At 34.6% G+C, this 41,796-nt stretch carries 35 protein-coding genes; 15 read left to right on the top strand and 20 right to left on the bottom strand.

Annotation, left to right across the window (positions count from 1 at the left end):
• The coding region (locus VI621_RS06475) for a hypothetical protein (protein ID WP_324217567.1) at positions 1–1,381 on the bottom strand (1,381 nt) is incomplete at its 3' end.
• A gap of 763 nt (positions 1,382–2,144) precedes the next feature.
• On the opposite strand from VI621_RS06475, the gene VI621_RS06480 reads away from it, so the two are divergent.
• Positions 2,145–2,501 carry a hypothetical protein gene (locus VI621_RS06480; protein WP_324217568.1) on the top strand — a complete coding sequence of 119 codons (357 nt, stop codon included), beginning with the start codon at positions 2,145–2,147 and terminating at the stop codon, positions 2,499–2,501.
• A gap of 26 nt (positions 2,502–2,527) precedes the next feature.
• A complete protein-coding gene (locus VI621_RS06485) occupies positions 2,528–2,707 on the top strand; it encodes a hypothetical protein (protein ID WP_324217569.1) in 180 nt (59 codons plus the stop codon).
• A 102-nt stretch (positions 2,708–2,809) separates the two neighbouring features.
• Here VI621_RS06485 and VI621_RS06490 read toward each other — a convergent pair whose 3' ends face one another.
• On the bottom strand, positions 2,810–5,761 hold the full coding sequence (locus VI621_RS06490; protein WP_324217570.1) for a PAS domain-containing protein: 2,952 nt from the start codon (positions 5,759–5,761) through the stop codon (positions 2,810–2,812).
• A gap of 174 nt (positions 5,762–5,935) precedes the next feature.
• On the opposite strand from VI621_RS06490, the gene VI621_RS06495 reads away from it, so the two are divergent.
• The 5 genes from VI621_RS06495 to VI621_RS06515 all read left to right on the top strand — a co-directional run bounded on the left by VI621_RS06495 (position 5,936) and on the right by VI621_RS06515 (position 12,171).
• Positions 5,936–7,249, top strand: a complete 1,314-nt coding sequence (locus VI621_RS06495; RefSeq protein WP_324217571.1) for a TolC family protein — start codon at positions 5,936–5,938, stop codon at positions 7,247–7,249.
• A gap of 5 nt (positions 7,250–7,254) precedes the next feature.
• Complete coding sequence (locus VI621_RS06500) at positions 7,255–8,337, top strand: efflux RND transporter periplasmic adaptor subunit (protein ID WP_324217572.1); 1,083 nt, start codon at positions 7,255–7,257, stop codon at positions 8,335–8,337.
• Positions 8,338–8,423: 86 nt separating this feature from the next.
• Complete coding sequence (locus VI621_RS06505; protein WP_324217573.1) at positions 8,424–11,645, top strand: efflux RND transporter permease subunit; 3,222 nt, start codon at positions 8,424–8,426, stop codon at positions 11,643–11,645.
• Positions 11,646–11,663: 18 nt separating this feature from the next.
• Entirely contained in the window at positions 11,664–11,975 is a 312-nt protein-coding gene (locus tag VI621_RS06510; RefSeq protein WP_324217574.1) for a hypothetical protein, read from the top strand.
• Between the two features lie 10 nt (positions 11,976–11,985).
• On the top strand, positions 11,986–12,171 hold the full coding sequence (locus tag VI621_RS06515) for a DUF2892 domain-containing protein (RefSeq protein ID WP_324217575.1): 186 nt from the start codon (positions 11,986–11,988) through the stop codon (positions 12,169–12,171).
• Between the two features lie 158 nt (positions 12,172–12,329).
• Here VI621_RS06515 and VI621_RS06520 read toward each other — a convergent pair whose 3' ends face one another.
• The 10 genes from VI621_RS06520 to VI621_RS06565 all read right to left on the bottom strand — a co-directional run bounded on the left by VI621_RS06520 (position 12,330) and on the right by VI621_RS06565 (position 24,812).
• Positions 12,330–12,728: a cupin domain-containing protein gene (locus VI621_RS06520; RefSeq protein WP_324217576.1), complete on the bottom strand. Its 399-nt coding sequence runs from the start codon at positions 12,726–12,728 to the stop codon at positions 12,330–12,332.
• Between the two features lie 81 nt (positions 12,729–12,809).
• The gene (locus tag VI621_RS06525; RefSeq protein ID WP_324217577.1) at positions 12,810–14,960 is read right to left on the bottom strand and encodes a catalase; all 2,151 of its coding nucleotides are present in this window, start codon (positions 14,958–14,960) and stop codon (positions 12,810–12,812) included.
• A 316-nt stretch (positions 14,961–15,276) separates the two neighbouring features.
• The gene (locus VI621_RS06530; protein ID WP_324217578.1) at positions 15,277–15,909 is read right to left on the bottom strand and encodes a DUF305 domain-containing protein; all 633 of its coding nucleotides are present in this window, start codon (positions 15,907–15,909) and stop codon (positions 15,277–15,279) included.
• An 18-nt stretch (positions 15,910–15,927) separates the two neighbouring features.
• The gene (locus VI621_RS06535; RefSeq protein ID WP_324217579.1) at positions 15,928–16,263 is read right to left on the bottom strand and encodes a four-helix bundle copper-binding protein; all 336 of its coding nucleotides are present in this window, start codon (positions 16,261–16,263) and stop codon (positions 15,928–15,930) included.
• Positions 16,264–16,467: 204 nt separating this feature from the next.
• Entirely contained in the window at positions 16,468–19,014 is a 2,547-nt protein-coding gene (locus VI621_RS06540; protein WP_324217580.1) for a multicopper oxidase domain-containing protein, read from the bottom strand.
• A 54-nt stretch (positions 19,015–19,068) separates the two neighbouring features.
• On the bottom strand, positions 19,069–21,609 hold the full coding sequence (locus VI621_RS06545) for a heavy metal translocating P-type ATPase (protein ID WP_324217581.1): 2,541 nt from the start codon (positions 21,607–21,609) through the stop codon (positions 19,069–19,071).
• Positions 21,610–21,684: 75 nt separating this feature from the next.
• Positions 21,685–21,951, bottom strand: a complete 267-nt coding sequence (locus tag VI621_RS06550) for a heavy metal-binding domain-containing protein (RefSeq protein ID WP_324217582.1) — start codon at positions 21,949–21,951, stop codon at positions 21,685–21,687.
• Between the two features lie 111 nt (positions 21,952–22,062).
• A complete protein-coding gene (locus VI621_RS06555; protein ID WP_324217583.1) occupies positions 22,063–22,935 on the bottom strand; it encodes a DUF3347 domain-containing protein in 873 nt (290 codons plus the stop codon).
• A gap of 99 nt (positions 22,936–23,034) precedes the next feature.
• The gene (locus VI621_RS06560) at positions 23,035–23,424 is read right to left on the bottom strand and encodes an HYC_CC_PP family protein (RefSeq protein ID WP_324217584.1); all 390 of its coding nucleotides are present in this window, start codon (positions 23,422–23,424) and stop codon (positions 23,035–23,037) included.
• A 185-nt stretch (positions 23,425–23,609) separates the two neighbouring features.
• Positions 23,610–24,812: an aminotransferase class I/II-fold pyridoxal phosphate-dependent enzyme gene (locus VI621_RS06565; protein WP_324217585.1), complete on the bottom strand. Its 1,203-nt coding sequence runs from the start codon at positions 24,810–24,812 to the stop codon at positions 23,610–23,612.
• 198 nt (positions 24,813–25,010) lie between these two features.
• Here VI621_RS06565 and VI621_RS06570 point away from each other — a divergent pair, with 198 nt between their 5' ends.
• Together VI621_RS06570 and lpdA are read left to right on the top strand one after the other, a co-directional pair.
• Positions 25,011–25,463 carry an Lrp/AsnC family transcriptional regulator gene (locus tag VI621_RS06570; protein ID WP_324217586.1) on the top strand — a complete coding sequence of 151 codons (453 nt, stop codon included), beginning with the start codon at positions 25,011–25,013 and terminating at the stop codon, positions 25,461–25,463.
• A gap of 128 nt (positions 25,464–25,591) precedes the next feature.
• Complete coding sequence (gene lpdA / locus VI621_RS06575; RefSeq protein WP_324217587.1) at positions 25,592–26,995, top strand: dihydrolipoyl dehydrogenase; 1,404 nt, start codon at positions 25,592–25,594, stop codon at positions 26,993–26,995.
• A 77-nt stretch (positions 26,996–27,072) separates the two neighbouring features.
• Here lpdA and VI621_RS06580 read toward each other — a convergent pair whose 3' ends face one another.
• Both VI621_RS06580 and VI621_RS06585 read right to left on the bottom strand, forming a co-directional pair.
• Positions 27,073–27,447 carry a DoxX family protein gene (locus VI621_RS06580; protein WP_324217588.1) on the bottom strand — a complete coding sequence of 125 codons (375 nt, stop codon included), beginning with the start codon at positions 27,445–27,447 and terminating at the stop codon, positions 27,073–27,075.
• 26 nt (positions 27,448–27,473) lie between these two features.
• Positions 27,474–27,881, bottom strand: coding sequence for a VOC family protein (locus VI621_RS06585; protein ID WP_324217589.1), 408 nt, complete (start codon positions 27,879–27,881; stop codon positions 27,474–27,476).
• Positions 27,882–28,031: 150 nt separating this feature from the next.
• On the opposite strand from VI621_RS06585, the gene VI621_RS06590 reads away from it, so the two are divergent.
• The 3 genes from VI621_RS06590 to VI621_RS06600 are packed head-to-tail and all read left to right on the top strand — an operon-like array spanning position 28,032 to position 32,666.
• A complete protein-coding gene (locus tag VI621_RS06590) occupies positions 28,032–29,324 on the top strand; it encodes an anthranilate synthase component I family protein (protein WP_324217590.1) in 1,293 nt (430 codons plus the stop codon).
• Between the two features lie 16 nt (positions 29,325–29,340).
• Positions 29,341–30,651 carry a tRNA lysidine(34) synthetase TilS gene (tilS, locus tag VI621_RS06595; RefSeq protein WP_324217591.1) on the top strand — a complete coding sequence of 437 codons (1,311 nt, stop codon included), beginning with the start codon at positions 29,341–29,343 and terminating at the stop codon, positions 30,649–30,651.
• Positions 30,651–32,666, top strand: coding sequence for a protein-disulfide reductase DsbD family protein (locus tag VI621_RS06600; protein ID WP_324217592.1), 2,016 nt, complete (start codon positions 30,651–30,653; stop codon positions 32,664–32,666). The genes tilS and VI621_RS06600 overlap by 1 nt, the downstream gene beginning before the upstream one ends.
• Positions 32,667–32,700: 34 nt before the next feature.
• On the opposite strand, the gene VI621_RS06605 is transcribed toward VI621_RS06600, so the two are convergent.
• From VI621_RS06605 to VI621_RS06615, 3 genes are all read right to left on the bottom strand, one after another.
• The gene (locus tag VI621_RS06605) at positions 32,701–32,901 is read right to left on the bottom strand and encodes a helix-turn-helix transcriptional regulator (RefSeq protein WP_324217593.1); all 201 of its coding nucleotides are present in this window, start codon (positions 32,899–32,901) and stop codon (positions 32,701–32,703) included.
• Positions 32,891–33,370, bottom strand: coding sequence for a hypothetical protein (locus VI621_RS06610; RefSeq protein WP_324217594.1), 480 nt, complete (start codon positions 33,368–33,370; stop codon positions 32,891–32,893). Before VI621_RS06610 ends, VI621_RS06605 begins: the two co-directional genes overlap by 11 nt.
• Positions 33,371–33,521: 151 nt before the next feature.
• Positions 33,522–33,899 carry a PH domain-containing protein gene (locus tag VI621_RS06615; RefSeq protein ID WP_324217595.1) on the bottom strand — a complete coding sequence of 126 codons (378 nt, stop codon included), beginning with the start codon at positions 33,897–33,899 and terminating at the stop codon, positions 33,522–33,524.
• Between the two features lie 126 nt (positions 33,900–34,025).
• On the opposite strand from VI621_RS06615, the gene VI621_RS06620 reads away from it, so the two are divergent.
• The gene (locus VI621_RS06620; protein WP_324217596.1) at positions 34,026–35,561 is read left to right on the top strand and encodes a YifB family Mg chelatase-like AAA ATPase; all 1,536 of its coding nucleotides are present in this window, start codon (positions 34,026–34,028) and stop codon (positions 35,559–35,561) included.
• Positions 35,562–35,703: 142 nt separating this feature from the next.
• A complete protein-coding gene (locus tag VI621_RS06625; protein WP_324217597.1) occupies positions 35,704–36,402 on the top strand; it encodes a pseudouridine synthase in 699 nt (232 codons plus the stop codon).
• A gap of 537 nt (positions 36,403–36,939) precedes the next feature.
• Here the strand turns inward: VI621_RS06625 and VI621_RS06630 are convergent.
• The 3 genes from VI621_RS06630 to VI621_RS06640 form a co-directional block, all read right to left on the bottom strand.
• Positions 36,940–37,584: a hypothetical protein gene (locus VI621_RS06630; protein WP_324217598.1), complete on the bottom strand. Its 645-nt coding sequence runs from the start codon at positions 37,582–37,584 to the stop codon at positions 36,940–36,942.
• 306 nt (positions 37,585–37,890) lie between these two features.
• A complete protein-coding gene (locus tag VI621_RS06635; protein WP_324217599.1) occupies positions 37,891–39,180 on the bottom strand; it encodes a DEAD/DEAH box helicase in 1,290 nt (429 codons plus the stop codon).
• Between the two features lie 248 nt (positions 39,181–39,428).
• Positions 39,429–39,893, bottom strand: coding sequence for a hypothetical protein (locus VI621_RS06640; RefSeq protein WP_324217600.1), 465 nt, complete (start codon positions 39,891–39,893; stop codon positions 39,429–39,431).
• Between the two features lie 509 nt (positions 39,894–40,402).
• Here VI621_RS06640 and VI621_RS06645 point away from each other — a divergent pair.
• On the top strand, positions 40,403–41,796 hold a 1,394-nt coding region (locus VI621_RS06645), incomplete at its 3' end, for a hypothetical protein (protein WP_324217601.1).

The following is a 41,796-nucleotide window of genomic DNA, read 5'->3' on the forward strand; positions in this document are numbered from 1 at the left end:
CACATATCGTTGCTAAAACCGCCCCATCAGGAATCGTTCCCAATGTCAGGCTTAATGGACTACTAGCAAGATTAGTGCTAGTTTGTGTTGAACCTACTTGGGTCACTCCATCTTCCTTAAAAGTTTTTATGGTATATAAACTTGCTTTTATTGCCCCATTATCAACAAGATTCCATCTTCCTGCACTTCCACCATAATCCATGCATACCGTGTAAGTACCATCTGTATTACATATTGTATTTTTTTTGTCAAACTCCAATGTACAGGTGGCACCACCGCATCCATACCTTGATTTATAGACAAGATTCATACTACCTGGGAAGGCAGTTTCGGTTGGTTTAGCCATCCACATAGCTAGGTAATAATTGGTAGGTTTTTTAAAGGATGGAACAGTAATGGTGGTCCAACCATTGCCGCTAAATCCGCAGGCAGGATGGGCAACACCAGTAACGTCTATATTAGCGAATGTAAGATTTGCACAATTGCCCGATAAACCATTATTTGGTACCGGATATTTAGTACCCGTTGTTTCGCCATTAATGGGTTGTGCATTAGTAGGATCAACATGAAACAAAACAAAGCCAACACTTTCGTTTGTTACAATCTGAAATTGATAAGTACCAGCCAAAGGACGAATGTCAAAATTAAACCAAACAATATCCTCCCCTTGTGTAGGAGGTAAAAGCTCATTACCAAATGTTCCACTTGTCATGCTATAACAATCTGTTTTTGGCAGTATCGCAGCAATAGGATTACTAGCAGCATCGTAAGAACCTTTAAAAACCTGTAGTCCAGATTCTGTTTCTGCAGAACTGGCACAACGTACTATTCCTTTGGGCTGCAGGTTAGGGGCATTTTGCACAACAGCCTCCCATAAACTAGTGGGACTATTTCCTTTTCTCCACCCATCTCCTGCAAGCCAACGGTGTGCCTCGCAGGGAGTGGCGGCTCCCACTAAAGGCAATAATGAAGGAGTCAAGCTATACCCGTTTTCTTTATAAATTATCCCATCCTGAGTTGTATAGTTCTGGTAGTCAAGCTTAATGGCGTTTTGTTGCCAGTATTGAGTTTCCCATGGTAGATAGACTTTGTTGTTATGGGTAAAAGCATCCGTAAAGGCAACTGCAGTTTTTAAATTAGAAGTTTCTCTGGTGGCTAAATTTTGTGACCAAGAAAAAATTCCTGTCATACACATTATAAAAATAATAGAGAAATGTAATAATACATTCTTTATTTTGCCTATTTCTGTTTGAGGATTAACAATAATTCTATCCTCAAATTTAAAAAAATCTAATCTAGAAACAGTGTTTTTCGTTACAAAACAACTGATTATTTTACGGGATAAGACATCGAATAAATTCGAAATGGTACTCTTTTTCATGATAATGTAATTTTACACCATAATTGTTTTTAAAAGCAGGAAACGAGTGGATTGGGGAAAGAAAAACTCATAGAAAAACCCATCAACTTCAAAAAATAAACTTAATGAAGTATTCCATCACCAAAGAGATATTTATATTGTGGGGAACAATAACTAAATCCTTTTATTAACCAAAAAAGCCACTTAAAAAATAACTAGAAGCGTTAATTTAAAATAATTAGCATTGTAATTAAAAATAGGATAAAATAAAAGTTTTCAGTCTTGGGGAGAAAACTTGCAGAAAAACGATGCATCTTCAAAAAAATCATGAAGTATCTGATCATTCAGGGAATCTTTATTGTAGGGAACAAAAAGATACCCTTTTACCAACTTATTATTAATCAAAAAAGTTGTTTTGCAAAACGACTTGAAACAGTATAAAAGTAATCTGTATTAAAATTAATTAATTAAAAGGTTTAATAAAATTTTGAGCTATGAAAAGTCGATAATAAACAATTATAACCGACAAAGTACCGGCATATTCAGAAAATTATTATATAAAATGAAAACTTTAAAAACACAACTATCTGATTAACAAGTATTTAATTGTATTTTTATTTGTAGTAATCGTATTTCAGATAATTTAATCTGTCAAACTTCGCAAATTGGTTTTAAAAAAAAACTATAAATCATTTTTTGCACAAATTGCTAATATTTTGAACAAAAAATAAAAATAGTTTCTTTAGGATAATATTAATTAAAAAAAAATAATACATTTGATTTAATGAAAACATTGACAAGAATTATAAGTTTTTACTTTTTATTTCTAATTGCAATTCCTACTATAAAAGTGGTAAAAAGCCAATTAGGGGTCAACTGTAATACTACTTGTCAAAAGGAAAATAAGAATATAAATCCAAAGGGTTGTCAAAAAGAAAAATGTATACTGAATTTTAATTTTAACACGGGACAATATATTGTAGAGCAAATTCAGAGTATTTCGTTTAATCAGGAATTAGGAGCTTTAGAGAGAAAGAATTTAAGTTATGAAAAAGTTTTCCTTTCAAAATACCAAAATACGATTTGGCATCCTCCAAAAAATATTTTTTTTACAGAGGAATTCATTACATCAAAATATTAAAAGTATATAATTTTAAAAACACAAAAATGAAAAAATTAGTTTCAACATTAGCATTAGTAGCTTTCTTATTTTCAATGACTGTTAACGCTCAGGAAGAGCCAAAACAAAAGAAAAAAGCAAAAACTGAAAAATCATGTTCTACAGAAGAAAAAAAGGCTTGTGGAACAGAGAAGAAAGCAGGTTGTTGTTCTGCTAAAAAAGCATAATCACAAACGTACTTGTTTACTATTTACTTTTTTAAAAGAGTGTTTGAGTCTTCAAACACTCTTTTTTTTTGTGTAAAAAATTGATACAAATAGGAAATACAATCAATTTTTATGTAACCATTTGTGCAGTATTTTTTCCAAATCGGTTTGGATTATGGGCTTTGACAGATAATCGTTCATCCCTGAGACTAAACATTTTTCTTTGTCACCATCCATTATACCTGCAGTTATTGCAATGATTGGAATATTTTCTGCGTCTTTTAATTTTCTGATTTCGTCAGTGGCTTCATATCCATTTTTATTTGGCATTTGAATGTCCATTAAAACAAGATCTGGCTTTTCTTTTTTATATTGTTCTATAGCCTCATTTCCATCTTTGGCTTCAAAAATAGTGCAATTGGATATTATTCTTTTGATAAGTGTTTTTGCTAAAAGCATATTAATTTTATTATCCTCAACTATTAAAATCTTTTTATTACTTAGCGTCTTTACAGGAATAATTTTATCCTCTTCAATTATATTGTTTAATACCGAATCTATATTTTTTTTATGGTTTACCTTTTTAAATTTAATGACAAAGAAAAAATCACTTCCTTCTCCATATTTACTGATTAATTGCAATTTACTGTCCATTAGTGCCAAAAGCCGATTTGAAATAGCCAAACCTAATCCTGTACCCCCAAATTTTCGATTGGTGGAATTATCTTCCTGAACAAAAGAATTAAATATTTTTTCGTTATTGTCTGTTTTTATGCCCACTCCTGTATCTTTTACAGAAAACTTTATGGTTGACCATTTTTTATCTGATGGTTCTATTTCGTTGATATCCAATTGTATTTCTCCGAAATTGGTAAATTTTATGGCATTACTCAACAGATTTACTAATATTTGTTTTAATCTCACTGAATCCGAAAGAATATATTGCGGAACATTTTTATCGATTTGGAGTATCAAATCTATCTTTTTTTGATTGGCCTGATGTTTAAATAATCCAATAACCTGATTAGTTAATTTAAAAAGATTTATTTCGTTGATATTTAACTCTAATTTTCCGGATTCTATTTTAGAAAAATCTAAAATATCATTGACAATCTCCATTAACGAAATTGCGGATTCATTAACGGTGGCCATATATTCAGACTGATTCTTTTTTAGATTTGATTTCATTAACAAATGAGTAAAACCAATTATTCCGTTTAATGGGGTTCTAATTTCATGACTCATGTTGGCAAGAAAATCGGTCTTGGCTTTATTAGCGGTTTCGGCCAGATCTTTTGCTTTTATTAACTCCATTTCCATCAACTTGCGTTCTGTAATGTCAGTAGTTGTACCGATGTAGCCTACAATCTGATTTTCTGAGTTTTTCTCAGGAATAGCTTGTGCAATTACCCAGGCAATAGAACGGTTGGGCCGAACAAAACGGTATTCATACAAAAAGTTTTCTTTTTGCCTTGTCGCATTCTCCCAAACGTTTGATAATGCAGTTCTATCTTCATTATGAACAGCATTAAGCCAGCCGGTTCCCATTGCTTCCTGAAAAGATAAGCCTGTGATTTGACACCAACGTGCATTAACATAGGTTGTATGACCTGTTGCATCGGTACGAAATATACCTACAGGAGAAACTTCTGTAAGCATATGATACCTTTGTTCACTTTCAATTACCGATTCCTCTGCCTTTTTTCTCAGTGCTTCCTTTTCAAAAATTTCTAAAGCAAAAGCCACATCATCTGTTGCTTTTTCTAATAAAGCAATTTCTTCAGCATCAAAAAAGTTTTTTTCATTGGCATAAAATGAAAAAGCACCAATTACCTTACCGAATTTTTTTAGTGGTACTGCCATCGAAGAACAATAACCTCGTTTTAAAGCTTCTTTTCTCCAAGGCCGCATTATTGAATCATTTTCAATATCATTACAAATAACAGATCTTCCTTCTCTAATTGAAGTGCCACCGGGACCTCTTCCTGCTGGTATATCTTCAGCTGATATCTTTTTAATTATGGATAGATACCCTTGATCTTCACCTGCTATCATTGCAGGAATTAATTTTTTAGTATCTTCATCAATCGTTCCAATCCATGCCATTCTAAACTTGCCTATGTCAACAGCAATAGTACAAGCTTCTCTAAAAAGCGCCTGTACATCAGTGGTATGAACAATCATTTGGTTAATTTCACTGATAAATAAATAAAGCCGATTTGCTTTAATTAGTTTTTGTTCTGCTCTGATTCGTTCTGTGATATCAGTAATAATTCCATGGCAAATAACAGTTCCTTCCGGTTCTACTACGGGTAAAGAATTCATCTCATGCCATACCATTCCTTTTTTTGGATGAAAATAACGATATTGACCTTTAAGGGGAACCAACTTTGACTTCGTTTCGATAATGCTTTGCATAACATAATCTAAATCGTCGGGGTGAATCAATGAAAAAAGTTTATTTGGATCATTCTTAATATCTTCGTAAGCAAAACCATAGATTTCGTCAATGGCATTACTGGCATATGGATAGTATAAGGAGCCGTCTTTATTTTGACGCATCGAATAAATCAGACCAGGTGAGGTTGCTGCAATTTTGGCAAACTTATCTCTTTCTTCTTTTAAAGTTTCAATTGCTTTTTTCTTTTCTATTATATCTCTTCCAATGGCATAAATAAATTCTTTTGAAGCCGACTTAGTAGTGGTCCATTGGATCGTTACGATATCTTTATTTTTTTTAATGTATCGGTTTTCGAAATTTATTGAGGTATGATGTCCTAGTGATAATTGTTTTAATTCCCGAGTAGTTTTCTCCACATCATCAGGATGAATAAATGAGAGCATGGAATTAGTTAATAATTCTTCTTTCGTATAACCTAAAACCTTTATAAAAGTGGGATTAATCTCTTTAAAAAATCCATCAATTCCTGCGATGCAAACTAAATCCTGCGATTCTTTTTGATAGAATTCAAAGTTATTAATTGATTCTTTGTGCTCAAGCAGGCGATTAATTTCTAATTCCTGGTCTTTTGTTTTATTGAGTAGATAGTCATATGTTGGTTTTTGTTCTTTCATACCAATAAAAATTCCATATTATGTGTTAAATATAATAAATTATAACTAGAAATAAAACACCTTCAATTATTTAAAAAATTATTGAAACACATAATATTGTTCCAATGTAACACTTGTTACTGACCACGCATTTCTACGAATATATCTTTGCTTCATAATTCAGATAAAACGATTATGAAGAAAATAAATTTTATACTAGTACTTGGAGTACTATCCATTTCGACTTTAGGTTTTAGTCAGGATACTTTGACTATTTCCAAAAGTGATTTATGGCAAAAAGTCTCCGATAATAATTTGCAAATAAAAATTGCAGAAAAATCTTTTAAATCGGCGCAGGCAGATTACAGACAATCCAACTCACTTTTCCTGCCCAATATTTCAGTTTCCCATACTGCGATTTCAACCACAAATCCGTTGATGGCTTTTGGTTCAAAATTGAATCAGGAAATCCTGACTACTTCCGATTTTGATCCGGCATTGTTAAATAATCCGGACAGAATAGAAAATTACGCCACTAAAATAGAAGTTTTACAACCCATACTTAATCTGGATGGATTGTACGGAAGACAAGCTGCCAAAGCCAAAATGGGTGCTTTTCTATTGCAAACCGAAAGAACCAAAGAATATCTGGAACTGGAAGTTAACAAATCGTATATGCAATTGCAGTTAGCCTATAAATCAGTTAAAGTTTTAGAAAAGGCAAGCATTACCGGAGATGCCAATTTAAAACAAGTAGATAATTATTTCAAGCAGGGCATACTCCAAAAAACCGATTTACTATCGGTGCAGGTTCGTGTAAACGAAATAAAAAATCAATTGCAATATGCGAAAAGTAATGTGCAAAATGCCTCAGATTATTTGGCTTTTTTATTGAATGAAGATAATACGAACAAGGTTTTTAAACCTGCCGACGAACTAGAAAATACCATTGCAATTGAATCTGTCAATACCACACTTTCGGTAAATCGAAAAGACATTCAGGCTTTGGAAAAATCATCCGAAGCTTACCAAAAAATGTTGCTGTCAAGCAAAATGAATTTCTTACCTCGTTTAAATGCTTTTGGAAGTTATGAATTGTACGATGACAAAATTTTTGGTACCAATGCCAAAGGATATGTAGTGGGAGCACAACTATCCTGGAATGTATTTGATGGTTATAAATCCATTGGAAAAATGGAAAAAGCCAAAGCCGATTTTCAAAAATCGGAAATGGAAACCCAACAATACAAAGCCCAGAGCCAATTAGAATTAAACAAAACCAACCGTCAGCTGAAAGATGCCGAAAACAAGGTCAATTTATCTAAACTGGCATTTGAACAATCTCAGGAAGCCTATAGAATCAGAAGCAATCGTTTTACACAAGGGCTGGAAAAAACGAATGATTTGTTGCAGTCTGAAACTCAAATGTTCCAAAAAGAATTGGAATTGCTGCAAGCTGTTTTCGAGTACAATTTTACCCAACAATATTTACAATTTTTAACCAAATAAAAACCATGAAAAAAATATTCATACCAATAATAGCTGTAGCATTTTTCGTTTTAACCTCTTGCAACGGAGAGAAGAAAGAAGTCGTTGCCAATGAACCAATAATTGCCGTAAAAGTAAGCGGAATTTCATCTTATGAAAACAGCCCATTTGTTACTGCAAGCGGAAAAATTGAAGCCGAAAACAGCGCAAATTTAAGTACGCGACTGATGGGTTATATCACTAAAATTCATGTTCAGATGGGGCAAAAAGTAACTGCCGGACAATTATTGGTCAGCATCAATAATACCGATTTGTTAGCCAAAAAAGCGCAAGTAGACGCTAGTATTCTTCAGGCAACTGCGGGTTACAACAGTGCCAGAAAAGATTACGAACGATTTGTGAATTTATTCAAACAACAAAGTGCTTCCCAAAAAGAACTGGACGATATGACGGCACGTTACGAAATGGCCAAAGCCGCATTGGAAGGCGCCAGGCAAATGCGAAACGAAGTAATTGCGCAGTTTTCTTATGCTAACATTACCGCATCGTTTTCGGGAGTGGTGACGAATACTTTTGTAAAAGAAGGAGATATGGCCAATCCGGGAATGCCTTTAGTAAGTGTCGAAGGCGCTTCTAAATTGCAGGTTACTGCGATGGTTTCGGAAAATGATATTGTTTCTATAAAAAAAGGAATGCCGGTAAAAGTATTGGTAAAATCTTCCAATGCAGCTTTAACGGGTAAAGTGAGCGAGGTAAGTTTATCTGCTAAAAATACTGGTGGACAATATTTAGTGAAAATCAATTTAGATAAAACGGATAGTTCGGTTTTATCGGGAATGTTTGTAAATGTGCAATTTCCTGTTGAAAACAAAACCCAAACGGTAAAAACCGACAGAATTCTAGTTCCTGAGAGCGCTTTGGTGAAACAAGGTCAATTAGTTGGGATTTATACCATAGGAACCGGAAATTTTGCCATATTAAGATGGTTACGAACCGGAAAAACTTTTGGAGATCAGGTAGAAGTCTTATCAGGATTGTCAACTGATGAACAATATATAATTTCGGCAGATGGGAAGTTGTATAACGGAACTAAAGTCAGTGTTCAGTAATCAATATAAAATCAGGGTTAACAGTCGCAGTTTTAGGTTTTAAAAAACTATAAACTTTTAGACATTAAACTATAAACAAAAAGAAAATGCAAGAAGGAATTTCAGGTAAGATAGCTAATTTTTTCATCAATTCGAAACTAACCATTTTATTGATGGTGGCTTTAATGATTATTGGTGTTTATAGTTCTTTTCTCATTCCAAGAGAGGAAGAACCACAAATTAATGTTCCGATGGCCGACGTAATGGTGGGTTATCCGGGAGCAAGCCCGACAGAAGTGGAAAGTCGTGTCATCAAACCATTGGAGAAAGTGATTTCTAATATCAAAGGGGTGGAACACGTGCACAGTATGGCAATGAATGGCCAGGCGATGTTGATTGTACAGTTTTATGTTGGTCAGGATGTCGAACGTTCCTATGTGAAATTGTATGACGAATTAGCGAAACACGAAAATATGTTTCCGCAAGGCGTTTATAAACCTATGGTAAAAACGCGTTCTATAGATGATGTGCCGATGCTTGGAATTACACTTTGGAGTGAAAAACAAGATGATTTTCAGTTGCGCCAGATTGCCGAGGAAGTAACATCTGAGATAGAAAAAGTAAAAGATGTAGCGATTACCAAAGAAATTGGCGGGAGCAATCGGGAACTAAAAGTGATTTTAGATAAAGATAAAATGGCCGAAAATGGCGTGGATGCCTTGGGTATCATGCAAATGATTCAGGCCAATAACGGCAGTTCTCAATCGGGAAGTTTTGTACAAAATGACCAGGAATATTTAGTTACTACGGGTCAGTTTTTATCAAATGCCGATGATGTGGAAAACCTGGTTGTTGGCGTAAACAAAAACATGCCGGTCTATTTAAAACAAGTGGCGAGAGTAAAAGATGGTCCTGCAACAGCAAAAAGTTATGTTTCTTTTGGTTACGGAAAAACCAATGAAAAATTCAAAACCGCAAAATCAGAATATCCAGCCGTTACAATTTCAATTGGAAAAGTAAAAGGTGCCGATGCGATGAAAATTTCGGATAAGATTCTGGAAAAAGTAGCGCATTTGAAGAAAAATTTAATTCCGGACGATGTCCACGTAGAAGTGACCCGAAATTATGGAGAAACCGCTTCTCACAAAGTTGGCGAATTGCTGTTGCACTTGGGTGTGGCAATTATAGCAGTGACTGTTTTGGTGATGCTGGCGATGGGCTGGCGTGGTGGATTGGTGGTTTTCTTTTCAGTTCCATTGACGTTTGCACTGACTCTGTTTGCTTATTATTTATTGGATTATACTTTAAATAGAATTACACTTTTTGCCTTGGTATTCGTGGTCGGAATTGTTGTGGATGACAGTATCATTATTGCCGAAAACATGCACCGCCATTTCAAGATGAAGCGACTGCCCTTTAAACAAGCAGCTATTTATGCGATAAATGAAGTGGGAAATCCAACGATTTTGGCAACATTTACGGTTATTGCAGCTATTTTACCTATGGCTTTCGTGTCCGGAATGATGGGGCCTTATATGAGTCCGATGCCAATTGGCGCTTCGATTGCGATGATTCTGTCCTTGTTTGTAGCTTTGACCGTTACGCCTTATTTGGGATACCATTTGCTTCAGGAAAAAGATGAGCAAGAGCACAAAGAAGCCGAAGGAATGGAAACCAGCCGTATTTATAAATTATACAATAGACTGGAGCGTCCGTTTTTGGAAAACAGCTTAAAAAGAAGAATACTTTTAGCGGTTACCGTGGTGCTGTTATTTGGATCTGTTTTGATGTTTTTTACCAAATCAGTTGTGGTAAAAATGCTGCCTTTTGATAATAAAAACGAATTTCAGGTTGTGATTGATATGCCAGAAGGAACAACCTTGGAAAGAACCGCAGCAGTTACTAAAGAAATTGCACAGTATTTATCGACTAAACCCGAAGTAGTTAATTATCAGAATTATATTGGCACATCAGCGCCGATAACTTTTAATGGTTTGGTTCGTCATTATGATTTAAGGGGGGGGAGTAATATGGCTGATATTCAGGTGAATCTTTTACATAAGGAAGACCGTGATTTACAAAGTCATGAAATTGCTAAAGCAATGCGTCCCGAAATTCAGAAGATTGCCAAAAAATACGGTGCGAATGTAAAAATTATAGAAGTTCCGCCAGGACCACCTGTATTGTCAACATTAGTTGCAGAAATTTATGGTCCAAATTACGAAGATCAGATAAAAGTGGCGCATCAGGTAAAAGAGATTCTTCAAAACACTTCTGATATTGTGGATATCGATTGGATGGTTGAAGACAATCAAACCGAGTACAAACTCGAAGTAGATAAAGAAAAAGCCATGCTTAACGGGATTGCACCGCAACAAGTAATTGGAAATCTGACATATTTGTTAAAAGAATATCCGGTTTCTAATTTGTACGATGAAAATTCCAATGATAATGTAGGCATTGTCCTTTCATTGGAGGACAAAGACAAGACCAGTTTACAGGACATTCAAAACCTGAAAATCAAAGGAACTCAGGGTAATATGATTCCGGTGAGTGATTTGGTAAAAGTTAAAAAAGATACTTTACAGAAAACCATCTATAGAAAAGACCAAAAACGGGTCGTTTATGTTACCGCTGATATGGCTGGCGCATTGGAAAGTCCCGTGTATGCGATTTTGGGAATGAATGAAAAGTTGGCTAAAATGAAAGTGCCAAAAGGCTACAAAATCAATGAACTGTATATGGAACAACCCACGGACGAAAGTGATTTTACCGTAAAATGGGATGGCGAATGGCAGGTGACTTTGGAAGTTTTCCGAGATTTGGGAGTTGCTTTTATGGTGGTAATTGTGATTATTTATATGCTGATTGTGGGTTGGTTCCAGAACTTTAAAACACCAATTGTGATGATGCTTGCCATTCCGCTTTCGTTAATCGGAATTGTATTTGGTCACTGGGTATTAGACGCTTATTTTACCGCAACTTCTTTTATTGGAATGATTGCTTTGGCGGGAGTCATGGTGAGGAACTCGGTTTTATTAATTGATTTTATAGAAATCCGATTGAATGATGGCATTCCTTTGAAACAAGCCATTATTGAAGCGGGAGCAGTGCGAACCACGCCAATTTTATTAACAACGGGTGCAGTAGTAATTGGAGCTTCTATTATTTTGTTTGATCCGATATTTCAAGGATTAGCGATTTCATTGGTAGCCGGAGCGATTGTTTCCACGATACTTACCTTGATTGTAGTGCCGTTGATTTATTACATTACTGAAAGAAAAAAATGGGAAAAACCTTCTCAAGGATCAGATGAAAAAAACTTATAACTTATAACTCATAATTCAATGAAACTACTCATCATAACCGCCATCGCAGCGTTCGACAAAGAAATCAAACATATACTTAAACAAGCAGATGTTAAAACCTTTACCTATAAAGAAGTAAAAGGATATAAAGATATTTCAGAAGAATCAATTGAAAGCAATTGGTTTGCCAGTGAAATAAACGAAACGGAATCGATATTGTTTTATGCTTTCGTAAAAATCGGAAATGTAGATAGAGTGTTTGACTTGGTTTCTGATTTCAATGAAAAGCAAAAAACATTATCAAAAATTCATGTAGCGGTTTTAAATATTGAACGATCTAACAATCAATAAATACAAAAAAATGAAAAATAGAATTATCAGGGCTTTCGCAGGGGTTTTTATCCTTTTCAGCTTATTATTAGCGTTGTATGTAAACCAAAACTGGTTGTGGCTTACCGCATTTGTTGGAGCTAATTTATTTCAATCTTCCATTACCAAATGGTGTTTGCTGGAAGATATCCTGACTAAGTTAGGAGTTAAAGATTAATAAAACTCTTTGATTTTTATATAAATAAAAAAACCGAAATAAAAGTTTCGGTTTTTCTTTGTTCAGATAATTATGTTTTTAGATTAGCAACTTTTTACCAATTAAGAGCAAGGCCTAATTTGTTTTAAATTTTAATTACTTGTTTTATTAAGAACAAATTATTCTGTTGTTTTACCGTCAAATTCTTCACTGTTGTTTTCGGCCTCTTCTTTGGTAGCTCTTACAATGCCATCTCTGTGATGAGGTGGAGCATAAATAGTATACATTTTTAATGCCAGGGTACGATCAGTATTGATGATATTATGCTTCGCACCGGCTGGGATAATAATAACATCCCCATCGGTCACTTGATATTCGTTACCATCGATTACACATTTTCCTGTGCCACTTTCAAAACGAAAAAACTGGTCGTTGTCGGGATGAGTTTCTTCGCCAATTTCTTCGCCAACGTTAAGACTCATCAATACTAATTGCAGATGTTTGGCAGTATATAATACTTTCCGGAAATTATTATTTTCCAGTGTATCCTTTTCGATGTTACTTTTAAATCCTTTCATAATTATTTTTATGAAGTTATAATCTAATGTCTTTTATTTTTTAACTAGTCCTTAGAAATAGTTTCATAACAGGTTATGTTTTTATAGCTCTGCTTCTCGATTCCAAAAACGGTGATTTCCCATAGCATCTATAAATGCTTTTGTGAAATTTTTATCAGTTTTTGAATTAATAATAATTCCTTCTTCTTCATTTTTATCTGATTTATCATCAATATTGGTTTTACTCAATATTTCAAATTCATCAGTACCAATGACTTTACAATGCTTGTAAGCTTCATTTAAAAATTCGATAGCTTCTGCATTAGAATTTAAGAATTTAGCATTTTTTCCGCCGGGAATATACACGGCATCAAATAAAACAGAAGCGGCAATCAGGAAACTCTGGTCAACCGCGAGTTCATTTCCTTCGCTTGTTTTTATGGTTCCTAAATGGGGCGCAATAATTTTTGCAGTAGCACCAGCTTTTTCCAATGCGGATTTCATGGCATTAACCGATGCTTGGTGAACGCCTTCTGAGCATAAAAAAGCAACTTGTCTGGTTGCAATTGTTTTGGACAATGTTTTGTTTTTAAGCATACTCAGCGCATCCGAAGATTTCACGCTTTGGGTAACTTTTTTTGGCTCAAACTTTTGTTTGTCTGCATTCGCTCCAACACCATGATTGATTGGTTTTTCCGGGTTACCGGGAACTTTAAGGCCTAAACCTTGGGCAACTTTATCGGCTAATGTTTTATCAATTTGAGATAGTAGCCCGAGCATACGGTTTTGTATGGCTAAAGTTTCTAATTTACCCAATTCAAAACGCAAGGCATTTATAATATGATTTTTTTCAATTTGGGTCTGGCTATTAAAAAATAAGGTTGCCTGACTAAAATGATCTGAAAAACTCTCGCTGCGGTCTCGCACTTTTTGAGCATCTATCCTTTCATTGAAACTGGTAAAACCTCCTTCGTCAATTTTTGCCTGAAAAGGACAACCTCCGCCCAAAGAATTGGGGTGATAACTTACCCGGCCCACATTAATTTCCTGGCGCATGTGTCCATCACGCTGGTTATTGAACATGGGTGCAATAGTCCTATTGATAGGAATTTCATGAAAATTTGGACTTCCCAAGCGCGATAATTGAGTATCGGTATATGAAAATAAACGCCCTTGTAATAACGGATCGTTTGTAAAATCGATTCCAGGTACAATATGTCCTGGGTGAAAAGCAACTTGCTCTGTTTCCGCAAAGAAATTATCAGGATTACGGTTGAGTACCATTTTTCCAATTATGGTAACCGGAACCAATTCTTCCGGAACTATCTTGGTTGGATCTAATAAATCAAATTCGAATTTATGCTCATCGGCTTCTGGAATAATCTGAACGCCTAATTCCCATTCGGGATAATTCCCACTTTCGATGGCTTCCCATAAATCCTGACGATGAAAATCGGAATTTTTTCCTGATATTTTTTGAGCTTCATCCCAAACTACGGCATGCGTACCTAATTTTGGTTTCCAATGGAATTTTACAAAATACGATTCATTTTTTTTATTTATAAAACGAAAAGTATGCACCCCAAAACCTTCCATCATTCGTAAACTTCTTGGGATTGCCCTGTCCGACATCACCCACATAATCGTATGCATGGTTTCAGGCATTAATGAAATGAAGTCCCAAAAAGTATCATGTGCAGAAGCTGCTTGTGGCATTTCATTATTCGGTTCGGGTTTTACGGCATGGATTAAATCCGGAAATTTTATGGCATCCTGAATAAAAAATACGGGTACATTATTTCCAACCAAATCATAATTACCTTGCTCTGTATAAAATTTTACTGCAAAACCTCTAATATCACGAGCCAAATCCGTGGAGCCTCTGGATCCTGCAACTGTAGAAAAGCGTGTAAAAACGGGAGTTTTAAGACTAGGATCCTGAAGGAATCCTGCTTTAGTATATTTCTCCATTGATTCATAAACCTGAAAATAACCATGCGCAGCTGAACCTCGCGCATGTACAATCCTTTCCGGAATTCTTTCATGGTCAAAATGGGTGATTTTTTCTCTTAAGATAAAATCTTCCAATAAGGAAGGTCCGCGTTCTCCGGCTTTAAGGGAATTATTATCATCGTTAATTTTTAAACCCTGATCCGTAGTCATAAACTGATTAGTACCATCGGATTTATTTAATTTCAAATCCCGTTGTTTCTGATTTTCAGCATCATCTAAATGTTTTTTTGTGTTTTTCATTTTAGTAGTTTATTGGTTTGTAACACTTTCTAAAGTATTATAAAATTACACTTTTAAAGAGAATTTTTTTTACACAATTCTATTTAAATTTTATAAAATTCTTGTTTTAAATAAATTTATGATGCTGTATTATAGAACATTACATTTTTTTTTATTTAAATGTACCAGCAATTTTTTGAAGAAGATTTTGGTGTAAGAATGAGTCCGAAAAGCGCATTTTTTAATAATGCTAAATAGAACTTTCGGAATGAATAATCAACAGGATATTAGAAATCAATAGCTATTAAAATTTATAATAAATACGACAATAATTATTTTATTTATTCGCTGAAAGCCAATTTTTGAACTCTTTGACATTTTTTGTCTGGTCTGTACTTATTTTTTGCGCCAATTGTTTTAAAGCTCTGTTTTTTCCATGAAAAGGTAAACTCCTGGACATCTCAACGGCTCCTTGATGGTGCGGAATCATCAATATTACAAAATCTTTGTCTGTCTGTCCTGTCAACGACATTTCTTTCATCTTATCCATCATTCTCTTCATGGCATTCTGCAATTCCGGATGGTTTTCTTTACTTTTAATCTGCGCAGATTTGGCTTTTTTTAGGATTTCTTTAAGTTTTGCCTGTTCATCTGTTTGTGTGGTAATAATGCTTTGGGCCATTATTTTTATTTTTTGATCAGTTCCTTTCTCAACTTCTATTAATGCCATGTCAATAGCTCCCTGATGGTGGGCAATCATCATGTTTGCATAATCTATATCGAAATCGTGGGTTATGGTGATTGCATTTATTTTGGCCATCATGGTGTCCATTGCTTTCATCATTTCATTGTCGATGTTGTTAATTGCAATTGGACTGGATGGAGTATCTTCCACTGTTTTTGTATTATTTTTGCATGACGTTAAAAAGCAGATAGCTGTTATTACTGATAAAATTAAGCGTTTATTCATACTTTATAATTTTATTAATTATATTTTACTCATATTACTACATTCAGCAGCACATTTTCGACAGGCATCTGCACAATTTTTACAATGTTCCATATGTGCGTGTTTTTCGCATTCTTCTGCACAGGCGTTACAAATTTCAGCACACATATTACAGATTTTTTCAGCATATTCACTTCCACTTGCCATAAATTGCATTGCAACCGTACATATAGCAGCACAATCCTGGTTTAATTTAATACAATGCGCAAGCATTTTTACATCTTGCTCATTCAAGCATGCACTTTCACAATGAAAACATTCTACTGCACAATCCGAACACGTATCGATACAACTTTGGAATTTTTGATGACTCATCTTATTAAAATTTAATTGTGAATTATTTTTCACAGTATAAAGTTAGCTTTTTTATCTATAAAAGTATTGTGATATCTTACCAAATAATTGTTTAATTCACACATTATCAATAGTATTGTTTAGATTTAAAAAAATGCAACAACAAAAAAATGCTTGACTTTTACAACAAGCATGTTTTTGTTCTAACTTTAAAATTATACTTTTTTAATAGTTAAAATTTACTCCAAAACCAATTCCCATATCGCTGTCGTAATGGGTTGTAATTCCAAAGTTTTTGCCTAATATATATTTAAAACCGGCCATATATTCCTTGTCGGTGTTCCACATTAAATTCATTCGTAATCGTTTGGAAACCGGAATATCCATTCTTTCGAATTGTAATCTGAAATTCCCATCGGTAAATACTTCTGCTTGTGCTTTTATCAGCATTGGCAAAGTATATTCAATTCCGGCACTAAAAACAGCACGATTGTTTTTAGTGTTTGATTGTCCAAAAATATTTTCTTCTATTTCTTCGGGATTGTTTTTTCTGTAACGCCAATCAAAACCTACGAATGGCATGATCCATTGCATTTTGCCAATATATCTTCCAATATGGGTTTCGGTTTCGTAGCCGTGATGATTACTGTAACCCAATCGCCATTCGGTTCCAATACTCCAACGGGTGTTACTAAACATGGCCATTCCATCGTTTCCGTTTGTGGCAAAATCATTTTCTGCCATGAAATGAAATGCTCTGTCGTCGGCAAATAATTTGCGTTGGGCCAATTTAGGATTTGGTATTTCGGGATTTGGGGGTGAATTTTCATAACTAAAAACCCTGCCCATACCCGCCATCATATGGTATAAAATATGACAATGAAAAAACCAGTCGCCGCTTTCGGTAGCTGCAAACTCTAAAGTATCGGTTTCCATTGGCATGATGTCGATAATATTTTTTAAAGGCGCATAATCCCCTTGACCGTTGATTACCCTAAAATCATGGCCGTGCAAGTGCATTGGATGTCGCATCATCGAATTATTGTGAATGATCAGGCGTATGATTTCTCCTTTTTTAATTAAGATTTTATCGGTTTCTGAAACTACTTTATTATCCAAACTCCAAACGTAACGGTTCATATTTCCTGTCAGCTCAAACTTAAATTCTTTTACTGGTGCGTCTTTTGGAAGATTTGTTTTCGTTGGTGATTTCAGCATGGCATAATTCAAGGTGGTAATATCAGAAAGTGCATTACCATCATATTGATTGTGGTTAGCATGTTCATTATCCATTTTAACAGCTTCTTTTTTCTTTCCGTCACCTGTAATTTCAGGATACATTACCACATTCATATCCATTTGATTGAGGCTCATATTCATTCCCATATCATCCAAATCGCCGTTCATTTTCATCATATCGTTCATCATTTTCATTCCTTCAAAATATTTCAATTTGGGTAGAGGAGATGTTAATTGTTTGATGCCATCGCCTAAATATAATGAGGCTGATTTGGTACGATCTTCGGATGTTACTAAAAATTCATACGCCGTTTTATCTTCTGGAATAGTTACAATAACATCGTACGTTTCGGAAACTGCAATGATTAATCGATCTACTTCAATGGGTTCAATATCATTTCCATCATTGGCCACAACGGTAATTTTTCCTCCGGCATATGTCAGCCAAAAATAAGTGGATGCACCTCCGTTTGAAATTCGCAAGCGGACTTTGTCGCCTGCTTTGAACTGCTTAAGCTGACTTTCATTTTTTCCGTTGATTAAAAATTTGTCATAATACACATCACTTACATCCATGGCGTTCATCCGTTTCCATTCGTTGGTGACTTTGGTTCTAAAATGGCCGTTTCTGATGGCTTCCGTATAACTTTGTGTCGTTCCTTTTTGAATAGCAAACCAATCGGATGCATTGTGTAGCAATCGGTGTACGTTTTTTGGATTCATATCGGTCCATTCACTCAAAATTATTGGAACGGTGGGAATAGCTAGTTCTTCTCTTTTATTCATAATAAAAGAGCCATACATTCCAATTTGTTCCTGTAATCCCGTATGGCTGTGATACCAATGCGTTCCGTGCTGGATAATCGGGAAAGTATATTTATGGGTGGTGTGCGGTTTGATTGGCATTTGGGTAAGATTGGGCACGCCGTCTTCTTTATTGGGTAAAAACAATCCGTGCCAATGCAAGGAAGTATCTTCGTCCAACTCATTATGCACATAAATTTCAGCGGTATCACCTTCTGTAAAAGTTAAAGTTGGCATTGGAATTTGTCCGTTTACGGCGATAGCTCTTTTGGGTTTGCCTGTAAAATTAACAATTGTGTCCCGTACATATAAATCGTATCGGACAGTTCTTGGCGGGGTAGTGTTGACAATAGTTTTTATAGGCTCAGTTTTAGGCAAAACCATGTTGTCCATGTTGTGTTTTTGAGGTGTAATGTGATCCTCTTTTTTTATGTTTTCAGTCTTAATCTTCTTTTCAGAAGTTTTTTTCGCAGGGACTGGTATTTTATTCGGCTTTTTAGCTGCCGTTTTTTTAACTGCTTTTGGTTTTTCTTTTATCAATTTCATGCCACATTTCGGACAATTTCCGGGTTTATCCGCATGAATTTCGGGATGCATTGGGCAGGTGTAAGTACTTGGCTGCACTTGTTGGCTGTTTTCATTTTTTTTAATAGTCATCCCTTTCATATTCGCAACTTGTGCAAAGGAAAAAAAGGTAAGGATGAATGATATAATTGCTATTTTTTTCATGTATATAAATTGATTGTGCGAGTCCAAAACAGATATAGGACTTAGTATTTTTTTTTAAAGTTTCAAACTTCGTAACCGCAATGCATTTGCAATTACCGAAACCGAACTAAAACTCATGGCCAAAGCCGCGATCATCGGCGAAAGTAAAATCCCAAAAAAGGGATACAAAACTCCTGCAGCAATTGGTATTCCTAACACATTATAAAAAAAAGCGAAGAATAAATTTTGCTTAATGTTTTTCATAACAGCATGACTTAAGTTTTTGGCTTTTACAATGCCTTGCAAATCGCCTTTTACCAAAGTTATTTTGGCACTTTCTATCGCCACGTCAGTTCCGGTTCCCATGGCAATTCCGATGTCGGCTTGCGCCAATGCGGGAGCGTCATTTATACCATCTCCGGCCATGGCTACAATTTTGCCTTCGGATTGCAGGCGTTTAATTTCTTTTAATTTATCTTCGGGTAAACAACTGGCTTTATAGGAACTTAAATGTAATTCCTGAGCGACTGCTTTTGCCGTATTTTCATTGTCACCGGTAAGCATTATCACTTCAACTCCCTGACGGATTAATTCTTTTATAGCTTCCACGCTTGTGGCTTTTATGGCGTCTGTAATCGATACAAATCCCACGGCAATTCCGTCCACTGAAATGTAAGAAACCGTTTTTCCGAGTTTTTGTTCGGCTATAATTTGATTTTCCAGTTCTGCAGAAACTGCAGCACTCACTTGTTCCATCAATTTTTTATTTCCCAGCGCCACTTTTTTATTGGTTACTGTTCCAATGACTCCTTTTCCAGAAATCGCTTCAAAATTCTTGACTTCGATTAATGAAACTTCTTTCGCTTTCGCAAAATTGACTACGGCTTGCGCCAAAGGATGTTCGCTGTACTGATTTAAAGAAGCAATGCTTTGCAATAAAGAATCTTCGTCATTATTTAAGGAGAATACTTTTTCAACAGAAGGTTTTCCTTCGGTAATCGTTCCTGTTTTATCAGTAATCAGAACATTTACTTTGTTCATATTTTCCAATGCTTCCGCATTTTTTATCAAAACCCCCGATTGCGCTCCTTTCCCAACGCCAACCATGACTGACATGGGCGTAGCCAATCCTAAGGCACAAGGACAGGCAATAATCAATACCGCAATGGCATTGATGAATCCGTAAACTAACGCGGGTTCAGGCCCGAATTGTGCCCAGACAAAAAAGGTGATTACAGAAGTGATGACCACTATTGGTACAAAATATTTGGAAATTTTATCGGCTAATTTTTGGATTGGTGCTCTGGAACGACTGGCATCGTTTACCATTTGAACAATTTGTGAAAGCAAGGTTTCCGAACCCACTTTTTCGGCAATCATCACAAAGGATTTATTCCCATTTATTGTTCCAGCAATAACCGAATCATCTATTTTTTTATCTACTGGAATAGGCTCTCCTGAAATCATCGATTCATCAATAGTACTTTCTCCATCGGTTATTTTTCCATCCACAGGAATTTTATCTCCAGGTTTTACACGCAATAAATCTCCTTTTTTGATATCATGGATTGAAATTACTTTATCCGTTCCATCAATTACTAAAGTAGCTTCGGTAGGTGCTAATTTTAATAACTCTTTTATGGCGCCACTGGTTTGGCTATGCGCACGAGCTTCTAATAATTGCCCTAATAAAACCAAGGTTAAAATGACCGTTGTCGCTTCAAAGTAGAGTAGGACTGCGCCACTTTCGGTTTTAAATTCATTGGGAAAGATATCAGGAAAAAATAGTCCTATCAGACTAAATATAAATGCTACGCCCGAACCAATTCCAATTAGTGTAAACATATTGAGGTTCCATGTGATAACAGATTTCCATGCACGAACAAAAAACATCCAACACGCATAGAAAACCACGGGAAGTGATAATGCAAATTGTACCCAATTCCAGCTGGAAGTATCCATTATTTTTAGCAAAGGGTTGTTATGAATCATGTCAGACATTGCTATGATGAAAATAGGAACTGTAAAAATAACAGCAATTTTCATTTTATAAAGCAAATCATTATACGTCTTTTTGTCTTCGTTGTCAGTTGGTTCCATTGGAACTAAATCCATACCACATATAGGGCAGGAGCCAGGCCCTTCCTGAATTACTTCCGGATGCATGGGACAAGTGTACATTGTTTTTGCAGCACTCAATTCAGGAATTTTTTCCAGATTCATGCCACACACCGGACAATCGCCCGCTTTATCGTAGACTTTATCGCCTTCACAATGCATGGGACAATAGTATTTCCCCGGAGCATTAATCGGCAAAGGTTTTTTGTCCTTGCTGTGTTGATGATTGTCATTACTACAACATGATTTGGCTATTGGTTCATCAGCTATTTTATCTTTTAAATCGGTGGAATGGTTCATCGATATGGTGTACTTTCCAACAGCAGTTAAAGCTTCCTGTAATTGTGAAGTTGGAATGTGCTTTTCCATTTTGATGGTTGCTTCAGGAGGGACTAAGGAAACTACAGCTTCTATTCCTTTAATAGCATTCAGCGCTTTTTCCACTTTAGTGCGGCAGCCATCGCAGGACATCCCGGTAATAGTATAGGTATGGGTCATTAGTTTATCGTTTAAAATCAACCTTACCAATTTAATAGCAAGGTTGATTAGAGTTAAATAAGCGAAATGATTACGTTATTTGTCGCTTACTGGAGTTTCAGGAACAGGCTCGGTCAAATCCATTCCGCATTTTGGACATTTTTCATCCATTTTTCCTTGAACTTCCGGGTGCATCGGACAAGCATACATTTTTGAATTGTCGCCCATCATTGTTGAGTCTTTTTCCATCATAGTTGAATTATCATCCATCATAGGAGGAGTTGTTTCTGCTTCTTTATTTTTTTGGTTACAAGAAACCATTACGAGAGCCATGATTGCGGCTGAAAAGAGTATGTTTTTCATTTGATTAAAATTTAAATTATGGAATTAATTCGTATTGTCTAAATATACAATATAGTATCGTCTAAATAGTTGCACTATTGTTTATTTGATTTGCAAGATTCACATGAAAAATCATTTGATTGTTTCGACTGTTTTGCCACAACTCATCATCATTGAACCGAAGTATGGATTTTTAACTGCATTTTCTTTACTCAGCCAATTGGCACCTTTACCATCATCAGCCATTGGACAGAATTGATAAAAAACTGGTGTTTCGTATTTAGCGACTTTCATTAAATCATACATACTTTTTGATAAATCCTTGAAATAATCTCTTTGTTTAGAAATGTCTTTTGTCTCGGAAATATGTTGTGAATGCTCTTTCAAACCAGTCATAACTTTCATCCAGACCATGTGTTCTTCAGATTGCAGTTTTTCCATTTTTACAGCATTTATGGTTGACAGTAATTCTTTGGCTTTTGCAGAAGCGTTGGTTCCGTCAGTTTTTACTAAGGCATCTTTTAATGCAAAATAATTATCGAAAACGGGTTTTAGTTGGTTTACTTCTTGACTTTCTGCTTTTATTGTTTCCGAATGGTTGGCGTGATTGCTATGATTTACTGCAACAGCTTCTGATTTAGTATCTGTTTTTGAAGCAATTTTTGCTTCACGATCATATTGACAACAGCCATGAAGATTGTTATAGGCTTCATCCGGAGCAAGAAATTTTTCGCTATCATAACCAGCTAGTGCTATAAGTTTTAAAATCTCCTCTTGGGTGGTTTTTGTGGTATCATAAGTAAGTGTTGCCATTTTGGTGTCTTTATCCCAATCTACTTTGGCAATTTTTTTAAGATTTCCCGCTTTTTCTATAGTGGTTTCGCACATGCCACAATTTCCGAATATTTTTACGGTTTCGGTTTTAGCGTTTTTGATTTGTGCGTTTGATACTGTGACTGATAGCAATACTGTTATTGCGATTGCTAATTTAGGAAGTGATTTCATTTTTGATATTTTTAGAATAAAAATTAATTTGAATTGTGTGAATAGAACAATAATCCGTTATACATAGATGTATCGGATATCAATTAAAATTTAAAAAAATCAAATTCGGAGCACGCTATTCAGCAGGTAAATGGGACGCTTGAATAGGTTAGGAGGATGAAATAGAGTATAATCTACTCTGGCAATACTTTCAAACACAACAGGTATTTGGAATGTTGCAGGTACAGTTAATTGAAATTGAAAAGAAGGATTAAATTTTTGGGAAAGAAGTTCCGCTTTTTGTTGACTATTATCCATCTTTAAAGTCTGTTGTTTATCTTCACAACATCCTTTTTTCATTTTTTTAGGACTACAGGAACACGGTTTATTTTCAGAAAATTTATGAGAAACAGAAGCTAATTCTCCACCACAATAATGCGCAGACATATTAACTCCTATGGCAGGAATTAGATATAAAAACAACAACATTATGGTGAAATATTTTTTCATTGAAATTAAATACAGTTTCAAAGTTAGAGAAATAATATAATTTAGGTCGCTAAATATGTGTTAAAAAAATATTCTTGTTTTGGTATCCATTGAAAATTATAGGTCAGATTAGGATTATATAATTATAAAAAAATCCGTTTCTAACATTCTAGAAACGAATTTTTTACTTTTATAAGTAAATAAAACTATAAAATAGAAAGCTCAACCATACAAGCTTTCATCATTTCATATGTTCTCTCAATATCATTATCCAAACCGATAGAAAAACGAATTAAACCATCTGTTAAACCCATTTCTGCTTGTTCTTCTAAAGGGATTTCAGAAGAAGTCGAAGTTCCAGGAGCACTGAATAAAGTTTTGTAAAATCCTAAACTCACTGCCAGATACCCTAAATTTCTGTTTTGCATCAGCTCCATTAATTCGTTGGCTTTGTCCAAAGTTCCCACGTCTAAAGTCATCATTCCTCCAAAACCATACTCCGGATTAATCATACTTTTATATAATTCATGGCTTGGATGGCTTTTTAAACCTGGATAAACGGTTTTAATTCCGTCTTTCTCGAATTTTTCGGCCAGAAATTGCGCGTTGTGACTGTGTTGTTTCATTCGAATATGTAATGTACGCAGGTTTTTCAATACACTTGCCGAGCGCAAACTGTCCATTGTTGGCCCTAATAACATGCTTGCACCGTCATTCACGCTTTTTAATGAATTGATGAATTCCTGGGAAGCACAAGTTACACCACCAACCGTATCACTGCTTCCGTTGATGTATTTGGTTAAACTGTGAATCACAATATCAGCACCCAATTTTGCAGGCGCAACTGATAAGGGTGAAAACGTATTATCGACCACTAATTTCAAATTATGTTTTTTTGCAATCTTCGCTAAACCAGCAATATCAGCTACTTCTAATAAAGGGTTACTTACGGTTTCACAATACAAAACTTTAGTTTTTGGAGTAATTGCTGCTTCTACAACCTCTAATTTAGTGATGTCTACAAAAGTGGTTTTGATACCAAAACGAGGGGTGAAATTCTTCAAAAAAGCATAGGTTCCTCCATAAATCGTTCTGCTTGATACGATGTGATCCCCGCTGCCGCATAATTGTAATAGTGTAGGAGTGATGGCACCCATTCCTGATGCAGAAACATTCGCTGTTTCTGTTCCCTCCATTGCTGCCAGTGCTTTGTCTAAATATAAATTACTTGGCGAAGAGTGACGTGAATACAAATAACAGCCTTCAGCATTTCCTTCAAAAGTGTCGAACATTGTCTTTGCTGAAAGAAAAGTGTAAGTGGAACTATCAGAAATTGAAGGGTTTACACCTCCGAATTCTCCAAAATATTGTAAGTCCTGGATTTTGTCTGCGGGATTGAAATTTTTCATATATGTTGAAATAGATTTGATATTTTTTAATAATTCAAAATTGCACAACTTTAGAATAAAAATCAATGTATAGGTTTAAAAACAGAAATTAAAACTATATTCTATTAATATCTAAGATTTTTATTCTAATTTTACTTCTGAATTTTAACTTATTTAGTATATATTTCAAATTGAAACTTTAAACCTGAAACAAAAAGAATGGACATCATTGATAAAAAACTTTTGACTTTACTTCAAGGCGATAGTAAAAAAACGACCAAAGAGCTGTCCGTAAAACTAAATCTATCGGTTACAGCCGTTTACGAACGGATTAAAAAATTAGAAAGAGAAGGTATAATCGACAAATATGTAGCTTTACTGAATCGTAATAAAATTGAGAAAGGTTTTGTCGTATTTTGTCATTTAAAACTGATGCAGCATACTAAAGAGTTCATTTCCCAATTTGAAAAAGAAGTAGTTCAATTGAATGAAGTGCTGGAATGTTTTCATGTCAGTGGCGATTACGATTACATTCTTAAAATCTGCGTAAAAGACATGGAAGAATACAGGGAATTTATGGTGACCAAATTAACCACTTTGAACCACATTGGCAGCACACACAGTACTTTTATGATTGGAGAAGTAAAAAACACTACCGCTTTTTCCATTTGAAAATAAGATATTATATTAATTCGCGGAATTTTGTGAAATTCGTGACAAAAAAACTTTAAACAAAACTAAATTCGTTAATTTTGCCATTCAAATTTTCAAGAAAAAACACAACATAAAATAAATATACTATGAGTTCATTTGACGTAGTCATTATAGGTTCAGGTCCAGGAGGATATGTAGCAGCTATTCGTTGCGCGCAATTGGGAATGAAAACTGCCATTATCGAAAAATATTCCACTCTTGGAGGAACTTGCCTGAATGTAGGTTGTATTCCATCAAAAGCATTGCTTGCTTCATCTCATCATTATTCAGAATTGCAACATTTTGCTGATCATGGAATTGAAGTTACCGGTGAGGTAAAAGTAAATCTGGAAAAAATGATTGCACGCAAACAAGCCGTAGTAGATCAAACTTCCGGAGGGGTGAAATTCCTTATGGATAAAAATAAAATTACCGTTTTCGAAGGAATGGGTTCGTTTGTAGATGCTACGCATGTTGCTGTGGCAAAAGCTGACGGAACTTCAGAAACTTTAGAAGCTAAAAATATCATTATTGCAACAGGTTCTAAACCCTCTTCGTTGCCTTTTATCACAATAGATAAAGAAAGAATCATCACTTCTACAGAGGCGTTAAAACTTCCTGAAGTACCAAAACATTTGGTTATTATTGGCGGTGGCGTTATCGGAATTGAATTAGGACAAGTGTATTTACGTCTTGGAGCGCAAGTTTCTGTAGTGGAATATATGGATAGAATTATTCCGGGAATGGATGCTTCTTTATCTAAAGAATTGACAAAAGTATTGAAAAAACAAGGCATGAAATTCTATGTTTCACATAAAGTGAAATCAGTAGAAAGAAATGGTGATATTGTTGCCGTTCAGGCCGAAAACGCAAAAGGAGAAACCATCACGCTAGAAGGGAATTACGCGCTTGTTTCTGTAGGCCGTCGTCCATACACAGACGGATTGAATGCTGATAAAGCGGGTGTAAAAATCTCTGACAGAGGAATGGTGGAAGTTAACGACCATTTGCAAACGAATGTTTCTAACATTTATGCCATTGGAGATGTAGTTCGTGGAGCGATGTTAGCTCACAAAGCAGAAGAAGAAGGTGCCATGGTTGCTGAAATCTTAGCCGGACAAAAACCGCATATCGATTATAATCTAATTCCGGGAGTTGTTTACACCTGGCCGGAAGTAGCTGCTGTAGGGCAAACCGAAGAGCAATTAAAAGCTTCTGGTGTGGAATTCAAATCAGGTAGTTTCCCATTCAAAGCATTGGGTCGTGCTCGTGCTGGTGGTGATTTAGATGGATTTGTAAAAATCCTTGCCGATGCAAAAACAGATGAGGTTCTTGGTGTTCACATGATTGGTGCGCGTTGTGCCGATTTAATTGCCGAAGCAGTAACTGCAATGGAATTTAAAGCCTCAGCCGAAGATATTTCAAGAATGTCACATGCGCATCCCACTTTTGCGGAAGCAATCAAAGAAGCCGCTTTAGCCGCTACGGATAATAGAGCATTGCACGTATAATAGATTATTGATTATTCAATAATTTGATTTCAAATAATAAAACCCGTTCTGATGAGCGGGTTTTATTTTTATATCATTTACATCACAAATAATCCTTTATAATTATCCCAATTTCTATAAATCAAAAATAAGTTTCCTAAAAATAAGAACAATGCAAGAGGTATGCCTTCCGGAGCTAAGAAAAAATTAATAAACAAAATATTTATGGTTATGGGTAAAATTAAAACACTGGCCAAAGTAACAAAGCGACCAGACACAAAAGCCAATCCGCAAAGTAATTCAATACTTTTTGCCAAAGGCATTAAATAAGTTGATGCTACTAAACCAACTTGAAAAGCTTTAAAGTTTCCAGTGACAACTGGTTCAGGTGTTAGGGATAAAAAATAACTGATTGAAGCAAAAAGCAGTAATAGTCCAATTAGGGTTCGGATAATAATTGTTGCGATTTTCATAATAAAGTATTTTGGTTAATTAATAGCTATTTTTGGGGAATAGCACTTTCATCCATATATAAAATTTCCCATTGGTGACCGTCCAAATCCTCAAAACTCTGACTATACATCCAACCATAATCTTGTGATTCCATATAAATTGAGCCTCCGGCTTCCACAGCTTTTCGTACCATTTCATCTACTTTTTCACGACTTTCTGCATCCAAAGCAATTAAAACCTCAGTACTTTTTCGGGCATCACAAATTTCTTTTTTGGTAAAGTCTTTGAAGCGTTCTTCAACAAGTAGCATAGCAAATATGTTATCTGCAATTACCATACAAGTTGCATGTTCGTCCGTGAATTGTGGATTGAATGAAAAACCTAATTGGGTAAAAAAAACTATTGATTTATTAAGGTCTTTAACTGCAAGATTCACGAAAATTTTTCTAGCCATGATATAAATAATTTTACTGGTTTAAACTAAAATTTCAAAATTGGCATGCTATTGTAAATTTACAAAAAAAAACAAACTAATTTTTCTTCTAATCTCTTATTGAAGGAATTTTTTTATTGTAATTTTGAATTTCACAAATATTTAGTTTTTTTGAGAACCTTTTTTGTACAAAATATTTCCAATCCAACCCAATTCAAGCAACAATTATTAGTTTGGGCGCAGCAGTTTCGTGAAGTCGTTTTTCTGGATGGTAATGATTATCCTCAAAAATATTCCAGTTACGATTGTGTTCTCGCTGTCGATGCTTTTACTTCCATTAAAACGGATTATTACAATGCTTTTGAAGATTTAAAAGTCTATCAGCAAACCACAAGAGATTGGCTTTTTGGTTATTTGTCCTATGATTTAAAAAATGATGTCGAGGAATTACAGTCTAATAATTTTGATGGATTGGATTTCCCTGATTTGTTTTTCTTTCAGCCTAAAAAGTTATTTCTGCTTAAAGGGAATCAACTAGAAATCCATTATCTCCATATGTGTGATGATGAATTGGAAGATGATTTGGAAGAAATTCAAAATATAAAGTCAGCAATTGAAAACCGTAAATGTGAAATTGAAATTCAGCAAAGAATTTCCAAAGAAAATTACCTTCAAAAAGTAAAGGAAATGCTGACCAGAATTCATCGTGGCGACATTTACGAAGCCAATTTCTGTATGGAATTTTATGCAGAAAACGACGAAATCAATCCATTAGACATTTATCAAAAACTAAATGTGATTTCGGAGCCGCCATTTGCCGTTTATTTCAAAAACTATAAGCATTATTTACTTTCGGCTTCACCAGAACGGTATTTGCGTAAAGAAGGAACCAAAGTCATTTCGCAACCTATAAAAGGTACAGCCAAACGTTATTCAGATCCAACAGAAGATAAAATTGCCATCGCCGAATTGCAAGCCAATCCAAAAGAGCGTGCCGAGAATATAATGATAGTCGATTTGGTACGCAACGATTTGTCGCATACCGCCGAAAAAGGGTCGGTAAAAGTTGAAGAATTATGTGAAATCTACAGTTTCAAACAAGTGCATCAAATGATTTCAACGGTTGTTTCGGAAGTTTCGCCTACGGTTTCGCCCGTAGAAATCATAAAAACCACTTTCCCGATGGGAAGTATGACGGGCGCGCCAAAGATTTCGGCTATGCAAATCATCGAAGAGTTGGAAGAAACCAAACGTGGGTTATACAGCGGAGCAGTAGGTTATTTTGCACCTAACGGCGATTTTGATTTTAATGTGGTAATCCGAAGTATTCTATACAATCAGCAAAAACAATACGTTTCGTTTTCAGTTGGAAGTGCGATAACCTCGCAATCCATTCCCGAGAATGAATATGAAGAATGTTTACTCAAAGCAAAAGCGATGAGAGCGGTTTTGGAAATGAATTAAATAACTAAATTTGGAAATGCTTATAAAACTTAATCATCATTTATCAGATAAATTTTCATTTCTAACAGGAAAAAAGCTCCTTTTGGCCACTAGTGGCGGTTTGGACAGTATGGTCATGGCAGATTTGTTTCATAAATTACCCTTTGAAATAGCCATTGCACATTGCAATTTTCAACTTCGTGGGATGGAAAGTTTTGACGATCAAAATTTTGTTCAGGACTATGCCAAAGAAAATCAAATTCCCATTTTTGTAACCCAATTTGATACCGAAGCTTTCGCCAAAGATTATAAATTATCTACACAAGTTGCCGCTCGTGAACTGCGCTACAACTGGTTTTATGAACTTCTTGAAACGGAAAAATTTGATTATATCCTAACCGCCCATCACGCTGACGATAACTTGGAAACGTTTCTGATTAATCTTACTCGCGGGACAGGATTAGAAGGATTTACCGGGATTCCTGAGCATAATGAGCAAGTCATTCGGCCACTTTTAATATTTAGCCGGAATGAAATTTTGGACTACGCTACAGAAAATAATATCCAATGGCGGGAAGACAGCAGCAATGCTTCCGATAAATATTTACGCAATAAAATCCGTCATGATTTGGTTCCGATTTTGAAAGGATTAAATCCACATTTTCTGACTTCTTTTCAAAAAACACAAGCCTATTTGCAGGAAGCAAATGTTATGGTTGAAGATGCCACGATTATGATTTACCAGCAAGTGGCAAAAGATAAGGGGGACGAAATTCATTTTGATTTAAAGCAATTGAAAAGATTGCCCAATTACAAATCGTATTTATACCAATGGCTCAACGAATTTGGTTTTTCAGCTTGGGAGGACATTTATGATTTAGTGGATGCTCAATCTGGAAAGCAAGTTTTTTCAGAAGAATTCAGATTGTTGAAAGACCGTCATTTTTTAATTTTATGTCCAATAAATAATACAAATGAAAAAGAGGAATTTTTGATTGAGAAAAATCAAAAAGAAGTTAATTTTCCCTTAAAACTTTCGTTATGTAACACAGATCACATTTCGATGACTGAAAATAATTCTATATTTGTTGATGAAGATAAGTTGAAGTTTCCTTTAGTTCTGCGCCGATGGCAGGATGGGGATTCTTTTTGTCCGTTTGGGATGGAAGGCAAATCAAAAAAAGTAAGCAAACTTTTTAAAGATGAAAAATTATCTTTGATTGAAAAAGAAAATACCTGGCTTTTATGTTCTGATAATCAAATTGTTTGGGTTATTGGAATCCGACAAGACGAACGCTTTAAAATAGATAACACCACACAAAATAAATTACAAATAGCACTTTTATAATGAAGAAAATATTCTTTTTATTCCTCGTTTTTTTAGCTTTCGCCAATGGAAATGCGCAAATTCTTGATCCTGTAAAATGGACTTCTAAAACCGAAAAAATTTCTGATACCGAATTCAATCTTGTTTTTGAAGGTGTAATTGATGAAGGCTGGCACATGTATTCCCAATTTACTCCAGATGGCGGGCCTCTTCCTTTAGAACTGAAATTTGCAGCAGCAAAAGGAAACTACAATTTAGTGGGAAAAGCTGTAGAGGGTAAAACCAAAAGAGAATATAATGATGTTTTTGAAGTAGATGAAATTTTCTTCGAAAAGAAAGTAGTCATCAAGCAAAAAGTCAAAATCACCAATCCAAAAACGACTAAAATTAGCGTGGAAATTGACTATCAGGTTTGTAAAGATGCCTGTATCAATCAAAATAAAAGTTTTCAATTTACGATTCCCGCAATTCCAATAACTGAAGTAATAACCGCAAATATTGATACGACTTCGGTTAGTAAAGATACCGTTCAGGAAACAGCAACGGAAAATAAAGCAGATATAGTTCCCATTTCTGAGAGTATTAAACAACCTGAAAAAGAAGAGAAAAAAGGATTGCTAACCATCTTTATCATTGCCTTTTTCTCAGGATTTGCAGCCTTGTTGACACCTTGTGTATTTCCCATGATTCCAATGACGGTGAGTTTTTTTACCAAACAAAGTAAAACAAAAGCAAAAGGGATAAAAAATGCCATTATTTATGGAGTTTCTATTATTGTAATTTATGTTTTTTTAGGGTTTATAGTGACCTGGGTTTTTGGTGCCGATGCATTGAATGCTTTATCGACAAACGTTTGGTTTAATATTATTTTCTTTATTTTATTAATCGTTTTTGCCGCTTCATTTTTGGGAGCTTTCGAAATTATGCTGCCTAATTCATGGGCCAATAAAGTAGATCGCCAAGCCGACAGAGGTGGAATTGTTGGCATATTATTCATGGCATTAGCATTGGCTATTGTATCATTTTCCTGTACAGGACCCATTGTTGGAACGTTATTAGTGGAAGCCGCTTCCAAAGGCGGAATTGCGCCAATCATCGGAATGTTCGGATTTTCATTGGCTTTAGCTTTACCCTTTATGCTGTTTGCCATGTTCCCGGGTTGGTTGCATTCATTGCCAAAATCTGGTGGCTGGTTGAATACGGTGAAAGTGTTTTTAGGGTTTTTAGAATTGGCCTTAGCCTTTAAATTTTTATCAAATGCCGATTTGGTTTTGCAACTCCATTTATTGGAAAGAGAAGTTTTCTTAACCATTTGGATAGCCATTTTTGGAGCCTTGGCCATGTATTTATTTGGAAGAATTACATTGCCCCATGATAGTCCTTTGACACATATTTCTGTCGGAAGATTATCGTTGGGAATATTGATTATGTCCTTTACCATTTATATGATTCCAGGACTTTGGGGTGCGCCTTTAAAATTAATAAGCGCTTTTCCGCCTCCAATGGAATATAGCGAAAGTCCTTTTGGTATAGGAGGTTCAAACAGAGGAAATACTTCAGCTGACACTTTACCGGAAGGCGCTAAATATGGTCCCCACGGAATAATGGTTTTTGTTGATTATGACAAAGGATTGGCTTACGCAAAAACGGTTAACAAACCCATTATGCTAGATTTTACAGGTCATGCTTGTGTAAATTGCCGAAAAATGGAAAACAATGTCTGGTCAGAAGACGTTATTTTACCAATATTAAAAAATGAGGTGGTTATGATTTCATTATATGTTGATGATAAAAGAGAATTGCCAAAATCTGAACAATTTGTTTCTAAAACTTCTGGTAAATTGCTGGAAACTATTGGTGATAAATGGACAGATTTTATGATTTCTAAATACAAAACCAATACACAGCCATTGTATGTAATCACGGATTTGGAAGGTAATAGTTTAAACGAAAAGACACCTACAATAAGCTATACGCCGGATGTTAATGAATATGAAACCTGGTTAAAAACAGGAATATCAAAATTTAAGAAATAAAAAAATGCCACTCAATCGAGTGGCATTTTTTGTTTTAATCTTCGTCTTCCAATTGAAATATTTCTTCCACAGGTTTTTCAAAGAACCTAGATAGCTTTAATGCCAAAACAGTAGAAGGAACATATTTTCCTTTCTCCATTGCATTTATGGTTTGCCGACTCACCTGAATTTTATCGGCCAAATCTCCTTGAGAAATATTAACCATGGCTCTTAAAACTTTTAAATTATTCTTCATCTTGAATTGATTTTTGAAGTTTGTAAAGCATATAATGAAATCGAATGATGAAGAAGAAAAGCATAGAAAATACATTCATAATCAAAACATTAAAATACATCATTCCATAAATAAATATGGTTGAAAATAACATTATTCCAAAATTGAAATAAACTGCCCAAACTAAACTTTCATACCTAATTTTTGAGATTAATTCATCTTCCCTTTTTACTTTTGAAAACCCTACCAGAATTCCTCCAACAATTATAAAGATCAAAATCATTTCATCTAAAATTCCATTTTTAATGATTGAAAAATAGTTACTTTTTGAAAGCAATTCATCATTTAATATTGCAAAAACGTTAGTTTTAAAATAATCATCAAAATTAAAACTGTTTGTGTAAAGAACAATTCCAATCACAAGGCTAGGTACAAATAATATCCAACCAATTTTCTTGAATTGATTTGGAAATAAAAAATGTGTTTTCATATAATTTCAAATTAGAATTCATATCAAAAGTAAAGTTTATTTTACAATAAGACAAATTAATTTTACAAAAAGATTATTTTGTTTTACTTTTAAAAAAAAAAGTCTTTCAGAGTAAACTGAAAGACTTTAAAAATATTTTCAAGTAACAGGTTTACTTCAAAATATGCTGGCTTAAAATTCTATAAACCTCATTGATATTATTGCTTCCTTTCCCAAATTGTTTCTTTATCGGTAATTCCTGATCTTTTACCCAGATTTTTAAATCTGCATCTAAATCCAATATCCCGGCGCTTTCTTTAGAAAATTTAATCACGCTTGAATAGGGAATGGAAACATAGTCAACCTTTGTTCCAACCAATTGTTTTTCCACTAAAATCAGCCTTTTATTGGTAAAAATAAACATATCGCGAATCAGTTTATATGCTTTTTCAATTTCTTCACCCTCTATCAAAATAGGTTCAAATTCTTTTGAAACATTCTCAATAGTTACTTCCGATGCGTTGCCTAAAATGGCGTTAAATATTCCCATTTGATGTCTTTTTTATTGATAATCATCAAAGAAAATCAATAATAATGGGAATACAAATGAAAATTGAGATTAAATTTAATTTTGAAAGGAATTTTATGTTAAATTTAGGCAATAAAATTATAAGCCATGTTAGTAAAAGTTTTTGGAAGCGCCGTTTTTGGCGTCGAAGCCACAACCATCACCGTAGAAGTAAATATGGACAAAGGAATTGGTTACCACTTAGTTGGATTACCAGACAATGCCATAAAAGAAAGCAGTTACCGAATTGCTGCTGCATTAAAGAATAATGGTTATGCCATGCCCGGCAAGAAAATCACAATAAATATGGCTCCCGCCGATTTGCGCAAAGAAGGCTCTGCTTATGATTTGACTCTGGCAGTGGGTATTTTGGTCGCTTCGGCACAAATAAAAGCGGAAGAAGTCGATAAATATATTATTATGGGAGAACTCTCCCTAGATGGCGGTCTTCAACCCATAAGGGGGGCTTTACCCATCGCCATAAAAGCCAAAGAAGAAGGATTCAAAGGCTTTTTCCTTCCCAAACAAAATGTAAAGGAAGCCGCCATCGTCAGCGGGTTAGACGTTTATGGTATTGAAAACATTCAAGAAATTATCGATTTTTTTGAAGGGAAAGATACGTTGGAACCTACAGTTATAGATACCAGAGCCGAATTTAATAAAACTTTAGATTTCCCGGAATTCGATTTTAGCGATGTAAGAGGACAAGAAAGTATCAAGCGTTGTATGGAAATTGCTGCAGCCGGAGGACATAATATCATTCTGATTGGTCCGCCTGGAGCTGGAAAAACAATGCTTGCCAAGCGATTGCCGAGTATTCTGCCTCCAATGACGCTCGGAGAAGCATTAGAAACAACCAAAATTCACAGTGTGGCAGGTAAATTGAAAGAAGTGGGCTTGATGAATCAACGGCCTTTTCGCAGTCCGCATCATACCATTTCAAACGTAGCATTAGTAGGAGGAGGGAGTTATCCGCAGCCCGGTGAAATTTCTATGGCACATAACGGTGTTTTGTTTTTGGATGAATTACCGGAATTCAAACGGGATGTTCTGGAAGTCATGCGCCAGCCTCTCGAAGATCGGGAAGTAACGATTTCAAGAGCCAAATTTACCGTAACTTATCCCTCATCGTTTATGTTGGTTGCAAGTATGAACCCAAGCCCGAGTGGTTATTTTAACGATCCCGACTCACCAGTCACTTCTTCTCCAAGCGAAATGCAACGGTATTTAAGCAAGATTTCGGGACCATTATTAGATCGAATCGACATTCATATAGAAGTGACTCCAGTTCCATTTGAAAAACTTTCTGACGATAGAAAGGCGGAGAGCAGTGTTGATATCAGAACAAGGGTGACCAAAGCCAGAGAAATTCGATCGGCTCGTTTTGAAACTATGGACAAAGTACATTACAATGCCCAGATGAGTTCGAAACACATTCGGGAATTTTGCAAACTGGATGATGTATCAAAACAATTATTAAAAACAGCGATGGAACGGCTTAATTTGTCTGCACGCGCTTATGACAGAATCCTAAAAGTTTCCCGAACTATTGCTGATTTAGAAGGAGTGGAAGAGGTTGTCTCTTATCATATTTCGGAAGCCATTCAATATAGAAGTTTAGATCGCGATGGTTGGTTGGGCTAAAATAGATTTCAGATTTTTGATTGCAGATGTTTAACAGCTGTAAAATTGAGAATACGCTCGCGCTAGCGGGAAAAAAAGAAAAGTATAGAAATAAATAAGTCAAAAAAGAGATTTCGAGAGAAATCTCTTTTATTTTTGCCAAATGTTAGAAATTCTTTACCAAGACGAATATATTATAGCCATTAATAAACCAAGTGGATTGTTGGTCCACAAATCATTTTATGCGCGCGATGCAAAAGTGTTTGCTATTCAAGAATTGAGAAATCAAATAGGAGGGCAACACGTTTATCCTATTCATCGGTTAGATCGCAAAACATCTGGTGTCTTGTTATTTGCGTTGGATAAAGAAGTTTTAAAAATTATGAATGATCGTTTTGCCACGCGCGAAGTCGAAAAAAAATATTTAGCAATTTTACGTGGTTGGTCACCCGAAGAACTAACGATTGACTATGATTTATCCAATGATGATGGCATTATACAAAATGCAGTAACCTACTTTCATCGATTGCAAAGTACCGAAATTGAGTTAGAATTTAACAATAAACCAACGTCACGATATTGTTTGGTAGAAGCGATTCCTGAAACTGGACGGATGCATCAATTACGAAAACATTTCAAACATATTTTTCATCCCATTTTAGGAAGTCGTCCACATGGTTGTAACAAACAAAATAAATTATGGTTGGAGCATTTTGAACTGAAAGGAATGATGCTTCATGCACATCAGTTAATTTTTAATCATCCCATAACAAATGAACCACTTATCCTGAATGCAAAGATTAATGAAGAGTTTAGCAGCGTAGGTACTATTCTTAATCTAGATTTGAATAAGTATGAATAGAATACTAATTTGTAAATTAATGCTTTAAATTATTGTTGTATTTGGAAACAACAGTTTTCAGTATAAAGAGGAACATATTTCAGATTTCAAATTTTCTTGTCTTTTATGAATAAACTAAGCAAAAAGAAAGTTACAAAAAGCATTATTAACTGTATTATAAAAACTGGATATAATGAATTTGATTCTGCATATCTAAAGCCAAAACTAACTACTGATACCGGAAATGTTAATAGTAATCCGTAAAGTGACCAATCTCCATAAAATAAATCTTTTGGATAAATTGAACAAACTGATAAAGTTCCCGATGAAACGTAAAATAAAGAGATTTTAAATGCTAATTTTTTGTCACTAATTAATTTTATAATCCTATTCATCTTTTTTATTTAAGTTCATTTTTATTTTATTTGAAATTTACTTTTTCGAAATAAAATAGAATAAAAGGCGGGGGCTAATTGAATATCAGATTTTTAAAAAGACCTTTCAACTTTTCATTTTTAGAATTATGGGTATGGATTGCAAATCTGCGTTATTGGGGTTTCATTTAGTTTTAATGCTTTTTTCAATGAATTGTTTATTTCCTTTATAAAGAATTCTACTTTTAAATCTTTTTAAATAAGTTATTGTTGACTCAATTTTTTTAAATTCTTCATTAAGTCTATTTTGGTTTCTATTTGAATCTTTTATGTTTTCAATACTTTCTTCTATTGGATTATATTTATAATGAACAAAAGCATTTCTTTCTTCGGACACTTTTTGAATTATTTTTTTATGATTTTCAGAAAATTTTGGTGCACCAAGTATAGTTATCAACCAAGAATATTTGCCGATAATATTAACTGATTTTATTATTTCATTTATAGTTTTTTTATCTAAACCTTGAATTTGAGATAACTCTAAAATTAAATCATTTATTTCGTGTTCAAAGTAGGTGGCATAAAGTAATTTAGCATAATTATAATTTTTTCTACTTAAAAATTCACGAGCAGTCTCAATTATATTAGTTTTATGGTCTATGACAATTTTATAATTTACTTTTTCGTTTATTTTCAAAACTTTTTTATATAAACTCTTTTTGTCTTCAAAGTCAGCAATAATTAATTCCCCTTGAATGAAAAGGGTTTTTACTATATTTTCAAATAAAGCATCAGATAACTCAATTTCTTCTTTAGATTTTATTGACATTTAATTTTTTCTGTTTTTCGTCGATTTTTCAAAAATGTCTGTCAACTAGTTTATATGTACGACAGCAGTCATATTATTTATTTCAAATATATTCATTTTTTCTTACAAATCATCTAGCTAATGTGCATTCATGATATGAATTTACAAAACGGTATTATGAAAGTAAAAACCCTCTCAATAGCCCCGATAGAAATGAAAAACCTTCTTAGAGCTGGTGTTCAGCCCTAAGAAGGTTTGTAATGTATAGCGGGAAATACGTTCTAAAAAAACGAAAATATTCTGCTCCTAAAAAATAATAAAAATTAATTATCTATTAGAACGTCTGTCATTATTTTGACTCGGACGTCTTGGACCAAAACTGTTATTGCTACTACGGTTTGTAGTGTCTGTTTTTGGTTTCTTAGGCGTTGAATTGCGTTGTTGTCTTCCTTGCCCTTGTTTGATAGGTTCAGTGGAAGCGTTAGGATCTGGCTCGAAACCTTTGATGTTTTCTTTAGGCAAATTCAAACCCACTAATTTTTCGATATCACGTAAAAAGACCGTTTCGTCAGGACTGAATAACGAAATAGCTTCTCCACTTGCTCCGGCTCTTCCTGTTCTACCAATGCGGTGAACGTAATCTTCAGGAATATTAGGCAATTCAAAATTGACCACATGCGGTAACAATGGAATATCCAGTCCTCTGGCCGCAATATCGGTAGCGACTAAAGCGGTAAGGCTTCCGTCTTTGAAACCCGCTAAGGCTTTGGTTCGTGCGCCTTGACCTTTATTTCCGTGAATGGCAGCTGCTTTAATTCCGGCACTGATCATACTTTCAGTCAGTTTATTGGCGCCTTGTTTGGTACGCGTAAATACCAAAATTTGTTTCCAGTTTCCTTCCGTAATCAATTTAATGATCAATTCTGTTTTTTTCTCTTTAGCGACAGGATATACTTTTTGGATAATAGCATCTACTGTTGTATTTTCCGGGGTTGCTTCAACATGAACAGGATGGTGCAAAATGCCCATGGCCAATTTCTTGATATCTTTTGAAAAGGTTGCCGAAAACATCAAGTTTTGCCTTTTTGAAGGTAATACTTTTATAATACGCTCAATGTCTCTTACGAAACCCATGTCCAGCATACGGTCCGCTTCATCTAAAACTAAGATTTCTACTTTTGCAAGCGAAATTAAACCTTGGTTTTGCAAATCGATTAATCGACCAGGAGTTGCAACTAAAATATCAACACCTTGACGCAATTTAGTTACTTGTGGATTTTGGTTTACACCTCCAAAAATAACAGTGCTGTGTAAATCTAAAAATTCACTATATTCTTTTATATTGGCATATATTTGAGCGGCCAATTCTCGTGTTGGGGTTAATATTAAGGCACGAACGGGTCTGTGTCTTAAGTGTTGCCCTTGTGATAATAATTGTAATATTGGGAGTGTAAAACCAGCTGTTTTTCCTGTTCCAGTTTGTGCAGATGCTAATACATCTTTACCTTCTAAAATGGGTGGAATTGCTTTTTGTTGTATTGGAGAAGGTGTTGTATATCCTTTTTTGCTGATGGCTTTTAATAAAGCATCAGATAAGCCTAATGAGTTAAATGACATAAATGGTGTTTATGAAGCAAACACTATTATTTAGTTTACTTCTTTAATTTGGCGCGAAGGTACTGCTATTTTTTTCGATGTGCTTTTGATTGTCGGACTTTGTTAAAAAAAATATACTTAGTTTAATTCATTACAAATCATTGCTGAGAAGTTAATAATTATGGTAAATTCAATATATGAAAGATTAATATTAGTTTCTTAAACTCATTTTTTTGAACCCTTAAATAGTGCTAAAATTTTCTTGGTTTCTATTTATAACTATCAGTCCAGTCTTTTGAATTGATAGCAGAAACTTTATTTTCTTCATTCATCGTAACCCGAAGTTCTTTATTGGCAATTTTCTTTTGATAAATGGCTTTATAGCGGAAAATATTTATTCTGTCAGTCTTATTTTGAATCACTTCAACAAGTTGGATATCTTTGAAAGCACCGTATTTCAAACGAAACTTTAAACAGGTTTGAGTAAGTCGAGATTGTGTTGTGTTTTCAATTACTTTTTGAGTGGCTTCGCTAGTTGTAAAAGGCTTGAATGTTGAAGTATTACAGGTCATCAAAACTCTTTTTCCTAACTCATAAGCTTTGTTTTTTAGTGAATTATCCACTTCACTCGGGCTAAGTTTAACTATAACTTTCTCTTCTGGTTTTACAACTACGGATTTGGTTTTGCAACCTATCAAGAGGAACAGACTCAATACAATTATTATTTTTTTCATTATATTTTTATTTTTCAAACGATAAATATACCTATAAAGTATAAAAGGTTAGATTTTTTGATAGGTTTTTAAATTTTTAATTAAAACCAACTTCTCGGATTAACATGTTTAAGGTGATATAATTCGAAAGGATTTTTATGTTATGGCTTCCTTATTAATTCAAAATGAGTATACCATTTAAAAAATAAATTATTCATAATTATTAAATATCATATTCATTCCAATTTTTATAAATCGACATTCAGTTGATAGGTTTTTTTGACCCTTTTATCGAAAATATCTCAATAATATGATTTGTAATTTATCAATAATGTAGCTTAGCGTATAAATGAATAAAAATTATACAATTAAGCTAATATTTTGTTAATCCAACAAAGTATCTATAAAAACCTTTTTTTAGGGAATTTGATTGAAAAAATTTATTCATAATATGAACTCCATTCCATTGATTTTACTCTTTATTATTTGACTTGTACAATTCGTTGCTTTATCATTTTAATTCAATAGACATGAAAAAATTTCTACGTAATTCAGGATTTTTAACGACCGTTTTTTTAATTGTAAATTTATTTTTTACAAGTGTGACTTTTGGTCAGGCTACTGTAACAACAGATAAAGATGATTATATGCCTGGTGATCAGGTTGTAATTACGGGAACTTCTTGGTTTCCTGGGGAACAGGTTTCTATTTCCATAAAAGAAATTCCATCAAATAATGCACCAATAGAATATTCAGCTGTAGCGGATGCAGAAGGGAATGTATTGATGGATCAATTTGTGACTCTTCAAAGTCATTTGGGAAAAGCATTCTTTGTTACCGCAACAGGAAATACTTCTCTCGAAATAGCACTAAGCCATTTTACAGATGCAAGCTTTACTAGTACAGCAAATGGTAATTGGAATAGCCCAGCAACTTGGGGCTTTACAGGAAGTCCAGCTCCTGTTCAAGGCGTTAATTATCCTGGACCTCTTGACGTAGTTACTATTACAAAAAATAATGCTATTACTTTATCAGCAAATGCTACTTGCCAAACTTTAAATATATCGGCTTCAACAACAGCTAATGGTACTAGTAGTCTTAATATGGGTGGATTCAATTTGACTGTTGGAGGTTGGCTGAACTTAATAAGTTCACAGAATAACAGGACGGTAAGTTTGACTACAAATGGAGGCACATTATCATTAGCTCAATTAAATCTGACAACTGGTGGTTCGGGGAATCCTGGTATTGCAACATTCACATTAAGTAATAATAGCACATTAAATGTGAGTGATTTAATAAGTTCAACTGGTATCGGGAATTCGTTTACTATTAGTAGTCCAAGCACTGTGAACTATAACGGATCAGGAAACCAAAATATATTTGCAGGCTTTACATATCATAATCTGTCTTTGTCTGGAAGTGGCATAAAAACTTTTGCAACTTCAACCACAATTAATGGAAATCTGTCAATAAACGGATCTGTAATAGCCAATCTGGGTACTTTTTCACATACGGCTACCACTCTTACACTGGGCGGGTTAGGTACTGCTTCAGGTACGTGGGGTAGCACAAGTTCATCACCATTAGCTAATCACACAAACAACACTTACTTTTCTTCTACAATTGGTAAAGTGACTGTAGGAGCTGATACCAAGGGAAGTTCTACGATTACAGCCACCGGAACAACATCATTTATCTATAGTGGATTACCACAAGGTCCAACAACATCAATAGAAACAGGTTCAGCCGGTGCAATTACCTATAGTTATTCAGGGGTTTTACCGACTGTTTACAGTGCCAGTGTAACACGTCCTATCAATGCGGGAACCTATCAAGTCACTGCAACTGTTGCCGCTGATGATAATTATAATGGAGCAACATCTACTCCTTTAACATTTACCATCGGAAAAGCAGCCACTAC

Source organism: Flavobacterium sp., from assembly GCF_035292545.1.
Taxonomy (GTDB): domain Bacteria; phylum Bacteroidota; class Bacteroidia; order Flavobacteriales; family Flavobacteriaceae; genus Flavobacterium.

Excerpts from the sequence above, each read along its gene's own strand:
- VI621_RS06480 (WP_324217568.1), top strand. The coding sequence starts at position 2,145 with ATGAAAACATTGACAAGAATTATAAGTTTTTACTTTTTATTTCTAATT.
- VI621_RS06485 (WP_324217569.1), top strand. The coding sequence starts at position 2,528 with ATGAAAAAATTAGTTTCAACATTAGCATTAGTAGCTTTCTTATTTTCA.
- VI621_RS06490 (WP_324217570.1), bottom strand. The coding sequence starts at position 5,761 with ATGAAAGAACAAAAACCAACATATGACTATCTACTCAATAAAACAAAA.
- VI621_RS06495 (WP_324217571.1), top strand. The coding sequence starts at position 5,936 with ATGAAGAAAATAAATTTTATACTAGTACTTGGAGTACTATCCATTTCG.
- VI621_RS06500 (WP_324217572.1), top strand. The coding sequence starts at position 7,255 with ATGAAAAAAATATTCATACCAATAATAGCTGTAGCATTTTTCGTTTTA.
- VI621_RS06505 (WP_324217573.1), top strand. The coding sequence starts at position 8,424 with ATGCAAGAAGGAATTTCAGGTAAGATAGCTAATTTTTTCATCAATTCG.
- VI621_RS06510 (WP_324217574.1), top strand. The coding sequence starts at position 11,664 with ATGAAACTACTCATCATAACCGCCATCGCAGCGTTCGACAAAGAAATC.
- VI621_RS06515 (WP_324217575.1), top strand. The coding sequence starts at position 11,986 with ATGAAAAATAGAATTATCAGGGCTTTCGCAGGGGTTTTTATCCTTTTC.
- VI621_RS06520 (WP_324217576.1), bottom strand. The coding sequence starts at position 12,728 with ATGAAAGGATTTAAAAGTAACATCGAAAAGGATACACTGGAAAATAAT.
- VI621_RS06525 (WP_324217577.1), bottom strand. The coding sequence starts at position 14,960 with ATGAAAAACACAAAAAAACATTTAGATGATGCTGAAAATCAGAAACAA.
- VI621_RS06530 (WP_324217578.1), bottom strand. The coding sequence starts at position 15,909 with ATGAATAAACGCTTAATTTTATCAGTAATAACAGCTATCTGCTTTTTA.
- VI621_RS06535 (WP_324217579.1), bottom strand. The coding sequence starts at position 16,263 with ATGAGTCATCAAAAATTCCAAAGTTGTATCGATACGTGTTCGGATTGT.
- VI621_RS06540 (WP_324217580.1), bottom strand. The coding sequence starts at position 19,014 with ATGAAAAAAATAGCAATTATATCATTCATCCTTACCTTTTTTTCCTTT.
- VI621_RS06545 (WP_324217581.1), bottom strand. The coding sequence starts at position 21,609 with ATGACCCATACCTATACTATTACCGGGATGTCCTGCGATGGCTGCCGC.
- VI621_RS06550 (WP_324217582.1), bottom strand. The coding sequence starts at position 21,951 with ATGAAAAACATACTCTTTTCAGCCGCAATCATGGCTCTCGTAATGGTT.
- VI621_RS06555 (WP_324217583.1), bottom strand. The coding sequence starts at position 22,935 with ATGAAATCACTTCCTAAATTAGCAATCGCAATAACAGTATTGCTATCA.
- VI621_RS06560 (WP_324217584.1), bottom strand. The coding sequence starts at position 23,424 with ATGAAAAAATATTTCACCATAATGTTGTTGTTTTTATATCTAATTCCT.
- VI621_RS06565 (WP_324217585.1), bottom strand. The coding sequence starts at position 24,812 with ATGAAAAATTTCAATCCCGCAGACAAAATCCAGGACTTACAATATTTT.
- VI621_RS06570 (WP_324217586.1), top strand. The coding sequence starts at position 25,011 with ATGGACATCATTGATAAAAAACTTTTGACTTTACTTCAAGGCGATAGT.
- lpdA (WP_324217587.1), top strand. The coding sequence starts at position 25,592 with ATGAGTTCATTTGACGTAGTCATTATAGGTTCAGGTCCAGGAGGATAT.
- VI621_RS06580 (WP_324217588.1), bottom strand. The coding sequence starts at position 27,447 with ATGAAAATCGCAACAATTATTATCCGAACCCTAATTGGACTATTACTG.
- VI621_RS06585 (WP_324217589.1), bottom strand. The coding sequence starts at position 27,881 with ATGGCTAGAAAAATTTTCGTGAATCTTGCAGTTAAAGACCTTAATAAA.
- tilS (WP_324217591.1), top strand. The coding sequence starts at position 29,341 with ATGCTTATAAAACTTAATCATCATTTATCAGATAAATTTTCATTTCTA.
- VI621_RS06600 (WP_324217592.1), top strand. The coding sequence starts at position 30,651 with ATGAAGAAAATATTCTTTTTATTCCTCGTTTTTTTAGCTTTCGCCAAT.
- VI621_RS06605 (WP_324217593.1), bottom strand. The coding sequence starts at position 32,901 with ATGAAGAATAATTTAAAAGTTTTAAGAGCCATGGTTAATATTTCTCAA.
- VI621_RS06610 (WP_324217594.1), bottom strand. The coding sequence starts at position 33,370 with ATGAAAACACATTTTTTATTTCCAAATCAATTCAAGAAAATTGGTTGG.
- VI621_RS06615 (WP_324217595.1), bottom strand. The coding sequence starts at position 33,899 with ATGGGAATATTTAACGCCATTTTAGGCAACGCATCGGAAGTAACTATT.
- VI621_RS06620 (WP_324217596.1), top strand. The coding sequence starts at position 34,026 with ATGTTAGTAAAAGTTTTTGGAAGCGCCGTTTTTGGCGTCGAAGCCACA.
- VI621_RS06625 (WP_324217597.1), top strand. The coding sequence starts at position 35,704 with ATGTTAGAAATTCTTTACCAAGACGAATATATTATAGCCATTAATAAA.
- VI621_RS06630 (WP_324217598.1), bottom strand. The coding sequence starts at position 37,584 with ATGTCAATAAAATCTAAAGAAGAAATTGAGTTATCTGATGCTTTATTT.
- VI621_RS06635 (WP_324217599.1), bottom strand. The coding sequence starts at position 39,180 with ATGTCATTTAACTCATTAGGCTTATCTGATGCTTTATTAAAAGCCATC.
- VI621_RS06640 (WP_324217600.1), bottom strand. The coding sequence starts at position 39,893 with ATGAAAAAAATAATAATTGTATTGAGTCTGTTCCTCTTGATAGGTTGC.